Origin of the sequence: uncultured Limimaricola sp., from assembly GCF_964022235.1 — a bacterium.
Taxonomy (GTDB): domain Bacteria; phylum Pseudomonadota; class Alphaproteobacteria; order Rhodobacterales; family Rhodobacteraceae; genus Limimaricola.
In genome coordinates, this window is the sequence record NZ_CAXHZL010000001.1 from 1 (window position 1) to 54937 (window position 54937).

Genomic DNA, 54937 nt, shown 5'->3' on the forward strand with positions numbered 1-54937 from the left:
TGCTCCACCTTACTCAGGAGTTGAAGCCTCCGACAAAACCGGGGCGCTTCAAACCCTTGTTTCTGGAAGATCCGTAGTGGGCTGCTGCCCACCCAGCGAAGCAGCCGCACTGACCTGAGCCAAGAGGGAACCCGCTCCGAGGTTATGTCGCTTGCCGCTCCGCCCAGCCCGCGAAGGTCCGCTCCAGTGCGACGACGGCGTAGTAGAGCGCTATGCCGAGCACTGCGAGCGCAATCAGCACCGCGAACATCAGTGGGTAGTTGGAGTTGGTCTGCCCCGACAGGAACAGCGCCCCCAGCCCCCGACCGTGTGGCGAGACGATCTCGACGAGGTTGGTGCCGATGAAGGCCAGCGTCACCGAGACTTTCAGCGCCCCGAAGAACTCGGGCAGGGTCTTGGGCAAAGCGATCTTGCGGAAGATGGTGAAGCGGCTCGCACCGAGCGATCGCAGGATATCACGGTACTCCGGTTCGAGCGTCGACAGGCCGATCCCGACCGAGACCGCGATCGGAAAGAAGGAGATCAGGAAGGCCATCATCACGGTGTTGAAGTCGTGCTGACCGATGAACAGGAGCGCCAGAACCGGCACCAGCGTCGCCTTGGGGATGGCGTTGAAGCCCACTAGAAGCGGGTAGAGTGCGTCGCGCATGATCCGCGAAAAGCCCATGATCATGCCGAGCAGAAGCCCGAACACCACCGCGAGGGCCAGCCCGGCCACGGTGCGCCACAGGGTCTGCCATGCGCCGATCAGGAACAACTCCCAGAACCGAGTATAGGCCGCCGGCAGGTCCGAGGGCGAGGCCATGACGTAGTCGGGCCAGCCGTTGATCCGCACCAGCGCCTCCCAGACCGCGAGAAAGGCCGCGATGGCCAGCACCGGCACGGCGATTTTGCGCAGAGTTTCCATTATGCGGCCTCCGGGCTGCGGCCCTGGGCAATCTTGATCTGGTCGCGCAGCACATGGAGCATGTCGGCCGCCTTTTGGGTGTAGAGTACGTCGATGGTCCGGTCCTGCGGCAGGTCGACGGTCAGGGTATGCTGCGTGCGCGCCGGACGCCCCGACAGCACTACCACCTGGTCGCCTAGAAAGACGCTCTCGCGCAAATCGTGGGTGATCAGCACGGCAGTGAAGGGCTCCTTGGCGCGCAGGTCGCGCATGGTCTGCCAGAGGTCCTCGCGGGTGAAGTTGTCGAGCGCACCGAACGGCTCGTCCATGATTAACACGTCGGGTTTGTGGACGATGGCGCGGCACAGGGAGGCGCGCTGGCGCATGCCTCCCGACAGCTCCGAGGGACGCTTAGCCTCGAAGCCCGAAAGCCCCACCATTTCCAGAAGTTCTTCCGCCCGCCCGATGCGGTCGCGCCTTGGCATTGAGGGCGCCACGATCTCAAGCGGTAGGATCACGTTGTCGAGGATCGAGCGCCATTCGAGCAGCACCGGGTTCTGGAACGCCATGCCCACGGTCTTGCGCGGGCTCGTCACCTTCTGCCCGTCGAGCCAAACCTCGCCGGCATCGGGCTTCATCAGCCCGGCCACTAGCCGCGTCAGTGTGGACTTGCCGCAGCCCGAGGGGCCCACCACCGCGCAGAACTCGCCCTCGGGCACCGTGATGTCGAGCCCATCGAGCACGGGCAGCGGGCCCGACTTGGTCTTGTAGGCGTGCCGCACGCCCGTGATTTCGATGATGTTCTTCATTCTTCGTGCCGCATCGGCCGGTGCCGGGCACGGACCCGGCGCCAGTCCCCCCGTCACTTGAGCATCAGCACGTCGCCCTCGGGCAGGTAGCTGTCGCCGAAGAAAGTGGCAGCATCGGGCTCGTTCTGGAACTCGTAGACAGTCTTAGTCTGCTCGATCGCCCGCGCGAAGCGCTCGGGGTCGATGTTGCCCACACCGTTCTCGCGCACGTGATCGGTCAGCACGTTGTCATCGATCGCCAGTTGCAGGCGGCGCTTCTCGAGATCCGCGTCGGCGGCGGGGTTGCGCTTCAGCAGCGCCTTGATCGCGGTATCGGGATCGTCGATCGCGGCCTGCCAGCCCTGCGCGATGGCGGTCAGGAAGCCAGTCACCGCCTCGGGTTTGGCTTCGGCGAAGTCGGTGTTGACGATAATGGCGTTGCCGTAGAGGTCGACGCCGTGATCGGCCATCAGAATGACCGAGATGTCGTCCTCGGGCACGCCGAGCCGGATCAGGTTGAGCGTCGAGGAAAAGGAGAAGCCGGTCACGGCGTCCACCTCGCCCTGTGCCAGCATTGGCTCGCGCGTCGGGAAGCCCACTGGTTCGACGGTGATCGCGTCGATGTCGATGCCGTTCTCGGCGGCGAAGATCGGGAACTGCGCCCAAGCCCCGTCGGGCGGCGGCGCGCCGAGCACGCGACCCTCGAGATCGGCGGGCGCGGACACGCCTTGGCTGACGCGGCCGACAACCGCGAAGGGCGGCTTGTCGTAGACCATCATCACCGCCGTGACTGGGGCGCCGGGGTTCTGGTCGAGAAACCGCATTACCGAGTTGATGTCGGCGAAGCCCACCGGGAAGGCGCCTGTCGCGACCTTCGGAATGGCGTCGAGCGAGCCTGCTCCTTCGGTGATGGTTACGTCGAGGCCCTGTGCCTCGAACAGGCCCGCATCGATCGCGTGAGTGTAGGGTGCGGCGGGACCCTCGAACTTCCAGTCGAGCGCGAAGGGCATTTCGGTCTGCGCGGAGGCGGTGCCTGCCGCGACTGCGACGGCACCGGCGAAAAGGACGTGTTTCGGTATCATGCTCTTTCCCTGCTGGAGTGCTTTTTGTCCAACGGCGTGTCGGCGAGAGCCAGTCCACCGGGCCGATTAGTACAGGGATATCCGATCCGACTGCAAAAAGTGAGTGTTTTTTGTGCAGTAGCTCGCCGCAAATGCCGAAATCTGGATGGTTCGATGTCTCAGAGGGGCTGACGGAGGACGACGATGCGGATCTTCTCCTCTGCTGAATAGTGCTCCGCGGGCGCCGACGGATGCGACTCCGCCGTCGGTTTGGCTATTCTGGGTTTCTGTCTCATCTCCACTCCTCGGTGGTTACGATGAGCCAGAAACCCTCCGTTACAAAATCAACCCAGATGTCCCAGAGGCGCTGATGGGAGACACGGTATCGATTGAGAGAGCGCTGCGGCGGGCAGGTAGATCTGCGCAGATGACAGCAGTGTAGAAACACCTGGTTGGTGGGCGTCTCGGGAGCCTTCTTTTCAATAAGCTGGTTGGGCTTAGCCTCGCCATTCTCTTCGGTTTGACGAAGAGTCCGTGGGCTGGTGATAAAAGTGGGGAGGGTTAAGATGTATACAGGATTTGCCGTTTTTGTAATGCGGCTACCAGCTTCGGCGCAATATCTTTGGTCGAGATAACTGGTTTCAGGTTTATGCCTTGATAACTCCCGTACTCTTTTTGGGCGGACGCGGATACGGAAAGCGTCAAGGTTTCGGGCCTAAAGATAATAGCGCCGGCGTCGAATAGACGGTGGATATCTGAACGTAGCGGAATACCGTTCCAACCTTCGTCGCTACCGCCGGAAGACACTGGCAAGATGTGCGCGGCCTCTAACGCCACCAAGGTCTCGCAACCTGTCACAAGACAGCGTGCACCGAATATATCGAATACTGCACGACGAAACTTAGCCTGGTTTGGTCGGCTCCAAACCTCAGCTAAATGGCGCTGGCGATCAGTCGCGCTTGCCGCCTCATCGTCCGGGCTCGTGATCAGTTGGAAGCCAAGAGACTCAAAGTGCTTTCGGAATACATCTGTTTGGGGGTTATCCGCCATTGGCTGGCCTGAAATCTCGCTGGCCAAGCGCCCCAGCGGCTTGACAGGGTAGGCCTCTCCCATATGCAGTAGAAATCCGGTTGTAGACGGCCGTATCTGTCCATTCGGTTTTGGGTAGTATTTATACAGCCATTCGCGACCGTTCTTTCGGGCCGAGTCAATAGCTTCCAGGGCGTGAATGCGAGTAAAAGTAAGATCAGTCATCTGTAAGTGGGGCCTCCATTGCAGTCGCTTGCAAGATAATATTGAGCAGTTTTTCAAAAGTAAGGCCACTTCGCCTGAGGCTGGACAGCTTGCGATATCCTAATAGGGAAGTGTGTAGCGAGGAAGTATGCGCTCACTCTGTTCAGTGTTCAGTGTTCAGTGTTCAGTGTTCTGGGCTATGAGCGCAATATTTCTCTGAGGTGATCCCGAAACGCCACTTTCACAGTCGTGAAATCCGAAACACTCGGTAAGTGGTTTCATCATCGGCCAAAGTCACCCCCATTTCAGCCCCTACGTGATATCTGCTGAGGCGCGACCAATGAATGGCACCATGCCGCACGGCATCAGGCGCATACGATCCGAAATCAAGTGTCCCATTGTCATGGAGTACGAAGGGCCGGCACTCCGAGTCTTCTCGAGCCTCAAGCGCTCCGATCCATCCTGACATTGGGAGGAACAAGTTCGGTGTCCCTTCGCCGTCGAGGTAGAGGTTGAAGATGATGGCAGGATCACTCGTGTTGTCAGTTCGGATTTCGATCTGATAGGGGTGCGTCAAGGCTTGGCCCTTCTCGCTTTATGGTCAGGCAGAGCCCAGCCTCTTGGCTTCTCGGTACGAATATCTGGCAAACTTTCTTCGTTTCAGAGCCTTAGTCAAGTACGGAGCTTTGCCCAGGGACAGCTCGGGCAATCACGTCCTGAGCTTTGCACCTGAGTGAAGGGCGCCAAACTCTCACGATCTTGCCGGTGTACTTTGAGGGTATAGTGGGCGCCGCCGTGGCCGCTTGAATCATGAGGCAAGCCCGATCGCGGGGAACAGATGAGCGATGACCTGGCGGAGGCTGGATAATGCCCCAGCAGGGTTAGGTCCCAGAGCAGAAGTCCGGAAATTCCAGATCCCGGCGGTCCAAGGTCGGGTCCCACAGCAGCTCAGTCGGAAATCCAGCGCTTCAAGGGCGAACTTTCGGGCCTACATCGGGTCGGAAAAAACTTGAGGGAAGGTGGGTTCGAACTCTTGCTCACGGAAATTTCCGACTATAGTCTTTGAAAGAAACCAGAGTTCCGAGCCTGCTCGGTCGTTTTGCGCAATGCTATAGGCGCGGTGCGCAATGTTTTGCGCACAACGAACGCACTATGTTGCTCTAATAGTCTCGATATTTCTCAGCCATCTGGCCTATGGCCGCGCACGGTTACGCGGCGTCCTACAGCTGTTGCGGGAACGGGAACAGTCATGTCCAAGGCTGCCTTGTGTAACATCGCCCTCGGGAATGACGCAGGCCACGCGTCACCCTGAGGGTGCTCGGCAAATCTCTTATCCTCAAAGGCGTTTCGCACTGGAGGGATGGGCCTATCCACCAAACTGCCCTCGATGTGACCGCTCCTAATTTGACCATCTGATAACCTTGTAGCTGCAGCACCTGCCAAGCATCCTAAGCGAGGGGCGGTAAGGTCCCTATGTCAGTCAACAACGGCCGGTGAGGCGAGGGTCTGCTTCGAGCGCAAGCAAGCTACGTCGCTGGTGGAGATGCTTGAACCTGCCGCCTATGCAGGCCCGTCACAAACGGGCCATGGCGAGCCTTGGACCCGCTTAATAAGCTTCGGCTCAATACTACCAACCGGTCATTCTTGTTCTCGTCCGGCCTTCTACCCACCAAAAAAGCTGGGTTCATCGCGAGAAGCCGCAGGGCGAAGGTTGCCGCCGTTGTCTGCCATGAGGAGAGCGCTTTCGGCCGTTCAGGCTGTCAGGCCGTAGTGGGCCAGAAACATGTCGACGCAGTCTGCGATGACGGCATCCGGATCGACCTCGGCCTTCGCGCCCATCAGGAACTGCGGCCAGACCAGGAAGTGCTTCACCATCGACAGCAGCTGACCCGTCGCGAAGCCCGGTTCGGCCTTGCGCAGCGCGCCGGCCTGCCTCGCCTCACCGATCAGCCCCGAGATCGGGCCGTCCTGCATCGCGGCCTTGGCGAAGAAGGCCTGCGCCAGATCCTGATCGCGCAGGAGCTCCGACATCACCAGCCGGTTCAGGCCCATGTATTGCTCGCCGGTCAGATGGCCGACGTAATCCCGCACTGCCGCGATCAGCTGCTCGCGCAGCGGCGCGTCGGGCCGGTAGCGCAGCTTGGGAACGGCCGCGATCTCTTCGAGAAGGATCTCGGTGATCGCGGCGAACAGCAGCTCCTTGCTCTCGAAATGCTTGTAGAGCGTGCGCTTGGATACCTCGGCCAGTTCCGCGATCCGGTTCACCCGCGCGGCCGGAAAGCCCTGCTCGCGGAACTCCTGGATCGCCGCCTCCAGAATATCTTTTCGTTTCTTATCAGTCAGTTTCATCGACTCCGTCCCGCCGCACCGCGATTTTGTAAACACAGGGGTTTACACCACCCGCCCTTACTCCCTATGTAAACACCACGGTTTACAAACGCAAGCGCTGCGGCGCCGGAGGGCACCACGATGAAATACAAGCAACTCGGACATACCGGTCTCTACGTCTCGGAGCTGACGCTCGGCACCATGACCTTCGACAACGAGGGCGGCAGCTATGCCGATCTGGTCGGGGCCACCGGTCAGGAGCTGGCGACCCGCATGGTCGATCTGGCCATCGAGGCCGGGGTCAACATCTTCGACACCGCCAATGTCTACAGCTCCGGCGTGTCGGAAGAGATGCTGGGCGTGGCCTTGGGCGACCGGCGTCAGGACAACCTCATAGCCACCAAGCTCTACAACACCATGACCACCGGCCCGAACGACCTGGGCACCAGCCGTCTCGCCATCATGCGCGAGGTGGAGGGCAGCCTGAAGCGGCTGGGCACCGATTACATCGATCTCTATCAGGTTCATAACTTCGACGTCACCACTCCGCTCGAAGAGACGCTGCGTGCGCTCGACGATCTCGTGCGGCAGGGCAAGGTACGCTACATTGGCCTGTCGAACTTCGCCGGCTGGCAGATCGCCAAGGCGGATGGCATGGCGCGGCTTCTGGGCACCGAGCGGTTCGCTTCCGCGCAGTCCTACTACTCGCTCGTCGGCCGCGAGCTCGAGCGCGAGATCCTGCCGGCGGCGATGGATCTTGGCCTCGGCACCTTCATCTGGAGCCCGCTCGCCAGCGGTTTTCTGAGCGGCAAATACACCCGCGACAGTGAGGCCTCGGGCCGCCGCGCCGCCTTCGACTTTCCGCCGGTCGCCAAGGATCAAGGCTACGACATCGTCGATGTCCTGGCCGCGATCGCCGAGGAGAAGAATGCCTCGGTGGCGCAGATCGCTCTGGCCTGGCTGCTGCACAAGCCCGGCGTCACCAGCGTCATCGTCGGTGCCCGCAAGGAGGCCCAGCTGGTCGACAATCTCGGTGCCGCCGACATCGTGCTGAGCGACGAGGAGATGGCACGGCTCGACGAGATCAGCGCGCTCAAGCACGAATACCCCGGCTACCTGCCGATCTGGCGGCGCGGCGACACGCTGTTCGGTCAGCTCCACGACTGAGCGAAAGACCTGCCGCCCGGCCCAGGGCCGGGCGCCCCCTCCCCACACATACGCATATCAAGGATCAGACAGATGGCTGACACGAGTTTCGGACCCAAGGGCTGGACACCCGAGCGCCTCGGCAACCTTGCCGGCAAAACCTATGTCATCACCGGCGCCAATGCCGGCGCGGGCTTTCAGGCTGCCCGCATTCTCCTAGGCAAGGGCGCGGAGGTCGTGATGCTGAACCGCAGCGCCGAGAAATCCGCCGCCGCCGTAAACGAGCTGAAGCAGGAATTCGGAGCCGCCGCACCCGTGCGTTTCATCCGCATGGACCTCGCCGAGCAGGCCTCCGTCCGCATGGCCGCCGAAGAGGTCCTGAAGACCACCCCGCGCATCGACGCGCTGATCTGCAACGCCGCCATCGCGCAGGTGCCGACGCGCAAGCTGACGCCGGACGGTTTCGAGAGCCAGCTCGGCACCAACCATTACGGCCACTTCACCCTGTGCGGCATGCTGTTCGACCGGATCGAGGAGGCACGGGGCCGAATCGTCGTCGTCGCCAGCCTCGGCTACAACATGGGACTGAAGACGATCCGCTTCGACGACATGAACTGGAACGAGGGCTATGGCGCGAACACCGCCTATTCCCAGAGCAAGCTGGCGCAGATGATGTTCGCCTACGAGCTTCAGGACCGCGCGCGCGCCGCCGGCCGCAACGTCGAGGTCTATGTCTGCCACCCCGGCTCGTCCGCGACCTCGCTGATCTCGACCAGCGGCAGCCGGACGATGCGCCTCATCTGGTGGCTGATGACCAAGACGCAGATGGTCCAGACCGCCGAGCAGGGCGCCTATCCGGAAGTGATGTGTGCCACTGAAGAAGGACTGACCGAGCAGCGCGCGCTCTACGGACCCACCGGGACCAGGGAATTCGTCGGCCCGGTGGGCCGCGGCACGCTGAACGCCCATGCTCACGACAAGCCGGTCATGGTCAGGCTCTGGGAACGCTCCGAGAAGGACACCGGTTTCAGCTGGGGCCTGTGAGGGCCTCGTAATGCCCACTGAGACAAGGGGGCGGGCATGGGCCGACTAGTCCCCCGCACTCGCCCGTCCGATCCCTGATATTGCAACTGACGAGGGCTAAGACGTGAACATCGTGAATACGGCAACCGACTGGACGAGGGCCGAGATGCTCTCCTCTGCCTTCCTCATCTTGTTCGGCCTGTCCTTCCTTCTGGCGAGCCTGGGCGTCTGGGAACTGGGCAGGACCGACATGGCAAGGGCCTATGTCATCCCCATGCTGGTGGCAGGCGCGCTGATCCTCTACTTCGAGCCCCCCCTGTAGAGGACGGGCCTGATCACGACCATCTGCATGGACCCGTCAGGCGGCCTGCATTTCGGCAAGCTGTTTCAGGATCGACGCGTAGGTTGCCTCGCCTTGCGCCCCAGTGACGAGATGCTGACGTTCGAAGATCATCGCAGGTACGCCGCTGATGCCCTGACTGGTCCAGAACTGCTCCTTGCGGCGCACCTGCTCGGCGCGCTCGCCGTTCTCCAGCACCGCAAGGGCCGCGCTGCGGTCGAGGCCGATCGAGGCGGCGACATCCGCAAGCGCGTCGTTGTCCGACAGATCGGCATGATGGGTGAAGAACGCCTCGAACAGCGCCATCTCCAGATCATGCGCGCGGCCCTGCTCCTCGGCCCAATCGATCATCTGATGCGCGCGAAAGGTGTTCCACATGCGCATGTCGTCGCTGTAATCGAAGGTGAAGCCGAGACCTTTGCCCAGATCGGAAAGCCGCTCACGCGCCTCGCGGGACTGCTCGGCTGTGGTGCCGTATTTCGCGGTGATGTGCTCGCGCAGATCCTCGCCCTCTTCGGCCATCTGCGGGTTCAGCTCGAAGGGGTGCCAATGCAGCTCCAAAGCAATGCCGGTCTCCTGCGCGGCGTGGGCAAGCTGGCGGTAGCCGATCACGCACCAGGGGCAGACGACGTCCGAGACGATATCGACGCGGATGGGAGAGGTATCCGTCATGGTTTCATGTCCTTGGGCGAGAGCTGAAAATGGCGGCGCAACGACCGTCCGGTCAGCGCATCTATGGCCTGCGGCGGTTTTTTCAAGGGACCGATCCCCAGCGGTAGGGGCCGTGGAGCAGAGGTTCACCCCGCCGGCCATGAAAGGGCGCTTTCGTCGGGGGGAGATGCTTTCAGCTCTGAGTGAGATCGATCCAATGCGCCGCTGCGCGACGATGCTGCATGAAGCTCGGCGGTGAACGAGACGAAAAGCTGCCGCGACTGACCCGTGTCCGGCTTCCTGATGGATAGGAAAGTCGGGTCATGACAGGGGTGTAGAAGATATTATTTCATAAATCCAAGGATTATTGCCAATAAAATTGCGGGCATCGCTCTAAAAGTGTAGGGTTGTGATGCCGGCAGCATGTGGCGATGTGCGTCGCGAGTGGTCCAACCGCCGGTTCATATACAGTTTGGCAGCGATGCCCCGGCCGTCCGCCGGGTGCGATATGCTGCTGGTATCAGTGATAGGACATTCCATGAAATCCATTGCTTTGATAAGCGGCTTGATCTGCGCCGCGCTGGCCGTGCCGACACTGACGGCCGCACAAGAGACCCCGAGCTACTTTGACAGCGTGATCTCCAAGCTCTCGCAAAGCGGTTATCGCAATATGCAACTTGTGAACCCGCAGAGTCGCCAGCTCGTGGGATTCGACGCCTACGGCAGCGAGGTGTCGCTGATCATCCATCCCCGCAACGGCACCATCGCGTCATGGGACTACGTCAACATGCGCGACAACTGAGCCACCGCCTCACCCGGAAAAAGGAGAGAGCCATAACCAATTTCCGTTTCTATGCCGCTGGCGCGGCGTTGATGATGCTTGTCGGGAGTTGACCCGCAGGGGCGCAGTCGACGGAAAAGCTGCCGCGGCACCTCGACAACCTCGAGCCGATGGGCTGGAGCATCGTCGACCATCTCGGACCTTCCGAGGAAGGCGAGCGGATCCTGCTTCGCGACGAGCAGGGGCGCCTGCGGTCAGGGGTGCTGCACACCAATCTTGGCCTGCTGACCCATGATCCGCTCCGGCATCCAGCCGAGCGATAAGGAATGGGGCGCGTCGCGGATCGCGTCGCGCCCCAGTTGTCCTCAGCCCTTCTTGAGGGCCTTCTGGCCCAGAACTTCGGCGATCTGCACCGCGTTGAGGGCAGCACCCTTGCGCAGGTTGTCGGACACGCACCACAGGTTCAGGCCGTTCTCGACAGTGCCGTCCTGACGGATGCGCGAGATGAAGGTGGCATAATCGCCCACGCATTCGACGGGGGTGACGTAGCCACCGGGCTCGCGCTTGTCGATCACCAGGATGCCGGGAGCCTCGCGCAGGATGTCGCGGGCCTCGTCCTCGTCGAGGAACTCCTCGAATTCGATGTTGATCGATTCCGCATGGCCGACGAAGACCGGCACCCGCACGCAGGTCGCGGTGAGCTTGATCGCGGGGTCGAGGATCTTCTTGGTCTCGACCATCATCTTCCACTCTTCCTTGGTCCCGCCGTCTTCCATGAAGACGTCGATGTGCGGGATCACGTTGAAGGCGATCTGGCGCGGATAGACCGAAGGGGCCACTTCCTGACCGGGGACATACATGCCCTTGGTCTGGTTCCACAGCTCGTCGATCGCCTCCTTGCCGGTGCCGGAGACGGACTGGTAGGTCGAGACGACGACCCGCTTGATCTTCGCGCGGTCATGCAGCGGCTTGAGCGCCACCACCATCTGCGCGGTCGAGCAGTTGGGGTTCGCGATGATGTTCTTCTTGGTATAGCCCAGCACCGCGTCGGCGTTGACCTCGGGCACCACCAGCGGCACGTCGGGGTCCATGCGGTAGAGCGAGGAGTTGTCGATCACCACGCAGCCGGTGGCCGCGGCTTTCGGCGCGTATTCCTTGGTGGCCTCGGAGCCCACGGCAAAGAGCGCGATGTCCCAGCCGGTGAAGTCGAAGGTGGCGAGGTCCTGGGTTTTCAAAGTTCGGTCGCCAAAGCTCACCTCGGTGCCGAGCGAGCGGCGGCTGGCGAGAACGGCGATTTCCTCGATCGGAAACGCGCGCTCGTCCAGGATGTTGAGCATTTCGCGACCCACGTTGCCCGTGGCGCCGACGACGACGACCTTGTAGCCCATGTTCTGGAGCCTCCTGAAAGTTCGTGCGGTCCCTACACGTTTCGCCACGGAAGGGAAAGCGCCACAAGGCGTCTCATGAGGCGAGATGTAGGGATAAATGGTCGGAGTGAGAGGATTCGAACCTCCGACCCCCTGCTCCCGAAGCAGGTGCGCTACCAGGCTGCGCTACACTCCGACCGTGGCGCCGACCTAACGCCTCGCGCCGGGCTTTGCAAGAGCCTCCGCGCGGTCAATCCGCGCGGAAGCGCCCGGGGCGCAGAAAGCGCTTGAGCACGCTGGCGCGCGGGCTCGAGCCGTTTTCCCAGCGCATCCGGGTCTGCAGCACGGGCCGGTTGCGTGAACGTCCGCCGCGGCCTTCGCGCAGCACGATGTAGAGCCCCGAGGCGATAATGATGCCGGTGCCATATATGGTCGGCGCATCGGGAAACTCGTCGAAGAACAGCGCGCCATAGAGGGTGGCCCAGATGATCTGGCTGTATTGCATCGGCGCCACGACGACCGCCTCGCCGGTCGAGTAGGCCGCGACCATGATCCGACCGCCGATCCAGCCCAGCGCCGCGATCACCGCGACCAGCCCGAAATCCGAGATCGGCATCGGCTTGTAGACGAAAGCCAGCGCCGCGCCCATCAGCACGAAATTGGCGATCATCGGGTAGAGCAGCAGCACCACGGGCCGCTCTTCATGCCCGATCTTGCGCACGATGATCGAGGCAGTCGAGCCGCCGATCGCCACACCGAGCGCCGCAAGATGGCCCAGCGACAACTCGGTCTGGCCGGGCCTGAGCACGATGAGGACGCCCACCAGCCCCACCAGTACCGCGCCCCAGCGGTGGAGGCCGACGGTTTCGCCCAGCACCGGGATCGCCAGCACGGTGATCAGCAGCGGCGTGGCGAAGATCAGCGCGTAGACCTGCGCCAGCGGCAGGGCCGAGAAGGCGTAAAAGGCGCAGGTGGCAGTGAGAAACCCGGCAGCGGTGCGCAGCGCTACCCACCAGGGGTGGCGGGGCCTGAGCGTGCCGGGCTCTGGATCGCCGATGATCATCACCAGCGCCAACGGAAAGGCGAGCGTGACCGAAAAGAAGATCAACTGGACCGGCGAGTAGCCGCTGCCCAGAAGCTTGATGACCGTGTCGTGGGTAGCAAAGACCGCAAAGGAGGCAAGCGCGAACAAGGCGCCTTTCGCGTTGTTGCCCATGCGCATTCTCCCGGTCTGACTGGCTGTGTCGGCGCCAGCAATGGCCGAGCCCGCCGCTTGATGCAAGGCGAGGTGGGGTGGGGCGGCGATATCCGCCGCCCCGCTGATTTCTTACAGCGACGCGTCGAGCGCCGCGATCACCGCGTCGCCCATCTCGGCGGTGGAGATCGGCGTGCCGCCCTCGGGGCCGAGCAGGTCGGCGGTGCGCAGCCCATCGGCCAGCACCTTCTCGACGGCCTTCTCCAGCCGCTCGGCCTCGACGCCCTGATCGAAGCTGTAGCGCAGCGCCATGGCGAACGAGAGGATGCAGGCGATCGGGTTGGCCTTGCCCTGACCGGCGATGTCGGGAGCCGAGCCGTGCACCGGCTCGTAGAGCGCCTTGGGGCGGCCGTTGGCCATCGGCGCGCCCAAGCTCGCAGAGGGCAGCATGCCCAGGCTACCGGTGAGCATCGCGGCGGCGTCCGACAGAAGATCGCCGAACAGGTTGTCAGTGACGATCACATCGAACTGCTTGGGCCAGCGGCAGAGCTGCATGGCGCCTGCGTCGGCGTACATGTGGCTCAGCTCCACGTCCGAGTACTCGGCCTCGTGAATCTCGGTCACGACCTGACGCCAGAGCACGCCCGATTCCATGACGTTGGCCTTCTCCATCGAGCAGACCTTGTTATTCCGACGGCGGGCCAACTCGAAGGCGGAGCGCGCGACGCGGGCGATCTCGCTCTCGGTGTAGCGCTGGGTGTTGATGCCGACGCGCTCGTTGCCTTCCTTGTGGATGCCGCGCGGCTCGCCGAAGTACACGCCCGAGGTCAGTTCGCGCACGATCATGATGTCGAGGCCCGCCACGACGTCGCGCTTGAGCGAGGAGAAATCGGCCAGAGCGTCGAAGCACTGCGCCGGACGCAGGTTCGAGAAGAGGTCCATCTCCTTGCGCAGGCGCAACAGGCCGCGCTCAGGCTTTTGGGAGAAGTCGAGCGTGTCGTACTTGGGGCCACCCACGGCGCCGAGCAGCACGGCATCGGCGTTCTGGGCCTTTTCCATGGTGGCGTCGGTGAGCGGCGTGCCATGCGCGTCGAAGGAGGCGCCGCCGACGAGATCATCCTCGACGTCGAAAGCGAGGTCGCGCTTCTCGCCGTACCAGCCGATGATCTTCTTCACCTCGTTCATGACTTCGGGACCGATGCCGTCTCCGGCGAGGATCAGAAGGGAAGGATTGGACACGTTGCGCGCTCCGATTTGAAACGAATGGAATGGCGATGCGGTAGCCCGAGGCCGCCGCAGGGTCAAGTTTGCCCGCCGGATTTCGCCATATAACGAGGAGGAGGGAGGGACCGTCCTGCAGCCGGAGCCTCACTCCAACTCGAGGTCGACCCAGACCAGCCGGTGCGCCGAGGCGCGCGCGGCGGCTTCGGCGATCTCGCCCGCTTCTGGCCAGACCACGCCCGCACCCGTGACGGCAAGACCCGCGCGCGAGGGCAGGATGTAGTCGACGCGCAGGTTGCCGGGGCCATCTGGGGCCGCGTCCCAATCGGCGGTATCAAGGCCGGGATCGCCCGACTGATCCGCATCGGCGCTGGCGCGCCCGCCCTCGCTCGGAGGGCGCGGATCGACAAGCCTTGGGTCGCCCAGCAGATCGCGCATGGTCTCGTGCCGTCCGGCACCATCGATAGGGTCGAGGTTGGCAAGGCCGATGATCGCAAAGGGCGGCTCCGGCGGCGCGCCGAGATCGCCGTCCATGAGCCGCTGCCACAGCCGGATCTCGTCGCGATTGCGCAGCCCGTTGAGGTCTTCGGGGCCGTCGAACACCGGCGGCGTCGCGGCAAAGGCCATGAGGGTAAGCGGGCCTTGTGGCGTGTGCACCGTCACCACCCAGTGCCCGGTGCTCGACAATCGCCGCGCCGCCTGCGCCTCGGGCGAGGGGAAGGGCATGCCGCCCAGCGTGGGCTGGGTCGCGCCGGGCAGGTCGCGCCAGAGCAGGGGGGTGAGGTCGCGCAGCAGGTCGATCGGATGACGCGACAGCAGCGCCATCGCACCCTCGCCGGTAAAACGCCCGTAGCCCTGCGCGTCGCGGGCGCGGCCCGGCCGGCCGTCGCCGTCGAGGTCCAGCCCCGAGAGGCGGCCCGCGTTCGATGGCAGGGCGAGCAGATGCGGATAGTCCGGCCCGCCCAATCCGCGCAGCAGCTCCGCGAAGGCGGTGAGGGCCACGTTCTGCGCGTCGTGATCAAAGCCGGTCAGCAGCAGGATATCGGGGGCGGCGTGGGCGATGATCCGGGCGGCGTCGCCGACCTGCGCCTCCTCGCGCCGGATGTCGCGCAGCAGCAGGCCGGGGCCATCACGGCTCAGGCCGGGGTCGTAGGTGGCGAGGCGGAGCGGGTCAGCCGGGGCAGGGCCGGCCAGCAGAACGAGAAGGGTAGCAAACAGGGCGCTGGCGCGCGCCCCTTGCCTCATGCGGGCAGCAGCCCGGCCTCGCGCGCCGTGGCGCGTTCACGCTGGGCTCCGATCATGTCGGCTACGCGCTGCAACGCCACGCCGCGCATCAGCAGGCTCGCCGGCAGGAAGGCCCAGGCGGTGATGGTCCAGATCAGCGTGTGCGGGTTCGACAGGTTGAGCGGGCCGAACATCGGCCCACCGATGGTCAGCAGTGCCGGGATCACGAAGGGCAGCAGGAAACCCAGCACGAGGTTGAACTGCCCGTCGCGGCGCAGCCGCCAGATCACGTCGGATCCGGAAGTCGGATCGAAGGTGGGCAGGTTGATCCAGACGTTGAAGTTGCCGGTACGCATCGGCCAGCCGCGAAAGCGCAGCAGCAGGGCAAAAAGCACCAGCGACGAGAGCGAGATCACGTAGCTCAGCGCGGCGCCGCCGCGGACCTGATCGGCGAGTGCGGCGGGCGTGCCGTCGGGCAGGGTCAACATGAGCAGCCGCACTGGCGAATAGGGGATGTCGAGAGCATGGCCGAGCGGGGCGGCCAAGGCGACGACAAGCGCGGTGATGGTCGAGGCTTCGCCGGTGTCGCGTATCATCAGCGACAACAGGAACACCGCCGCCGCCGTCGTCACGAAGCGGATCCGGTTGAAGGGCTGGGCATCGCGGAATTCGACGAGGCTCGGCGAGAGCGAGGTGTATTCGACCGCCGTGAAAAGCCCGGCGGCCAGCGCCACGAGGGCGACGATTTCGGGGGTGCCCGATCCACCTGACGGCAGCAGCATCGAGGGTGTCGCGATCATCAACACCACCAGCGCCGCCCGCAGGAGTCCTCCTGTCAGTCGCGTGACCATAGTTTGCCCATTCCTGCGCCGGGCGGCCACGTTTACATGTCGCGGCTCTATACCGGCGTGACGCGGCCCAAACGAGCCGACTTGCCTCAATCCTGCCACTATTTGTGCCCTTTCCCGATGAAGGCAGCAACGAATAGTTATTAAGAAGCCCTTGAACTGCGGCGCTTTTGCGACGGGTGGGGCACAGCAATGGACCCAAAATACGGCATTTCATCTCGAATGACGGGCGTTTCAATCACTCATGTTGTGGGTGTTCGTGATAAAATATCCATATATGGTTGTTCCGGGGTGACCTTGCGGCAATATCCGTTCGTACAGGGTCCAAATGCAATGAGGCGGCCCCGGGGGGCCGCCTCATTTGTGTCCGAATCATCAACGGCTTGGGTCAGGGCTTTTCAGGAAGCTGACCGCAAGTTCAGACCCACGGGCGCGCCTGGCTCGCCTGGCCCTCGAAGCTGTCGATCGCGGCGGCCTTTTCGAGCGTCAGGCCGATGTCGTCGAGGCCTTCGAGCAGGCAATGCTTGCGGAAAGGGTCGACCTCGAAGGCAAAGCTCTCGCCCTCGGAGGTGGTCACGGTCTGGTTCTCAAGATCGATGTCGAGACGGGCGTTCGAGCCCTTCTCGGCATCCTTCATCAGCACGTCGATCTGCTCTTGGGGCAGGGTGATCGGCAGGATGCCGTTCTTGAAGCAGTTGTTGAAGAAGATGTCGGCGAAGCTCGTCGAGATCACGCATTTGATCCCGAAGTCCTTGATCGCCCAAGGCGCGTGTTCGCGCGAGGAGCCGCAGCCGAAGTTGTCGCCCGCGACGATGATCTCGGCATCGCGGTAGGCCGCGTTGTTGAGAACGAAGTCGGGGTTCTCCGAGCCGTCGTCTAGATAGCGCATCTCGGCGAAGAGGTTCACCCCGAGCCCCGACCGTTTGATGGTCTTGAGGAACTGCTTGGGGATGATCATGTCCGTGTCGATGTTGACCAGCGGCATGGGGGCGGCGACGCCCGAGAAGCTTTCGAACTTGTCCATCACATCATCTCCCGCACGTCAGTCAGGTGTCCGGTGATCGCGGCAGCCGCCGCCATCGCCGGGCTCATCAGGTGGGTGCGCCCGCCCTTGCCCTGGCGCCCCTCGAAGTTGCGGTTCGAGGTCGCCGCACAACGCTCGCCCGGGGCGAGCTGGTCGGGGTTCATCGCCAGACACATCGAGCAGCCGGCGAGGCGCCACTCGAAGCCCGCCTCCTTGAAGATGTCGGCAAGGCCCTCTTCCTCGGCCTGCGCGCGCACGAGGCCCGAGCCGGGCACGACCATGGCGCGCATGCCGTCCTTGATCTTCTTGCCCTTGAGGATCGCCGCGGCGGCGCGCAGGTCCTCGATCCGACCGTTGGTGCACGAGCCGATGAAGACCGTGTCGATCTTGATGTCCCTGAGCGGCGTGCCGGCGGTTAGGCCCATGTAGTCGAGCGCGCGCTTTGCAGCGTCGACCTTGCCGCCTTTGAAGCTGGAGGGATCCGGCACGACATCGGTGATCGCCAGCACGTCCTCGGGCGAGGTGCCCCAGGTGACGACCGGGGCGATGTCTTCGCCACGGATGGTGATGACCTTGTCCCAATGCGCGTCGTCATCGGAGTAGAGCGTCTTCCACCAGTCGAGCGCCGCCTCCCACTGCGCGCCCTTGGGCGCGTGCGGACGGCCTTTTACATAGTCGAAGGTGGTCTGGTCCGGCGCGATGAGACCGGCGCGGGCGCCGCCCTCGATCGCCATGTTGCAGACCGTCATCCGGCCTTCCATGGACAGCGCGCGGATCGCCTCGCCGCAATACTCGATCACGTAGCCGGTGCCGCCGGCGGTGCCGGTGCGGCCGATCACCGAAAGGGTGATGTCCTTGGCGGTAACGCCGGGACGCAGCTGGCCGGTGATCTCGACCTTCATGTTCTTGGACTTCGACTGGATCAGCGTCTGGGTGGCGAGCACGTGCTCGACCTCGGAGGTGCCGATGCCATGCGCAAGCGAGCCGAAAGCGCCATGCGTCGCGGTGTGGCTGTCGCCGCAGACCACGGTCATGCCGGGCAGGGTCCAGCCCTGCTCGGGGCCGACGATGTGCACGATGCCCTGACGCACGTCGGAGACGGGATAGTAGTTGATCCCGAAATCGCGCGCGTTCTTGTCGAGAGCCTCGACCTGGATGCGGCTGTCCTCGTTCTCGATGATCTTGTCGCGCCCGGCGGTGGTCGGCACGTTGTGGTCCGGCACCGCGATGGTCTTTTCAGGCGCACGCACTTGGCGGCCGGTCATGCGCAGACCTTCGAAGGCCTGCGGGCTGGTGACCTCGTGCACGAGGTGACGGTCGATATAAAGCAGGCTGGAGCCGTCCTCGGCCTCATGGACGAGGTGGGCGTCCCAGATCTTGTCGTAGAGTGTCTTGCCGGTCATGGGAGATATCCTCTTGCGGCTGGATGAAGGTGACGGGGCACGCCGAAGGGTGGATCGGGCGTGCCTGAAGGGGTCGATCGGGCGCGCATCCGCGCCCCGCCGCGTCAAAGCCGCGCGAGGATCGTGCAGGTCGCGCCAAAGAACCGCCAAGGCAGTCGTGCGCGATCATCCATGTCGAAGACCCGTGTCATGGCGTTCAGATACTCCGTCGGACCTTGCGGCACAAGAGCCTCGCGTGGCCTTGGGCGGCTGGACCGGGGGGCGGCCGCGCTACATGCTCGGGCCAAAGAGGCAGGACGGAGCGGGCGATGGAGCCGGAGACCGGGTTGGACGACGTGGCAGGGGCCGCAACGGCGGAGGCGGGCGAGACCGCCGCCGAAATGGCGCAGCAGGCGGCTGACGCGCCGGAGGTCATCGCCGCCGCCGCGGGCGATCTCAGCGACCGGCTGCTGCGCGATGCGGAACGTGTGGTGCAAGGGGTGATGCAGCCGTGGAACGCCTGGCAGGTCGCGATCCTGCTTGGGGCCTTTGCATTGGCGCATCTGGGCCGGGCCTGGCTGGGGCCCAAGTTGCACGACTGGATGCGCAGCCGCGCCGGTTGGCCGCGCTGGCGGATGCGCTACGCGGTGACGCTGCACCGGCGGTTGCGCGCGGTGCTGTTCGTGGCGCTGATCTGGATCTCCGTCGCTGTGGTCGAACAGGTGGCGCCGCCCGGCGGCACGGCGGTGCTGCGCATCGCGGCCAACCTCGCGACCGGCTGGCTCTTCGTGGCGCTGGTGTCGCGGCTGATCGTCAATCCGCTCTTGCGCGGCATCGTGCGCTACGGCGCCTGGACCTGGATCACCCTGCGCATCCTCGATCTGACGGAAGAAACCGCGCGGCTGCTCGACAGTCTCGCCATCGATATGGGCGATCTTCGGATCTCGGTGCTTCTGGTGCTCAAGGCGGCGATGGTGCTGGGCGTGGCCTTCTTCATCGCCCGGCTGCTGGCGCGCACCTCGGCGCACCGGATCGAGACCAACCGCGAGATCAGCCCCTCGATGCAGGTGCTGGCGGTCAAGCTGTCGCAGCTGCTGTTTTACGGCATCGCCGTCTTCGTGGGGCTGCGCGCAGTGGGCGTCGACCTGACCGGCCTTGCGGTGCTGTCGGGGGCGATCGGTGTCGGTCTCGGCTTCGGCCTTCAAAAGGTCGTGTCGAACCTCGTGTCGGGCCTGATCATTCTTCTCGACAAGTCGATCAAGCCCGGCGATGTGATCTCGCTGGGCGAGACCTTCGGCTGGATCTCGACGCTGGGGGCGCGCTACGCCTCCGTCGTCACCCGCGACGGCAAGGAATACCTGATCCCGAACGAGGATCTGATCACCACGCAGGTGGTCAACTGGACCCATTCCGACAACTCGGTGCGCATCGACATCAGCTTTGGCGCCTCCTACGGCGACGATCCGCACCTCGTGCGGAGGGTCTCGATCGCGGCTGCCGCGAGTTGCACGCGGGTTCTGGAAAAGCCCGCCCCGGTCTGCCATATCACCGCCTTCGGCGATTCGAGCGTGGACTACACCCTGCGCTTCTGGATCGACGATGCGACGGCGGGGCTCACCAATATCCGCGGCGACGTGTTTCTGGCGCTTTGGGACGCGTTCAAGGCCGAGGGCATCTCGATTCCCTTTCCGCAACGCGAGGTTCGGGTGCTCGATGGCTCCGCCTTGCGTGTCGCGCAACCCACCGCCGAGTGACGGCATGCGAGGGCCGGGATCGTTGAAAACGAGCCCTTGCCTTGCTACATTGATGTTATGCCCGGCGCCGGGGCAAAGTCGGCGGCGTGAAACCGGAGGATGATGACCTGTCCCTTTCCACCCACGCGGCCTCAGCCGCACCCCGGGGCGCGGGCCTGATGGCCGGGGCGCCCTCCGCGACGAGCGAAAAGCTGCTGGCAGCTATCCTCGCCTCCCTCGATGACGACAAGGCCGAAGACATCGTGCAGATCGATCTGCGCGGGCGTTCCGAAATGGGCGATTACATGGTGATCGCCTCGGGCCGTTCGACCCGTCAGGTCGCCGCCATCGCCGAACACCTGACCGACAAGGTCAAGCAGGAGTACGGCGTGCTCTCGAAGACCGAGGGCAAGGAAACCGGCGACTGGGTGCTGATCGACACCGGCGACGTGATCGTGCACGTGTTCCGACCCGAGGTGCGCGAGTTCTATCAGCTGGAGAAAATGTGGGCGCCTTCCGGGGCGGCCGCCGACAACTTCCGCTGATGCGCGTCAGGATCTGCGCGGTGGGCCGGATGAAATCCGGCCCCGAACGCGCTTTGGTCGATGATTACACCACCCGGTTCGACCGGACCGGGCGGGCGCTGGGCCTCGGACCTCTCACCATCACCGAAGTCGACGATCGCAAGGGCGGTGGCATGGCCGCCGAGGCCCTGCTGCTTGATCGTGCGATCCCCGAAGGCGCGGTGATCTGCGCCATGGACGAACGTGGCCGCGAGATGACCTCGCCCGAGTTCGCGCAGATGCTCGCGGGCTGGCGCGATCAGGGCCGCTCGGAGGTGGCCTTCGTGATCGGCGGCGCCGACGGGATCGACCCCGCCCTGCGCGCCCGTACCGACGCCATGCTGTCGTTCGGCCCGATGGTCTGGCCGCACATGCTGGTGCGCGCGATGCTCACCGAACAGCTCTACCGCGCCGCCTCGATCCTCGCCGGATCGCCTTATCACAGGGTCTGAAATCCGGGCCCGACACCGGGGTCTTGGCCCCGCCTCAGTGGACATCGTCGCCGCTTTGCCTCAGGACTGGCCACGAGATTTCACGAGGAGGCTTTTCCGATGGCGACACCCAAACCCGTGGTCCTGTGCATCCTCGACGGTTGGGGCCTGCGCAACGAGACCACCGGCAATGCGCCCGCCCTCGCCAAGACCCCGACCTTCGACCGGATCATGCAGGGCCCGCACGCGACGCTGACCACGCATGGCCCCGACGTGGGCCTGCCCTCGGGCCAGATGGGCAACTCCGAGGTCGGTCACACCAACATCGGCGCGGGCCGTGTCGTCGCGATGGATCTGGGCCAGATCGACCTCGCCATCGAGGACGGCTCCTTCTTCGATGCCGAGGCCATCGTCGATTTCGCCAAGACGCTGCAGGACTCGGGCGGCACCGCGCATCTGTTCGGCGTCGTCTCGGACGGCGGTGTGCACGGCCATCTCGATCACATCGTCGCCGCCGCCAAGGCGCTGCGCGACCGCGATGTGGCCGTCACGATCCACGCCATCACCGACGGGCGCGACGTCGCGCCAAGTTCGGCGGATGCCTATATCGAGGACCTGATCGAGAAGCTGCCCGAGGGCACGAAGATCGCCACCGTGATCGGGCGCTACTTTGCCATGGATCGCGACAACCGCTGGGACCGGGTGAAGACCGCTTACGACGCCATCGTAACGGGCGAGGGCAACCGCGCCGACGACCCGCTTTCGGCGGTCAAGGCTGCTTGGGACGCGGGCAAGACCGACGAGTTCGTCCCCGCCACCGTGATCGGCGATTACGCCGGCATTCAGCCGCAGGACGGGTTGTTCTGTCTCAACTTCCGCGCCGACCGCGCGCGCGAAATCCTGGCCGCCATCGCCGATCCCGACTTCGACGGGTTCGAACGTGGCGCGGCCCCGGCGCTGGCCGCGCGTCTCGGCATGGTCGAATATTCCGACCGGCATGTGGCGTGGTACAAGGCGGTGTTTCCCAAGCGCGACATCGTCAACACGCTGGGCGCATGGGTCGCGTCCAAGGGTCTCACGCAGTTTCGCCTCGCCGAGACCGAAAAGTACCCGCATGTCACTTTCTTCCTCAACGGCGGCAAGGAAGAGCCGGAGGTCGGCGAGGATCGGTTCATGCCGAAATCGCCCAATGTCGCGACCTATGACATGCAGCCCGAAATGTCCTCCGAAGAGGTGACGCAGGCCTTCGTCGGGGCGATCGAGAAGGGCTATGACCTGATCGTCACCAACTTTGCCAACCCCGACATGGTGGGCCACACCGGCGATCTCGATGCGGCGATCAAGGCCTGCGAAGCGGTGGACCGGGGCCTCGCGCAGGTCTGCGCGGCGCTGGAAAAAGCGGGCGGCGCGATGATCGTCACCGCCGATCACGGCAATTGCGAAACCATGATCGACCCCGAGACCGGCGGGCCGCACACCTCGCACACGCTGAACCCGGTGCCGGTGGCGCTGTTCGGCGGGCCTTCGGGCGCGACGTTGCGGACGGGGCGTCTGGCGGATCTCGCGCCGACGCTTCTTGACCTGATGGGCCTCGACCTGCCGCCCGAGATGACCGGGCGCAGCCTCATCGGATGAGGGCGGCGCTGCTCCTTGCTCTGACGCTGCTCTCCGGGCCCGCCATGGCGCAGGACACGGCGGCGGCGGCGCAGGCGGCGGCCGCGCGCCTTGCCGCCGCCGGGGAGTCGCTCGGGGCGGCGCAGGCGTCGCGCGACCGTGTCGCGGCGCTGACCGAGACGGTGCGCGCCTATGAAGAGGGGCTGGCGGCGCTGCGTGACGGGCTGCGCCGCGCCGCGATCCGCGAGCGCGCCATCGCGGTGGAGCTCGACGCCAAGCGCAACGAGATCGCGGGGCTTTTGGGCGCGCTCTTGTCGATGTCGCGCGCGCCCGCGCCGCTGTTGCTGCTGCACCCGGCAGGCTCGCTGGGCACCGCGCGCTCAGGCCTCATCGCGACCGAGGTAACGCCAGCGCTTCAAGCCGAGGCCGAGGCCCTGCGCGCCGACTTGCAGGAGGCCGCCGACCTCGCGGCCCTGCAGCAAAGCGCCATCGGCACGCTGGAGGAGGGGCTTGCGGGGGCGCAATCGGCGCGCAGCGCGCTGTCTGAGGCGATCTCCGAGCGCACCGATCTGCCGCTGCGCTTCAACGAAGACCCTGTGGCAACGGCCCTGCTGCTGGCCTCGACCGACACGCTCGACGCCTTTGCCTCGGGCCTTGCCCAGACCGTCGACACCGAGCTGTCGAGCACCGTACCCGATGCCTCGGCCCAAAAGGGCGGCATCGCGCTGCCGGTGCAGGGCCAGGTGCTTCGCGGCTTTGGCGAGGCGGACGCCTCGGGCGTGGCGCGGCCCGGCCTCGTCATCGCCACCGCGCCGCGCAGCCTCGTCTCCACGCCGGTCGCGGCGACCTTGCGGTTTCGCGGTGAACTGCTGGACTACGGCAACGTCGCGATCCTTGAGCCGGCCTCCGGGGTGCTGGTGATCCTCGCGGGGCTGGCCGAGGTCTATGGCCGCACCGGAGAGATCCTGCCTGCGGGGGCCGCGGTCGGCCTGATGGGCGGAGAGCCGCCCGCACCGCACGAAATCTTGACTGAAACGGCGCAGGGTGGTGGCGCACAGCAGTCGGAAACGCTTTATCTGGAAGTGCGGGAGGGCGACGCGCCCGTCGACCCCGCGACATGGTTTGCGCCGGGCTGACCGGCGCGCACCCAATTGGCGGCTTGGGCCGCAGGCAGAGGGAAAGTTGCGCATGAGGAAACTGGTACTGGCGGCGCTCGGCGGAACCGCGCTCGGGCTCGTCGTCACGACGCAGGTGGCAGGACCGCTCGTCGCACAAGAGGCCGAGCGCAACGCGAGCGTCTACGAGCAACTCGACCTCTTCGGCGACATCTTCGAACGCATTCGTGCCGAATATGTCGAGCAGGTCGACGAGGGCGACCTGATCGAGGCCGCGATCAACGGCATGCTGACCTCGCTCGATCCGCATTCGTCCTACCTGTCGCCGGATGACGCCGCCGACATGCGCACCCAGACACGCGGTGAGTTCGGCGGCCTCGGCATCGAGGTCACGCAAGAAGAGGGGATCGTGAAGGTCGTCTCGCCGATGGACGGCACCCCCGCCGACGCCGCCGGCATCCTCGCGGGCGATTTCATCACCGCCGTCGACGGCGAGAGCGTGCTGGGGCTGACGCTTGACGATGCGGTGGACCTGATGCGCGGGCCGGTGGGTTCGGAGATCATCATCACCGTGGTGCGCGAAGGCGAGGACGAACCCTTCGACGTGTCGATCATCCGCGACACCATCAAGCTCAACGCCGTGCGCGCGCGCACCGAAGGCGACACCATTGTGGTGCGCGTCACCACCTTCAACGATCAGACCTTCCCGGACCTCAAGAAGGGTCTGGCTGATGAGATCGAAAAAGCGGGTGGGCTCGAAAACATCAACGGCGTCGTGCTCGATCTTCGCAACAACCCCGGTGGCCTGCTCAATCAGGCGATCTATGTGTCGGACGCCTTCCTCGAGGCGGGCGAGATCGTCTCGACCCGGGGCCGCGACGTGGCGCAGTCGGATCGCAACAACGCGACGCCAGGCGACCTGATCGAAGGTCAGCCGATGGTGGTGCTGGTCAACGGCGGCTCGGCCTCTGCCTCCGAGATCGTCGCCGGGGCGCTTCAGGACCATCGCCGCGCCATCGTCGTCGGCACCCAGAGCTTCGGCAAGGGGTCGGTCCAGACCGTGATGCCGCTGCGCGGCGAGGGCGCGATGCGCCTGACCACGGCACGCTACTACACGCCCTCCGGCCGCTCGATCCAGGCGCTGGGCATCTCGCCCGACATCATCGTCGAGCAGCCGCGTCCGAAGCCGGTGGAGGAGACCGCCGAAGAGGGGACGTCGTCGCGCCCGCTGCGCTCGGAAGCCGACCTGCGCGGTAGCCTCGACAATGACAGCTTGACCGAGGATGAGATCAAGCAGCTCGAAGAGGACCGCGCGCGGGCCGAGGCCGCCGCCGAGCTGCGCGAGCAGGACTACCAGCTCGCCTATGCGATCGACATCCTCAAGGGTCTCTCCGCGCTCGGCCCCCGCGCGCTGCCCGATCCCGACAAGCGCGCCGAAGCTCCTGTTGAGGCCGGTGAGGAGGAGACCGCCCAGTGAGACCCGACTCGATCGCCGCCCTGCCGTTCCGCCCCTGCGTCGGGGTCATGCTGGCAAATGCCGAGGGCCGGATCTTCGTCGGCCAGCGGGTCGACCGCGACCGCGACGCCTGGCAGATGCCGCAGGGCGGCATCGATCCGGGCGAGGACGTGACCACGGCGGCGCTGCGCGAGCTGGGCGAGGAGACCGGCGTGACACCCGACAAGGTGATCATGGTGGCCCAGACCGAAGAGCCGCTTCGCTACGACCTTCCCTCCGACGTGGTGCCGCATATCTGGGGGGGGCGCTATCGCGGCCAGGCCCAGACCTGGGTGCTGATGCGCTTTACCGGGACGGACGGGGATATCGACATCGCCACCGAGCACCCGGAGTTCAGCGCATGGAAATGGATCGACCCCGCCGAGCTGGTCTCGGCCATCGTGCCCTTCAAGCGGCGCGTCTACGAGCAGGTGCTGGAACAGCTCGGGCCGCTGGTCTGATCGCGCTTCTCGCGGCGGCGGCGCAGCCCGCCGCCGCGCTCTCCTGCCTGGTGCCGGACCCGGTCCGCAGCTTCGCGGAGATCCACGCGGCGCCTGAGAGCTACCGTGCCTATGTCGGCCGCTTCGCCTTCGACGTCTCGAAGCTGCCCTACTCTGACGCGCCCGCCGATGTCAGCGCCACCCCGAACCCGATCCCGGCCGACTTCACCGGCCACCAGCTCGGGCCGACCGGCTTCGACACGCCGGTCGAAGCGGCGATGCTATTGCAGCCCAGTTGCCTCGGCCCGTGGTGCGGCGGGCTGGCGCCGGATGACGAGGTGCTGGTCTTCGCACGCGAGGAGGACGGCGTGCTGATCGTCGATCTGGAGCCCTGTCCCGGCAAGGTGCAGGCCGCGCCTGATGCCGAGACCCGTGACAAGCTGGCCGCCTGCATGCGCGGCGAAGACTGCAGGGTGGCCGAATGAAGGACGAGACCACGGCGGTGCGCATCGCGCCGATCACGCTCGACGACGTCGAGGGGTTCCGCGCCGCGCTCGACTCGGTGGCGCGCGAGCGGCGGTTCCTGATCTTCTTGGAGGCGCCGCCGCCGGAGGCCGCGCGCGCGTTCGTCGCGGCCAACCTGCGCGAAGGCAATCCGCAATTCGTCGCGCATGACGGCGGCCGCGTCGTCGGCTGGTGCGACATCCAGCGCTCGTCCCATGCCGTGCGGGCGCATTGCGGCACGCTCGGCATGGGCGTGGTGACGGGGCATCGCGGCCGGGGCATCGGCCGAGCGCTGCTCGACGCCACGCTGGAGGCGGCGCGCGGCGCGGGCGTAAGGCGGGTCGAGCTCAGCGCCTACGCCTCGAACCTGGCCGCCATCGCGCTCTACGAGCGCATGGGTTTCCGGCACGAGGGCCGCCAGCGCGACGCCTACCGGATCGACGGACGATTCGAGGACGCGGTGAGCATGGCGCTGGTCTGGCCCGAGGCGGCGGCGGGCTGAGCCCGCCGCGCGCTCAGCGCAGCCGGTTCAGCAGGCTCTCGGAGGCGAAACCATCGACGGCGAGGCCGTTGGCCTGCTGGTAGCCGCGGATCGCCGCGACCGAGTTCGGCCCGATGATGCCGTCGGTGCCGCCGGTATCATAGCCCAGCGCGGTCAGACGGCTCTGGATCTCGGCGCGCTCGGCGCGCTTGAGCGCCCGGCCCGTCGCCATCTTGGTGCGCAGCGGCCCGGCGCCCGCGATCCGGTCGCCCAGATGCCCGACGCCGATCGCATAGGCGTCGGCGGCGTTGTAGCGCTTGATGACATCGAAGTTCTTGAACGTCATGAAAGCCACCCCCTGCGCGCCCTCGGGCACGAGGATCTCGGCGGCACCGAAGTCGCGGATCTGGCCGCCGGTCGCGGCGCGCACGCCGAGCGATTGCCATTCGGCGGCGCTTTTCTTGGCCCCGCCCGCGAGACCAAAGTTGAAGCCCGCAGGCAGCACCACCTCAACGCCCCAAGGCTGGCCTTTGCGCCAGCCGAAGTTCGACAGGTATTTCGCCGTGGAGGCGAGACCGTCGGTCGGATCGTCCGACCAGATGTCGCGCCGTCCGTCGCCGCGGAAGTCCGCTGCATAGGCCTCGTAGCTGGTCGGGATGAACTGGGTGTGGCCCATCGCGCCCGCCCAGCTCCCGGTCATGCTTTCAGGCGCCACGTCGCCGTTCTGCAGGATTTTGAGCGCCGAGGTGAGCTGCTGCTCGAAGAAGCGCCCGCGACGGCCCTCGTAGGCCAGCGTGGCAAGGGCCGAGACGACGGGAATGTCGCCGCGCCGCTTGCCGAAGTTGCTTTCCATGCCCCAGACCGCGAGCACGGTCTGCCGGTCGACGCCGTAGCGGCCCTCGATCTCTGACAGCAGGCTCGAATACTGCGACAGCATCGCACGCCCGGTCTCGACCCGGGTGTCGGAGGCAGCGGTGGAGAGGTAATCGCCCAAGGATTTGGTGAATTCGGCCTGATTGCGGTCCTTTTCGATCACGCCGGGAATATAGCCAGCGGAGGCGAAGGCGCGGTCGAAGGTGCTGCCTGAGACGCCGGACGACAAGGCGCGGGACCGGTAGCCGCCGACCCAGTTCGAAAAACCTGCGTTGGGTCGGGGTCGCATCGAATCGTCCATCTGTTCCGCACGGGCCGGTGGCCGGGGCGAACGGTCGAGCGGGCCAGAGACCGCTCCGCAGGACGCCAGGGCCAAGAATGTGAGGCCCAGAAGGCCCGTCCGTCCAATGCTCGTCAAGATCCGCACCGCCTGCTCCTTTTGGTTTGTGGCAGCACTACCGCGATGCGGGTGAGTCGACACAGGGGCAGGGCATGGGGCGGCGGGAAACCGCTCAGGCGGGGCACGCTTTGGGATCAGGCCGGGAGCGGTCCGCCCGCATGGATCATCTCGGCATGGGCACGCGCGATCTCGGCGTCGCGGCCCGCACCCAAGAGCGCCATGACGCGGCCATCCTTGATATAGCGCGCAACGAAATCGCCCGTCGCCTCGCCCTCCATGCGAATCTCGTCCCAGCCTTCGGCGTGGCCGAGGTAGCGGTATTGCCGCGCCATCGCTGTCCAGAAGAACGGCACGTCGATGTCATCCGTGGCGCGCCCGAGCATTGCCCGTGCCGCCCGTGCGCCGTGCTGCCGCGCAACGCGCCAATGTTCGATCCGCACCGGCCCCCAGGGCCCCGGCACCCGCGCCACGTCGCCCGCCGCCCAGACGTCCGAAAGCCCTTCGACCGCGAGATCGGGACCGGTGCGCAGCCCACCGTCCTTGTCGGGGCTCAGCCCTTCGATCTCGGTCGCCGGACGCACGCCGATGGCGAGCAGCGCAAGATCGGCCTCGATCCTGTCGCCACCCTCGATCCGTACCGCCTCGAGCCGCCCGTCGCCGTCGAAGCCCGCGACCTTGGCCCCGGTGACGAAGCGCACGCCCCTGGCCTCGTGCTCGGCCCGGATCGCGCGGCCCACTTCCTCGCCGACGATCTTTGCCAGCGGCACCTCCTCGCGCAGCACCACCGTGACGTCGAGACCGCGCTTGGCGAGGCTCAAGGCCGCCTCCATGCCGGTAAAGCCCCCGCCCACGATGACCGCGCGCCGGGCCTTGCCCGCGGCGCTCGACAGGACTTCGGCCTGCTGGCGCGAGCGAAGATGATAGAGGCCGCCCAGATCGGCCCCGGGCAGGTCGAGCAGGTTGGCGGTGCCGCCGGTGGCGATGAGCAGTTTGTCATAGCCATACGCCGCGCCAGACAGGGTGCGGACCTCACGCGCGGTGGTGTCGATTGCGGCCACGCGGCCTTCGACGAGATCGATGTCGCGCTCGGCCAGCGCCTCTGGCCCTGTCAGGGTAAGACGGCGCGGCGCATCGCCGCTTGCCAGAACGGATTTGCTCAGCAGCGTGCGATCATAGGGCGGCTGCCCCTCGGGCGAGATCATCTTGATGCGGCCTTCGAAGCCCTCCTCGCGCAGGGTCAGCGCGCAGGCGTCTGCGGCAGCGCCTGTGCCCGCGATGACGATGCTGCGGGTTTTGTCACCGCCGCGAACATGTGGCGGCGCGGAGTGGGGGTCCGCAGCTTCGGGCACCTCGACAAAGACATGGCCGTCGCGCTGTTCCACCGCGTAGCGGCGTAGGTCGCCGTGGCCCGGCGGCTGCGTCTGGCGGCCCGACGAGACGTCGAAGCAGGCATGGTGGAAAGCGCAGATCAGCCGGTCGCCATCGAGGTGGCCCTTGGAAAGCGGCAGGCCGAAGTGTGGGCAGGCATGGGCGAGGGCCGTAACCTCTTGGCCTCGCCGGATCACGAGGATCGCGGTGTCGCCCGCCATCACCTTGAGCGGGCAGTTCTCCTCGAGATCGTCGCGTGCGCCGATATCGTGCTGTGCCATGCGTCCCTCCACCGGTGGCCTACTTGGGCGAACCGGTGAAGGGGGGCGGGGTTCCACAACGGATCAGCGCTTGCGCGTGACCTTGCGCTTTTCCTTCTTGGCCTTGACGGCGGCCTTCTTCTTGGCGGCCCCCGCCTTGTGGCGCGGCGGCTTGCCGGGGCGGCGCGAGGGGCCGCGCGGCATGGTGGCGCCGTCGATCTCGACCAGTTCGGCGATCAGCCCGCCCGAGATCGGCGCGGCCTCGACGAGGCGTGCGGTGACCCGCTGGCCCAGCCCGATGACGCGGCCGCTGTCCGAGCCCATCAGCGTCTGGCTCTCGGCGTCGAAATGGAAGAACTCGGCCCCGAGCGAACGGATCGGCACCAGCGCGTCGGCGCCGGTCTCGTCGAGCTTCACGAAGACGCCGAAGCGGGCGATGCCGCTGATCCTTCCCGGAAGCTCCGCACCGATCCGGTCGGACATGAAGGCCGCGAGGTAGCGGTCGGTGGTGTCGCGCTCGGCCAGCATTGAGCGGCGCTCGGTGTCGGAGATCTGCTTGGCGGTCTCTTCGAGCCTTTCGAGGTCGTGGTCGGACAAGCCGTCCTTGCCCCAGCCATGTGCCGATACGAGGCCGCGATGCACGATCAGGTCGGAATAGCGCCGGATCGGCGAAGTGAAATGCGCGTAGTCGCGCAAAGCCAGACCGAAGTGGCCGAAATTCTCGGCGTTGTAATAGGCCTGCGTCATCGAGCGCAGCGTTGCGAGGTTGATCAATTCGGCGGATTCGGTCCCCACCGCCTGCGCCAGCAGACGGTTGAGATGCGCGGTCTTGAGCACCTGCCCCTTGGCCAGCGTCAGCCCCGATCCCTTCACCACCTCGCGCAGCGCGTCGAGCTTGTCGGGGTTGGGCTCCTCATGGACGCGGAACAGCAGCGGCTGGCGTTTGGCGATCAGCGTCTCGGCGGCGCAGACGTTGGCCAGCACCATGAACTCCTCGATCAAACGGTGCGCGTCGAGCCGGTCCTTGAAGGAGATCGAGGTGACCTGACCCATCTCGTTCAGCTCGATCCGCCGCTCGGGCAGGTCCAACTCAAGGGGCTGCCGCCGCTCGCGCGCCTTCTTGAGCGCGGCATAGGCGGCCCAGAGGGGGCGCAGCACCTCGTCGAGCATGGTGGCGGCGCGGTCCGAAGGGGTGCCGTCGATCGCCTCCTGCGCCTCTTCGTAGGACATCGAGGCGGCCGAGCGCATCAGCGCGCGTTCGAACTTGTGGCCGATCTTGTGGCCCTCGGCGTCGATGCGGATGCGCACGGCGATCACCGCGCGCGGCACGCCTTCGTGCAAGGAGCACAGGTCGCCTGAGAGGCGGTCGGGCAGCATCGGCACGACCCGGTCGGGGAAATAGGTGGAGTTGCCGCGCTTGCGCGCCTCGCGGTCCAATTCCGAGCCGGGCGTGACGTAGTGGGCGACATCGGCGATCGCGACCCAAAGGATATGGCCGCCCTCGTTGTCGGGGGCGTCGTCGGGCTGGGCCAGCACCGCGTCGTCGTGGTCGCGTGCATCCGAGGGGTCGATGGTGATCAGCGGCAGCTCGCGCAGGTCGGTGCGCCCCTTGAGGCCCGCGGGCTTCATCTTGTCGGCCTCGGCCAGCACCTGATCGGGGAAGTGGTCGGGGATGCCGTGCTGATGGATCGCGATGAGCGAGACGGCGCGCGGGGCCGTCGGGTCGCCCAGACGCGACATGATGCGCGCTTTCGGCAGTCCGAGGCGGCCTTTCGGCCCCGACTGCTCGGCCTCCACGAGTTCGCCGTCCTTTGCGCCGTGCTCGGCCCCTTCGGGGATGATCCACTGCTTGTCGACGCCCTTGTCGATGGGCACGATCCGACCGCCTTCGGAGAATTTCTTGAAGATGCCGAGGATGCGCAGCGGGTTGGTGCCGATCTTGCGGATCAACCGCGCGGTATAGTCGTGCTCTTCGCCCGGCGTGGCGGTGAGCTTGGCGAGGATGCGGTCGCCCGCGCCCATCGCCGCGTCGCTCTCGCGCGGGAGCAGCAGCACCTTGGGGCCTTCGCCCTCGCCGTGCCATTCGAGCGCGCGGGCCCAGAGATCCCCATCCGCATCGGGCGCCAGCACCGAAAGCACCGAGACGGGCGGCAACCGCTCGGGGTCGCGGTAGGTCTTGCGCTTTTTCTCGAGATGCCCTTCGGCCTCGAGTTCGCGCAGGATGCGCTTGAGGTCGATCCGCGCCGCGCCCTTGATGCCGAAGGCACGGGCGATGTCGCGTTTCGCGGTCTGGGTCGGGTTGTCGGAGATCCATTGAAGGATCTCCTCGCGGGAGGGCAATCTGTTCATGGCGTGCAGGTAGCACGCGCATGGGGGGTCGTCACGCGATCACGTGGCGAAGCCTTACCGGTCGAGCCGCTTCTCCATGTCGCGGTGCGGGATACCTGCATCGTCGTATTCGGGGCCATAGGCGACATAGCCGAGCTTTTCGTAGAAGGGCAGGGCGTGGGTCTGGGCCGAGAGGTAGAGCCGAGTGACGCCGGGACGCGAGCGCAGCACCTCCTCGGCCATGCGCATGATCGCGGCACCCAGGCCCGTGCCGCGATGCTCGCGCAGCACGGCGACGCGGCCGATCTTGCCGGTCTCGCCGCGCAGCAAGAGCCGCGCGGTGCCCACGGGCACGCCGTCGCAGGAGGCCAGAAGGTGGATCGCCTCATGGTCCAGCCCGTCCATTTCGTCGGCCTCGGAGACGCTCTGCTCCTCGATGAAGACGGTGCGGCGCAGCGCGTGGCAATGGGTGAGGTCGGTGGTCTCGACGATCTCGTGTTTCACGTGAAGTAGCTCCCGAGAATGCGGGTGTAGACGGATTTGAGGCGGTGGATCTGGTCGATCTCCACCCGCTCGTCCACCTGATGCATGGTTTGGCCGACGAGGCCGAACTCGACCACCGGGCAATGGTTCTTGACGAAGCGCGCATCCGAGGTGCCGCCCGTTGTCGACAGCTCTGGGCGCAGGCCGGTCTCGGCCTCGACGGCTTCGGCCACCATTCGCGACAGATCCCCCGGCGGCGTCAGAAAGGCCTCGCCCGAGACCTTTACCTTGATGTCGATCTCGACGCCGAACTCCTCGGCGACCCAGTCGGCCTCGGCCCAGAGCCACTCTTGCAGGCTGCGACCCGTGTGCAGGTCGTTGAAGCGGATGTTGAGCGTCGCACGGGTCTGGCGCGGGATTACGTTGGTGGCCGGGTTGCCGGTGTCGAGCGTCACCACCGCCAGCGTCGAGGCATCGAAATGGTCGGTTCCGGTATCAAGCGCGTGGTTCGACAGCCGGTCCACCAGCCGCGCCATCGCCGGGATCGGGTTGTTGGCGCGGTGCGGATAGGCGGCGTGGCCCTGCACGCCGGTGACGGTGACAAAGGCGTTGAGCGAGCCGCGCCGCCCGATCTTGATCATCTCGCCAAAGGTCTCGGGGCAGGTCGGCTCACCGACGAGGCACATCTGCATCCGCTCACCGGTCTCGTCCATCCAGTCGAGCAGGGCCCGGGTGCCGTCGACGCCGTCGCCCTCCTCGTCGCCGGTGATGATCAGGATCACCGCGCCCTCGGGCGGCGTGGTGCGCACGAAGTCGACTGCGGCGGCGACGAAGGCGGCCACGCCCGACTTCATGTCGCAGGCCCCGCGCCCATAGAGCTGTCCGTCTTTCTCCTCGGCTCCAAAGGGATCGACCGACCAGTCGTCGCGGTTGCCCACCGGCACAACATCGGTGTGACCGTTGAAGCCGAAGGTTTTCTGCGAACCCTTGTCGCCCCATCGGGCAAAGAGGTTGGAGATGCCGCCGCGATCGACGCGCGTGCACGCAAAACCCGCCTCTTCGAGCAGGCCCTGCAACAGCACCAGCGCGCCGCCCTCGTCCGGTGTGACGGAGGCGCAGCGGATCAACCGTGCGGTCAGGTCGGCGGGGTCGGTGGTCTGGGGCATCCGGTCACTCCTTCGGCTGCGAGAAGGGGTAGCGCGGAGGCCTGGCGGTTTCAATCGACCGCGGTCGAAGGCCGGATCAATGCACCGTGTCGGAGCCGCCCTTGGCGTCCTCAAAGAACGGCGTCATCTGCGCCACGATCACCGAGTTTTCCTCGAGCGCGCGGCCCATCAACTCGCGCTCGTCCTCGTCGATGTCGTGACCTTCGGCGAGACGCTCGTCGAGCGTGCCGTAGCCGGTGACATCCAATGGGGCCAGATCGGCCTGCTTGAGGATGGCCACGGTCTCGCGCACCGCCTCGGCTTCGTCGACGCCGGAGGCATAGCACATGAGCGCGGCGCCGGTGGCCTCTTTGGGAAGACCATCGCCCTGCTTGCGGCCGACCTCGACCAGCAGCGTGTAGACCTGCTGCACCCGCTTGGGCTTGTCCTGTTTCTCGGCCATGCGCGTCTCCCTCATCCGATCTGCCCGCAGGTGGCATCACGGGTCCGGATGCGCAAGACCCCGCACCCTTTCGGGCACGGGGTCCTCGTTACGATCCAACTCGGGTTCAGGCGGTCTTGCCACGCACCAGCCGGGCGAGGAAGATCAGGATGCAGGCACCGATGAAGCCCGCGATCAGCGACCCGATCCAACCCACGAGCGCCTCGCCCATGATCAGGCTCAGCAGCCAGTTGAACAGCAACGCGCCCAAGATGCCGATGATGATGTTCATCAACAGGCCCATGTTCGCCTTCATCACCTTTTCAGCCAACCATCCGGCGATCGCGCCGATGATGATCGTCATGATCCAACCCACACCCGTCATGTCACTACTCCATAAACCTTGGGGCCCGGACCTCCCGGGCTGTTGAGGCGAAAACGAACCGCTCACGGAATCGTTCCCTGTCCAAAATCTTAACATGCCAAGGGTAGCGGGCAGGCAACGGCTTCGTGCGACGGGCGGCCTCGTGCGACGGGCACGACGCCTTGTCAGCCCAGGACCTCGACCGTGGCCGCGACAGCATAGACCGCGAGCATGGCGATGCTTTCGAAGCCGATCCGGGCGGGACCCTCACGTTGGCGGGCGATCAGACCGGCCAGCAGGATGCCGGTCATCAAGAGGCCGGTGCCGAGCCAGTAAAGATCGGTCGTGCCGACCGCGTGGTAAAGCGAGCCTTCGCGCAGGCTCACGTCCGAGGCCACGAGGAACAGCGTGTCGAAGGTGTTGCCGCCGATGATGCCACCGACCGCGAGCTGCAACGCGCCGCGCCGCACCGCGACGATGGTCGTGACGAACTCGGGTAGCGAGGTGACGACGGCGGTGATCAGCGATCCCACGAGACCCGATCGAAGCCCGAATCGTTCGATGAAGGCGCTGCCCACTTGCGCGATCACGAAGCCGCCCAGCCCCATCAGCACCACCAGCCCTGCAAAGCGCAGCGCCGGACCGGTGACGGACCGTCCAGCCTCCGCCTCGTCTTCGGGCTCGTCGGTGCGGGTCTCGGATGTCATCACAGGACGCCACATCGGCTCTTCGGAGACGCGGGCGGAAACGCGCACGCCGTAGAGGTAGGTGAGAAACAGCACCACCGACACGGGATGCACACCGAAATAGGCGATGTCGGGCCCGGCGATGGCGCACAGCGGCAGGCTGAGCAGGATCATCAGCATCACTGCCTGAAACAGGTTCGCGGGCTCGGCCGCGGCATGTTCGAGATTGGCGCGGCGATAGATCAGGTCGGCGATGGCCAGAAACAGGGTCTGCGCCGCGATGCCACCCACTGCGTTGGAAAAGGCAAACGAGGCGTCACCGTCGAGCGACGCCTTGACCGAGACGACCACACCCGCGAGCGAGGTTGCCCCCCCGAGGATGATGCCGCCCGCCATCGCCTCGCCCATGGAGGTGCGGTCGGCGATGATGTCGGCAAGCCTTGTGGCGCGGATCGAGGAGAAGATCACGGCCGCCCCCGCAAGCGCGAAGGCGACCAGAAGCAGCGGCAGGGACAGGTTTTGGATCATGGGGTCCCAAGCGCGCGGGTAGAAGCCGGGTTCCAAAGGCAGTGCCGGTTCCGGGGCCTTTGCGCCCATGATGCGAAAAGGGGACGCCGAAGCGCCCCCTTCCCCCGATGGTCCTTGAGGCGCGCGTCAGTCGCGCAGCAGCTCGTTGATGCCGGTCTTGGAGCGGGTCTGCGCGTCGACCTTTTTGACGATCACGGCGCAGTAGAGGTTCACGCCGCCCTTCGAGGGCAGCGAGCCCGAGACAACGACCGAGTAGGCCGGGATCTCGCCATAGGAGACCTCGCCGGTTTCGCGGTCGAAGATTTTGGTCGATTTGCCGATGTAGACACCCATGCCGAGCACCGCGCCCTCGCGCACGATGCAGCCCTCGACCACCTCGGAGCGCGCGCCAATGAAGCAGTTGTCTTCGATGATCGTCGGGCCGGCCTGCATCGGCTCGAGCACGCCGCCGATGCCGACGCCGCCCGAGAGGTGCACGTTCTTGCCGATCTGTGCGCAGGAGCCGACGGTGGCCCAGGTGTCGACCATGGTGCCGCTGTCGACATAGGCCCCGAGGTTCACGAAGGACGGCATCAGTACCACGCCCGGCGCGATATAGGCCGAGCGGCGCACGATGGCGTTGGGCACGGCGCGAAAGCCCGCCTCGCGCCAGCGGTTCTCGCCCCAGCCCTCGAACTTGCTGTCGACCTTGTCCCACCAGGTGCCGCCCTGCGGGCCGCCCGACTGCATTTCCATGTCCTTGATGCGAAAGCCAAGGAGCACGGCCTTCTTGGCCCACTGGTTCACGTGCCAATCCGCGCCACGCTTTTCAGCGACGCGCAGCGAGCCGGAATCCAAGGCGTTCAGCGTGTCCTCGATCGCCTCGCGGGTTTCGCCGGTGGTTTGCGGCGTGATCGTGTCGCGCGCCTCCCAGGCGGCCTCGATCGCGATTTCAAGCTGGGCGGTGTCGGTATCGGCCATGGGATGGGCTCCGGTTTGTGATGCGGCTCGGCTGCGGCTATAGACCGGATGCGGCAATCGGCGCAACGCGCCCTAGGGTAAGGAACCTGCATGACCAAGGACAGACGACACCTCATGCGCGACAGCCACGAGGACCAGCGCACCGCCGATCAGGTGCCGCAGACGCCGCAGACGATGTCGCCCTCCTACCGTCTCGCCTTTGCGGACGAAGATTTCCTGCTGCGCGACGACCTGCGCCCGGTGCGTTGGCAGCTCGAGCTTCTGAAGCCCGAACTGCTGATGAACGAGGCGGGGGTGAACTCCACCGTGGTGCTGTTCGGCGGCGCGCGCATCCCAGAGCCTGCCAAGAAGGGCACGGCCCGCACCCAGACGCTGGCCGAGCTCTCTGCCTTCTACGAAGAGGCGCGCCTCTTCGCGCGCCGGGTCACCGAATGGTCGATGGAGACCGGCGGCACCGAGAACGTCATCGTGACGGGCGGTGGCCCCGGCGTGATGGAGGCGGGCAACCGCGGCGCGCAGGAAGCGGGCGGCCGCTCGGTCGGGCTCAACATCGTGCTGCCGCACGAGCAGGCCCCGAACCCCTATGTGACGCCGGAGCTGGCGTTCAACTTTCACTACTTCGCGATCCGCAAGATGCACTTCCTGATGCGGGCCAAGGCGGTCTGCGTATTCCCCGGCGGCTTCGGCACGCTCGACGAGATGTTCGAGGCGCTGACGCTAATCCAGACGGGCCGGATGAAGCGCGTACCGTTCCTGCTGTTCGGGCGCGCCTTCTGGGAGAAGATCGTCAACTGGGACGCGCTGGCCGATGCGGGCACCATCGCCGAGGAGGATCTGGCGCTGTTCAAATTCGTCGAGACCGCCGACGAGGCGATCGAGGCGATGCAGAACTGGACCCACGCAGGCGAGCGGCGCGAGCACATCCCGGGCCGCGAGGAGTGATCCGTCGCACCGGGGCAGGGGCCTCGGGGGGAGGCGCGTCTAACGGCTAATACAAATGCAAAGCGCGCCCCCGAACATCGAGGGCGCGCTTTGCGATTCTCGTGACAGGGTGCGCAATGCCCAAAGGCCCGCCGTTCAGGCCTTGGAGATTTCCGATGCGCCCTTGAGCACCTCGTCGCAGTCGTCCTGCTCGATCAGATAGGCGGGGTCGTCCTCGCTGGCATTGCGGGTGATCTCCGCGCCCTTGATCTTGCGGGTGATCTTGCGCGTGTAGACCTTGGTGATCGTGCCGGTGCCGGTGCCATTGCCCCAGCTCCATTTCACCTTGTCGCCTTCGGAATGGCTCATGGCCGTGCCTCCGTTTCGGGTTGCACGGCCAACGAGTGGTGGCGGCGGCGGGTTCCGCGCCTCAGGCGGTGGCGGCGGGCCGGGACTGGCCCGGTTGCTGGCCCGTCTGCTGGCCGCCCTGCTTGGCAGCCTGCGCCAGCATCCGCAGCTCGGCCTGATTGCGACCGATCCGCATGCGCAGCGCCTCGGACAGCTCTTCGGGCTTCTTGCCCTGCACCGCAGCTGCCAGATCGCGGGTCTGCGCCATCAGCGCGGTCGCCCGCATTTCGCGGTTCGCCTTGGAGCGGGCAGGCACGAGGAACAGCGGCGTCAGCGACTTCAACTCGGGCTTTTCCGCGATCAGCGCGTCATAGCCGGGTTGATCGGTGATCGCCGTGATCTCGTGGTGAAAACCGATCTGGCCCGGCACCAGCAGATAGGCCTGCAGGTTGCGGCTGGCGTTGCGCAGCTGCAGCACCGAATGCTCGACATGCATCTTGAGCGTGAAGGAGGCCACGGGCCTAAGGGCGTCGAACTCCTTGGGCAGGGTTTTTTGCGGCATGCCCAAGAGCCGCGCCATCGCCTTGAGCACGTCGAGGGTCGAGGTCACGCCCAGCGCTTTCAGAAACCGCTCGCCGGAGGTCTTGGAGGCGCTCTCGTTCTTGGCCTCGCCCTTGGGCACGTAGAACGAAATGCCGTTGGCGAGCGGGATCGCGCCGGTCTGGGTCACCGGGCCGGTGTGTTTGCCCTCCTGCGCGGTGGCGTCCCAGACATAGACATCGCGCCAGACGGCGCGCGCGATCACCGGGTCGCCGAGGATCGCCTCGCGCGTCCTTGCGTCCACCGCCGCCACGTCGAATTCGATCCCGTTGAGCTTGATCTTCACGGCTCTCTCCCTCGTGGCGCACGGTTGATCCCGCGCGCCTTATCCCTGAACGTCCGCCGCGATCTCGGCGCGGCTCTTGCGCGCGCGCTCGGTCGCGGACTTCAGCTGGCCGCAGGCGGCCATGATGTCCTCGCCGCGCGGCGTGCGAATGGGGCTGGCGTAGCCCGCCTTGTAGATGATGTCGGCAAAGGCCCGGATCCGGTTGTTCGACGACCGCTCGTAGGGCGAGCCGGGCCATTCGTTGAAGGGGATCAGGTTGATCTTGGCCGGAATGCCATCGATCAGCTTTACCAGACGGCGCGCGTCCTCGTCGCTGTCGTTCACGTCCTTGAGCATCACGTACTCGAAGGTAATCCGCTCGGAGTTCGACAACTTGGGATAGGCGCGCAGCGCATCGAGCAGCTTTTCGATGTTCCACTTCTTGTTGATCGGTACCAGCTTGTCGCGCACCTCGTCGGTGGTCGCGTGAAAGCTCACCGCCAGCATGCAGCCGATTTCCTCGGCGGTGCGGGCGATCTCGGGCACGACTCCGCTCGTCGACAGGGTGATGCGGCGGCGCGAGAGCGAGAGGCCTTCGCCGTCCATCGCGATCTTCATCGCGTCGCGCACGCCCTCGAAATTGTAGAGCGGTTCGCCCATGCCCATCAGCACGATGTTCGACAAAAGCCGCGTCTCGTCCTTGGGCGCGCCGGGGGTGGGCCACTCCTCCAGATCGTCGCGCGCCAGCATGACCTGACCGATGATCTCGCCTGCCGTGAGGTTGCGCACCAGCTTTTGCGTGCCGGTGTGGCAGAACGAACAGGTCAGCGTGCAGCCGACCTGGGACGAAATGCACAGCGTCCCGCGATCCGTCTCGGGGATGTAGACCACCTCGACCTCGTGGCCGCCGGCGATCCGCACGAGGTACTTGCGCGTGCCATCGGAGGAGACCTGCTTGGAGACGATCTCGGGCAGCGAGATCACGAAGTTCGCGGCCAGCAGTTCGCGGTAGGGCTTGGCGAGGTTGGTCATTCCCTCGAACTCGCGCACGCCCCAGTGGTAGATCCACTGCCAAACCTGGTTCACCCGCATCTTGGCCTGCTTTTCGGGCGTGCCCGCCGCGATCAGTGCCTCGCGCATCGCGTCACGGCTCATCCCCACGAGGTTGGGCAGGCCCGGCGCAGCCTTGCGCGGGATGGTCATCACGTCCTGCGTGATCGGAGAAGTGGGGGCGACGTTCGGTGCAGCGGGGGCGGTCATGGGTGTACCTCGGGGCCGGGGGTGCCCGGCTCATATGGGAAAGCGGGCCCGGTCATCAAGGAAAACCGGCCCCGCTTCAGTGTAACATGGCGCCCCGAAGGGCGTGGATCAGCTTGTGCAGCGCTTGGCGGCCTCGTCCACCGCGGCGGTGAAGCCCAGAAGCGAGAAGGTGTCTTGGGTCTGGGTACCGCGGCCCGACCGGCCCGTCAGCACCGCGTCGGCCCCGCGCTTCATCGCCGCGACGATGGTGGCGTCGTCCTGAGGTGTCGCGGGCCAAGCCCAGTCGCCTTCGGTGAAGAGCTGGAAGTCCTGACCGCCAACCTCGAGCGTCACGGTGGAGCCCGACGCGAAAGGATAGCCGCCGGTAAAGGTCACCTGACCGTTCACGCCCTGAGCGGGGCGATAGAACACGAAAAGCAGGGTTTCGCCGCGGCTCACGGTGACGGGTTGGCCGTCCTTGGTGTTGAGCTGGCTCTTGGGGGCCGAGACGCCAAAGCACTCGACCGGATCGGTTTCCTGAAACACGCTCCAGTCGGTCTCTGCGGCGACCCGGTTCGACGCCTCCTGCGCAACGGCGCTCGTGGCGGCGGCGGCGATCATCGCGCCTGCCGACAGGGACCCGATCGCGCGGAAAAGTCGTGACATCATGTAGCAGCCTCCAGCTGTCTGGCCTCGTGGATGCCCCCGGCGCCTTTTCGACTGTAAGGGGCGGGATCAACTCGATAGCCAGAGGCTTATCAAGATTCCCGCCCCATGGGAAAGCCCCGCGCGGTCACATGTCTGCGCGGATATCCGCCAAGGCAGGGGGTGTGCTGTCGGAATCCGGAACCGTGACCCCTTTGTCACGCGGTGCTGCATCGAGGGGCCGCTTCGGCGCGGGCAGCAAGGGCGAGGGAATATCGTGCGAGCTGATGTCAGGCACAGTGGTCGTGCTTGCGCGCGGTCTCGCGTCTCCCGCTTCGGGATTCGCGCATAGACGTTTCGGTCTCGATCATCGGTAGGCCTGTCAGGTCGCACGAGAACCGGCCGGGCCCCGTCGGTGAGGGGCCCGGCGGGTCGTCACATGTCGATGGCTTCGCAGACCTCGACGCTGCCACCATCCGCGACCATCGGGCAGCCCTTGGCCATTTCGATCGCGGCGTCGATGTCGGGCGCGGTGACGATGGTGTAGCCGAACGCCGGGTTCGCACCGCCGTCATGCGTAACACCGCTCTGGCTCACGGTGTGCGATTTGCCCGCCGCCGAGCCTTCGTCGGAAATGTTGGACTTGATGCCGTCCATCCAAGCGGTCCAGCGGGCCATCGCCTCGCGGCCCGCTTCCTCGCTTTCGGGCATGCTCATGCCGTTGCCGTGGTAGATGTACATGAATCGTTTGTCGGCCATGTCGTCTTCCCCCTGTGGCGGGGCAGCAGGTGCCTGCCCCTGCGTCAGTGTCGAACGGCGCATCGATTCGTGCAAGATCAAATAGTGAACATTTCCTTGCGGTAGCCCTGCACGTACAGCAGCGCTGTCAGGTCGCCGTGATTCACCCGCACCTCGCACTGCTCGGCCACCACCGGTTTGGCGTGCAGCGCCACGCCGGTTCCGGCAAGCCCCAGCATGCCCAGATCATTGGCCCCGTCGCCTACGGCGATCACCTCAGCGGGGGTGATGCCGAGCCGGGCGGTGATCTCGTTCAGCGCCTGCACCTTGGCCTCGCGCCCGAGAATCGGGCGGGCGACCTTGCCAGTAAGCTTGCCGCCTTCCGCCAGCAGCGTGTTGGCGCGGTGCTCGTGAAAGCCCAGGTCACCGGCCACCTTTTCGGTGAAGGCAGTGAAGCCGCCCGAGACCAGCGCCGCATGGCTACCGTTCGCCTTCATGGTCGCGATCAGCGCGCGCCCGCCCGGCATATGGGTGATCCGCTCGGCCAGAACCTTGGCGATCACGCCCTCGTCGAGATCCTTGAGCAGCCCGACGCGCTCGATCAGCGCGCCTTCGAAATCCAGCTCGCCGTTCATCGCCCGCTTGGTGATCTCGGCCACGCGCGGTCCGACGCCGGCCTCAGCGGCCAGCTCATCGATGCACTCCTGCTCGATCATCGTGCTGTCCATGTCGGCCAGCAGCATCCGCTTGCGACGGTTGGCAGTAGGCTGGATCACCATGTCGACACGGCTGGCCTGAAGATCGGCCCAGACCGCCCAGCGATTGTCCGGCAACGCCGGGATCTCGAACTCCACCGCCTCATTGGGGGCAAGCCAGTCGAGCGCCGTGCCGCCCCAGGCGCTGCGCAGGTTTTCGGCAAGCACGGGATCGAGCGGGGTGCCGGGGGCGGTGAGGAGCAGGGCGGTGAACATGGGGCGATGTTTCCGATAGTGACGCGGGACGGCCCGCTTGCGACGTTTGGCGGTGCCTTAACGGCAATTTCCCCGTTGTGAAAGCGCATGAGGGAGCGTAGATGCGGCGACGGGACACCTCTCCCCAACGAGAGGCGCTTATCTGCAAGGATACCAGCAATGGTTAAGACGACTCCGGACCAACGTCCGTCGAATCCGCGTTTTTCCTCCGGCCCCTGTGCCAAACCCCCCCATTGGAGCCTCGACAAGCTCGCCGACGCACCGCTCGGCCGCTCGCACCGTGCTGCCATCGGCAAGTCCAAGCTCGCCGCCGCGATCGAAGAGACCCGTGAGCTCTTGGGCGTGCCCGCTGACTACCGCATCGGCATCGTGCCCGCCTCGGACACCGGTGCCGTGGAGATGGCGATGTGGTCGATGCTGGGTGCGCGCCCGGCCACCATGGTCGCGTGGGAAAGCTTCGGTGCGGGTTGGGTCACGGATGTCGTGAAGCAGCTCAAGATCGAAGCCGAAGTGAAGACCGCCGACTATGGCCAGATCGTCGACATGGCCGCTCTCGATTACGATACCGACGTCGTCTTCACCTGGAACGGCACCACCTCGGGTGTGCGCGTGGCTTCGGGCGACGCGATCCCCGCCGACCGTCAGGGCCTGACCATCTGCGACGCCACCTCGGCCGCCTTTGCGCAGGACCTGCCGTGGGACAAGCTCGATGTCACCACCTTCTCCTGGCAGAAGGTGATGGGCGGCGAGGCCGCGCATGGCATGCTGATCCTGAGCCCCCGCGCCGTCGAGCGGCTGGAGAGCTACACCCCCGCATGGCCGCTGCCGAAGATTTTCCGCATGACCAAGGGCGGCAAGCTGATCGAGGGCATCTTCAAGGGCGAGACGATCAACACGCCGTCGATGCTCTGCGTCGAGGATTACCTCGTGGCGCTGGCATGGGGCCGTGAGGTCGGTGGGCTGAAGGGGCTGATGGCCCGCGCCGATGCCAACGCCAAGACCCTGTGGGACTTCTGCGATGCGCGGCCGTGGATCGCCAACCTCGCCGAGGACGAGGCGATCCGCTCGAACACCTCCGTCTGCCTGAAGTTCACCGACGACCGCATCACCGATGGCGCGGCCTTTGCCAAGGCCGTGGCCAAGCGGCTTGAAAAGGAGGGCGTGGCCCTCGACATCGGCGCCTATCGCGACGCGCCCGCGGGCCTGCGCATCTGGTGCGGCGCCACGGTCGAGACCGCCGACGTCGAGGCGCTGCTGCCTTGGCTCGACTGGGCCTTCGAGGCCGAGATCGCCGCTATGGCCGACGCCGCCTGATCCCTTTACGGGGCGCGCGCATCGACGCGCCCCGCTATTCCCATTCCCCGGACGCATTCCGTCCGACCGCCACAGGAGCATCCAAATGCCCAAGGTTCTCATCTCCGACGCCCTTTCCGACGCCGCCGTTCAGATCTTCCGCGATCGCGGCATCGAGGTCGACTTCCAGCCCAAGCTCGGCAAGGACAAGGAAAAGCTCGCCGAGATCATCGGCAACTACGACGGCCTCGCGATCCGTTCGGCGACCAAGGCGACCGAAAAGCTGATCGAAGCCGCGACCAACCTCAAGGTCATCGGCCGCGCCGGCATCGGTGTCGACAACGTCGACATCCCGGCCGCGTCGAAGAAGGGCATCATCGTGATGAACACGCCCTTCGGCAACTCGATCACCACCGCCGAGCACGCGATTTCGATGCTGATGGCCGTGGCGCGCCAGATCCCCGAGGCCAACGCCTCGACCCATGCGGGCAAGTGGGAGAAGTCGCGCTTCATGGGCGTCGAGGTCACCGGCAAGACACTGGGCGTGATCGGCGCGGGCAACATCGGCTCGATCGTGATCGACCGCGCGCATGGTCTCAAGATGAAGGTCGTGGCCTATGATCCCTTCCTGTCGGAAGAGCGCGCGGCCCAGATCGGCGTCGAGAAGCTCGAGCTCGACGAGATGCTCAAGCGCGCCGATTTCATCACGCTGCACGTGCCGCTGACCGACCAGACGAAGAACATCCTGTCCAAGGACAACATCGCCAAGCTCAAGCCCGGCGTGCGCATCGTCAACTGTGCCCGTGGCGGTCTGGTCGACGAGGCGGCTCTGGCCGAGGCGATCACCGAAGGCCGCGTCGCCGGTGCGGCGTTCGACGTCTTTGCCGAAGAGCCCGCGACCAATTCGCCGCTGTTCAACCTGCCCAACGTCGTCGTGACGCCCCACCTCGGTGCTGCGACCACCGAGGCACAGGAGAACGTGGCGCTTCAGGTTGCCGAGCAGATGTCGGACTACCTGCTGACCGGGGCCGTCACCAACGCCATCAACATGCCCTCGATCACCGCCGAAGAGGCGAAGATCATGGGCCCGTGGATCGGCCTGTCGGGCCACCTTGGCAACTTCATCGGCCAGATGACCGACGAGCCGATCACCGCGATCAACATCCTCTATGACGGCGTCGTCTCGGAGATGAACCTCGCGGCTCTGAACTCGGCGCTGGTCGCGGGCATCATGCGCAAGGTGAACCCGGACGTGAACATGGTCTCGGCCCCGGTGATCGCCAAGGAGCGCGGCATCCAGATCTCGACCACCAAGCAGGACCAGTCCGGCACCTTCGAAGGCTACGTGAAGGTCACCGTCGTCACCGAGAAGCGCGAGCGCTCGGTCGCGGGCACGGTGTTCTCGGACGGCAAGCCGCGCTTCATCCAGATCAAGGGCATCAACATCGACGCCGAGATCGGCCGCCACATGGTCTACACCACCAACCAGGACGTGCCGGGCATCATCGGCGTGCTGGGCACTATGATGGGCGAGAACGGCGTCAACATCGCCAACTTCACCCTCGGTCGGAACCAGCGTGCGGGCGAGGCCATCGCCATCCTCTACGCCGACGAGGCGGTCTCCGAGGAAGTGCTGCAAAAGCTGCGCGACACCGGCAAGTTCCAGCAGGTCAAGGCGCTGACCTTCGACGTCGAAGAGTAATCCTCGCCGCAAGGCAGGGCAGGGGGCCGCGGTGGCGCACCGCGGCCCCCTTGTCGTTCTGGGGGCGGCGTCGGGATTTGAGTATTTGAAGAGCAAAGTTGCCACGCGCCGCGCTTTCCGAGCGCGCGCCGCCCCTGTATGAGAGCCGCATGAGCACCCGTTTCGAGACCCTTTCCACCTTTCTCGACCATGGCTTCGATGACGTGATCGACGTGCGCAGCCCCGCCGAATACGCCGAGGACCATGTCCCCGGCGCGATCAGCCTGCCGGTGCTGTCGAACGCCGAGCGCGCCGAGGTCGGCACGATCTACAAGCAGGTCTCGCCGTTCGACGCGCGCAAGATCGGCGCGGCCATCGTGGCAAGGAACGCCGCCAAACACATCGCCGGGCCGCTCGCCGACCACGAATACCGCTGGCGACCGCTGGTCTATTGCTGGCGCGGCGGGCAAAGGTCGAACTCCTTCGCCTCGATCCTGACCCAGATCGGCTGGCGCGCCGAGGTGGTGGAGGGCGGCTATCAGACATGGCGCAGGCTCGTGCACGAGGCGCTCTACGACGCAGTGCTGCCGCACCGTCTGGTGCTGCTCGACGGCTTTACCGGCACCGCCAAGACCGCGCTCCTGCCGCTGATCGAGGCGCGTGGCGGGCAGGTGCTCGATCTCGAGGGGCTGGCCAATCATCGCGGCTCGCTTCTGGGTGGCGATCCGGCCGAGCAGCCCGCGCAAAAGGGGTTCGAGAGCCAGCTGGCCGAACGCCTTGCACGGCTCGATCCGTCCCGTCCGATCCTCGTCGAGGCCGAAAGCTCCAAGATTGGCCGCATCACCCTGCCGCCGTCGCTTTGGGCGCTGATGACCCATGCGCCGCGTATCGAGATCACCGCGCCGATCGAGGCCCGCGCCCGTTTCCTCGCGCATCGCTACGAGGACGTCAGCGCCGACCCCGCCCGCCTGTCTGGCCTGCTCGATCAGCTGCGCGCGCATCGTGGGCACGAGGTAGTCGATGGCTGGCAGAAGCTTCTGGCCGAGCACCGCATGGTCGAGCTGTCGGCGGCGCTGATGACCGAGCATTACGACCCGGCCTATGCCCGCTCTCGCGCGGCCCATGACCCGCAGTTCGCGGCCCGCGTCGAGGCCGATACGCTGGATGGCGACGGGCTCGAGCAGGCCGCCGACCGGATCATGCAGGCGATGCGCGCCATTTGACGCAGGCGCGCCAGCGGCTTACCTCGGTCAGGCCAGACCGGAGGAAAAGCCCATGCGCCCCGCGACCGAAGCCCTCGTCGTCATCGACGTGCAGATCGACTTCTGCCCCGGCGGTGCGCTCGCCGTGGCGGGCGGCGATGCGATCGTGCCGGGCATCAATTCACTGATGGACGAGTTTGCCGCCGTCGTACTGACGCAGGACTGGCACCCGGCGGATCACCTGTCCTTCGCCTCCCAGCATGCGGGCCGCGCGCCCTATGACATGACCGAGATGGCTTACGGCCCACAGGTGCTCTGGCCCGACCATTGCGTGCAGGGGTCGCAGGGCGCGGGTTTCCACCCCGACCTGCGCACCGACGCCGATCTCATCATCCGCAAGGGATTTCGCCGCGAGATCGACAGCTACTCGGCCTTTTTCGAGAACGACCGTACCACGCCCACGGGGCTGCACGGCTACCTGACCGAACGCGGCATCACCAAGATCACGCTGGTGGGCCTCGCCACGGATTTCTGCGTGAACTACTCGGCCCTCGACGGGGCGCGGCTGGGCTATGATGTCACCGTGATCGAAGAGCTGACGCGCGGCATCGATCTCGACGGCTCGTTGGACGCGGCCCGCTCGATGATGCGCGCCGCCAATGTGAGGCTCGGCTGATGGACATCGCCACCCGCGTCTGGAACCACAAGTGGAAGATCGACCCGATCGTCCGCTCGCTCATCGACACCGATTTCTACAAGCTGCTGATGTGCCAGTCGGTGTTTCGCAACCACCCGGACACGCAGGTCACCTTCAGCCTGATCAACCGCACGAAGACCATCCGCCTCGCCGAGATCATCGACGAGGGCGAGCTGCGCGAGCAGCTCGACCACATCCGCACCCTGCGCCTGTCGCGCGGCGAAAGCACGTGGATGCGCGGCAACACCTTCTATGGCAAGCGGCAGATGTTCACGCCCGAATTCATGGACTGGTTCGAGAACCTGCGCCTGCCACCCTACCAACTCGAAAAGCGCGACGGCCAATACGAGCTGACCTTCGAGGGCAACTGGCCCGAGGTCATGCTGTGGGAGATCCCGGCGCTCGCGGTGCTGATGGAGCTGCGCTCGCGCGCCGTGCTCGGGCGAATGGGCCGGTTCGAGCTTCAGGTGCTCTATGCCCGCGCCATGACCCGCACTTGGGAAAAGGTCGAGCGTCTGCGCGGCACGCCGGGCCTTCGCATCGCCGATTTCGGCACGCGGCGGCGGCACTCCTTCCTGTGGCAGGACTGGTGCGTGCAGGCGATGCTCGAGGGCATGGGCCCGGCCTTCACCGGCACCTCGAACTGTCTCATCGCCAAGAACCGCGACCTCGAAGCCATCGGCACCAATGCCCACGAGCTGCCCATGGTCTATGCGGCCCTCGCCGAGACCGACGCCGCGCTGGCCCAAGCGCCCTACAAGGTGCTCGCCGACTGGCACGACGAGCACGAGGGCAACCTGCGCATCATCCTGCCCGACACCTATGGCACCCAAGGTTTCCTCGACCGCGCGCCCGACTGGCTCGCCGGTTGGACCGGCATCCGCATCGACAGCGGCGATCCGGCGACGGGGGCCGAGACGGCGATCGCTTGGTGGAAGGCGCGGGGCGAAGATCCGCGCGAAAAGCTCGTCATTTTCTCCGACGGTCTCGATGCCGAGAAGATCCTCGAACTGCACGCGCGGTTTTCCGGCCGGGTGAAGGTGAGCTTTGGCTGGGGCACGATGCTGACCAACGACTTCAAGGGGCTGGCGGGCGACGCGCTCGCGCCCTTCTCCCTCGTCTGCAAGGCCATCGCCGCCGAAGGCCGCCCCACCGTGAAGCTCTCGGACAATCCCGAAAAGGCGATGGGCCCGGCCTCCGAGATCGCCCGCTACAAGCGCGTCTTCGGCGTCGGCCCGCAGGACGCCATCCCCGTCACCGTCTGACCCCCTTTGAGAAGGTCTTACCCATGTCGCTCCCGCTCTTCGTTCAGATCCGCTGCAAACCCGGCACCACCTACAAGGTCGCCGACGCCATCGCGCTCAAGGAAATCCACTCCGAGCTCTACTCGACCTCGGGGGCCTTCGACCTTCTGGTGAAGATTTACGTGCCCGAAGGCGAGGATATCGGGATGTATCTCAACGAGCACCTGATGGGGGTGGAAGGGATCGAACGGACGCTGACGACGCAGACGTTCAGGGTGTTTTAGCGCCGCCGTCCCCTAAAGGTTGTGCGAATCCTATGATCCGAGAGACCCTTACAACTCGACATGGTTCAAGTTTGTAAAAGGTGCATGATGTTCAAACGTGTATTTGCCGGTGCCTGCGCTGCGATGCTTTTTGCAACGGGTGCGTCGGCTATGCCAGATGGCAGCTATTCGGGAGAGGGCGACGGCTTCAGGCTGAGCGCCGAAGTAAGAGGCAACAGGATCGAGGTCGAGGTCTCCACAGTGGGCTGTCTAGGCGGTGGCGAGGGACAGCTTCGACAGGTCGGGAACAGGGTCTGGCAGGCATACCTCAGCGAATACGGCGATATCTGTGTCATTCAAATCAATGACATGGGGAATTCGTATTACATGCAGGAGGTGCAGGGCTGCTTTGCCTATCATGGAGCACAGTGCGGTTTCACCGGCAGTCTTTCAAAGTAGGTTTCATGGGTAGGTCGAGGATCAGGGTCCCTTCCTGAGCGCCTTCACCTCCCCACGCTGCTTCTTCGCCTCCAGCCGCCGCCGCACCGAGCCCTTCGTGGGCTTTGTCGGTACGCGACGCTTGGGCACGAACACCGCCGCGCGGATCAGCTCGGCCAGCCGCTCGCGGGCGATCTCGCGGTTGCGGGCTTGGTGGCGGGTGTCCTGCACGAAGATGATCACCGCCCCGTCCGTGGTCCAGCGCCGCCCGGCGAGCCGCTTCAGCCGCCGCTTCACCGGATCGGGCAGGTTGGGCGAGCGCTCGGCCTCGAAGCGCAGCTCGACGGCGGTGCTCACCTTGTTGACGTTCTGCCCGCCGGGGCCGGAGGCGCGGGTGAACTGCTCGGTCAGCTCCCAGTCCTCGATGGCGATGCGGTCGTCGATCTGCAGCATGGTCTCTCCCCGAAAGCGCGCCCGCCTCAGATAGCGCGCCCGCAGCCGACATACAAAAGCGCGACAGACGAAAAGGGCCGCCTCCGGCGATGGAGACGACCCTTCGAAGATCAGGAGGTGGGTCGGTTAGACCGGAGTCCACCTGGTGGGTTGTTCGGCCAAGGGCTGCCTCAGCCGCGCACCCCCCAAGCTGTCCCGACACATTTCTCCAATACCCTTCTTGACACTGGATCACCTCCTTTCAGTGGGTTTCGCCTGACCCAAAGCTGGCACGGAAGGTCGCGTCGTCAAACAGAAATATTTGTGACGTTCCGTGGCGGAAAGCGAAGTGTTGCCAATCGCCGACAGGCGGCGCGATTGTCATTCGCCCAACGCGTATTCCACGAACTCCGTGCGCTGGAAAAAGCGGAAATTGTCATCAGACACCATGGTGAGCCGGATCCGGCCCAGATCGTCGCGCCAGACCGAGATGCCTTCGAGGTTGTCGTGCACGCCGATCCCGGTCTCGAGCAGCACCTCCTCGCCCGTGCCGTCGGGCGCAAAGCGCCGCACCCGGCTGCGAAAACCGATGCCCGCGAAGTCGCGCTCGAGCACGTAAAGCTTGCCATCGGGTCCGAAGTCCGCCCCGGTGACGAGAAAGCTGTCGCGGCGCGGGATCGAAAAGGGGACGGTCCATTTCCCCTCCTTCCAGCGGTACACCGGAAAAGGCCGGTCAATGCGACCAGAGCGCTCGGGGATGGTATAGAGCGCGTCCTGCGCATCCACCGCCAGCGCCTCGAGCGAGCTATTGAACCCCATTGCCGAAAAGTCGCGTGGGCGTGGCAACACCTCGGGGCCCTGAGCGCCGGTTTCCGCGCGCACCCGCGCCTTGCCCTCGAACGAGATCCAGCGCCGCCCCGTGGAATCGATCGCCAGATCCTCGCTGTCGGCGAGGATGCCTGTCATCAGCCCCTCGCGCCCCCGGCGCAACGGCTCGGAGCGCTGGATCTCGATCCCGGTGATAAGGCCCTGCGCGTCGCGCGCAAAGCGCCCGTCGACGATCCGCGCGCGGTCGCTCACCGTGACGAAATCGGTGCCATCGGTCTCCAGAGCCGAAAACCCGCCCGAATGATGCGCCGTCTCGGGCCAGACATAGCTGCCGAGGTAATCGGCGCGCTGTGCGTCGGGGGCCCCGCCAAGAAGCAGGGCCGCCAGAACCATCGCTTTCATCGGCTCAATCGCTCGTCAGCACGGCGGCGCACTGGCCGGGCAGGTCGGCCATGGTCAGTTCGCGCTTGGGCTTGGGCTCGGGCGCGTCCGGATCGGCGGGCGGTGCCGGGCGCGGGTTGAGGATGTTGGCCTGCCATTCGCGCGCCTCGGCGCAGCCGTCGCCCGGCGGCGGCGGGTCTTGGGATTCGCAGGCGGTGTCGCCGGCCAAGCAGTTCAGCCGCACATGGAAATGGGTGTTGTGCCCATACCAAGGCCGCACCTTGTTGAGCCACGAGCGATCCCCGGTTTCGGCGTCGCACATCGCGACCTTGGCACCTGGGAAGATGAAGATCCGTGCCGTGCGCGGGTCCGAGGCCGCGGCCTTGACCAGCGCCATATGCGCGGGCGTCCAGTTGGCGTTGGTATAGGCGCCGCCGCGAGCCTGCATGTCGGTCGAGGAGATCGCCTCGCGCTCGGCCACCGAGAGGTTCAGCCGGTCGGTGCGGCGCAGCCAGATGTCGGCGTCGATGCCGGTCTGGTGGCTGGCGTGGCCGGTGAGCATCGGGCCGCCGCGCGGCTGGCTCATGTCGCCCACGTAGATGCCGTTCCAGCCGGGCAGGGCGGCCGCCTTGCGCGACAGATCCTGGATGAAATCGATGGTCTCGGGCTGCGCCCAGTTGCGGTTGCGCGACAGGCGCATCGCCTGCCATGTCGGCCCGGTTTCGGGCAGCTGCGCGGCCCCGGCCTGGCAGCCCTTGGAGTAGAAGCCCAGCGATTCGGCGCGTTGCGACGAGGCTGTCGACACATGGCCGAAGAGCTGCTTGGCGACGCGGGTGTCGTTGGTATTGTGGGTCGAAACCACGGCGCGCGGTGCGGGGGCCTCGCGTTCGCAGGCGGCGAGAAGGCCGAGGCCCAGAAGGGCGGCGGCGAGGGGGCGGATCATGCTGCTCGATCTCCGTTCTTGTTGACCCACCCTAGCAGAAACAGACCCAGCGCGAACAGGGCGATCACCGGCACCAGACCGGCGCGCGTCGATCCGCTCATCCATGTGGCGACGGTGATCGAGAGCGGCGCGAGAAAGGCCGTGGCCCGGCCCGACAGCGCGAAGAGACCGAAGGCTTCGGTGGCCCGCGCGGGGTCGGCATGGCGCACCATCAGGCTGCGCGAGGCCGAATAGAGCGCGCCGCCAGCCCCGCCGATCAGCGCGCCGCAGATGTAGAACAGCACGTCGGGGAGGGGCGAGCCGGGAGGCAGCGCCATGCCGAACAGGCTGTTGCGCGTCATCGACACGATCAGTACCGACACCGCGATCAGCACCCAGACCGACAGGCGGATCACCGGCTTGGGGCCGAGCCGTGCATCCGCGAGCCCGCCCACCCATGTCAGCACCGCCGCCGCGATGGCGCCGATGATGCCGAACACGCCGATCTGGATCACCGACCAGCCCAGCACCAGCGTCGCATAGACCCCGCCAAAGGCGTACACGGCCGCCAGCGCGTCGCGGTAGAGCATCGAGGAGGCGAGAAAGGCCGCGAGGCTCGGGCGGCGACCCACGTCGCGGAAGGTCTCCCACAGCCGTGCGGCGATGGCACGCGGTGTGACCGCGCTGCGCGCCGCCGGGCCGGTGTCGCGCACCCAGATGAAGAAGGGGATGATGAACACCGCGTACCAGATCGCGATGATCGGCCCCGTGGCGCGGGTGCCCTCGCGCATCTCGGGGTCGAGCCCGAAGCCGGGCGGGCGGCCCAGCAGCGTCACGCCCTCCGCGTTTTCGGCAAAGAACAGCAGCACGAGGATCAGCGACACCACCCCGCCCCAATAGCCCAGCGCCGCACCCGAGCCGGAGATCCGTCCGATCATCGGCCCCGTCGCCAGCGAGGGCAGCAGCGCATTGTTGACGTTGGTGGCCGATTCGGCGGCGACGAAGCCCGCAAAGAACAGCACCAGCGCCGGGATCAGCATTTCGCCGTCGGGTTCGAGCACCCAAAGCGCGGCGGCGCAGAGCACGGTGATCACCGAAAACGCCGCGATCCACGGCATCCGTCGTCCCGAAGCATCGGCCAGAGCGCCCAAGATCGGTGCGGTGAAGGCGATGACCAGTCCCGCCACCGTCTGACCCGAAGCCCAGAGCGTCTGTGCGGCGGCGTCGGCCTCCGAGGGGGCGAACCCTTGGGCGGCGAAATGCGCCGTGGCCACGGCGGCGAAATAGGGGCCGAAGATGAAGGTGAGGCCCAGCGTGGCATAGGGCTGCTGCGCCAGATCGAAGATCATCCAGCCCCAGATCCGCTTCTTCGTCGCCATCCCGCTCTCTCCGCCACCGCTCGCGGCGGATCTGACAGGCAAGCGGGTGCAGGGGCAACAGGCGTGCGGTGTATTCGCAGCAGTGTGGGGTTGTGGACCCCGCTGAGAAGGCTTGCGGGACGAACGGCGCGGGCGTAGATTCATCTGACACGCAGCCGCCCGCGAAGGCGTGCGCCCGCGTGACCTGCCACGATCACCGCCCTGATCTCTTACAGGCAACCTTGATTTGCATCGGGTACGCCCGTCCGGCCTGTCGCCGGACGGTAACCTCGCCATGGGAGATCGACATGGGAAAAGGCGACAACAAACGCGGCAACCGCGAGACCAAGAAACCCAAGCAGGAAAAGCCCAAGGTTCTGGCCACCGCGAACTCGGGCGCGACCAAGCCACTGACGCTCGGCGAGAAAAAGGGCCGCTGATCGGCCTTTGGGGCGGGCGTTGCCCGTCCCGTTACTCGGCCGCCAGCGCCTGCGTCATGGCATCCACCATCGGCGGCCAGGGACGCTCGGCCTCGGCGCGGACCCAGTCGGCGATCCAGTCTGGCATCGGCGGTGAGGTCACGTCCTGACCCAGCGCCTCCATCAGCCGCGCCGGGTTCACCACGCCGCCCTTCTTGCGATCGGTGATGGCAAGCCGCACCAGCGCGTGGCTCGTGCATTCGCCATCGGCGCGGAACATCCCCTGCTCGGTATAGACATAACGATCGTCCCAGCAGACGGCGCGGCTGCGCATGGTAAGCCGGGCAAACCCCTGCACCCGCCGGCGGTAGCGCACCGACACCCCGGCCACGGCCATCCCCCAGCCCTTCTTGCGCAGCGCCCCGATCACGCCGATCCGCTTGGACAGCGGCATCCGGCCAAGATCGAACAGCGTCAGCGTGCGGCCGTTGTTCAGCTCGTTCCACATGTCGAGATCCCAGGGCATCACGATATGCCGGCTCTCATGCGTGCCAGTGACGGGCAGGGGCGCGTCCTTGCGGTGGCGCCGGAACTGCCAGAAGAGACGGACGAAGGGATACATGCGCAAGCTCCGGGGTCGGGGGTTGCCGCGCAAGTTGCGTGGAGCTGACGCGAAGGTCAACGGGTGACGCGAGGGCCCTTGGTCGCAGCCTAGGCCTTCGGGATTGCCCTTGGGGCCTCGGCTCCTTACCTGTCGATGCGACCCAGAAGCCCCGGACGGACCGCCAATGACCTCGCTCTTTCAGATCCTGATGCTCATCCTCGACATCGCGACCTTCTTCATCTTTGCACATTTCATCATGAGCTGGCTGATCAGCTTTCAGGTGCTGAACCTGCGCCAGCCCTTCGTGGCTCAGGTCTGGGACGGTCTGACCCGCCTGCTGGAACCGCTCTATGCCCCCGTGCGCCGCATCCTGCCGCAGATGGGCGGGCTCGACCTCGCGCCGCTCGTCGTGCTGGTCGGCATTTACGCGCTCGAAATCGTGCTGCGGAACAACGCGGCTTTGTTCTACTGAAGCAGGCTCCCGGTCCCGGCGTCGGGATCGTGAGTATTTTAAGAGTAAAGTAACCACCTGCCGTGCCTCATCGGGGCGGCCCCCGCCAGACCCAGACGAGGACCGACATGAGCCCGGTAAGCTACCTGCGCGACGTCTTCGGCTTTGACGCCTTCCGCCCCGGACAGGAGGAGATCGTCGACGCGGTTGCAGCCGGGCAGGATGTGCTGGCGATCATGCCGACGGGTGGCGGCAAATCCCTGTGCTTCCAGCTTCCGGCCCTTGT

58 protein-coding genes and 1 tRNA gene (1 of these 59 cut by a window edge) are annotated in these 54937 nt (G+C 65.9%); 25 read left to right on the plus strand and 34 right to left on the minus strand.

Going from position 1 to position 54937, the window contains the following annotated elements:
- Positions 1–142 precede the first annotated feature (142 nt).
- The 5 genes from AADJ02_RS00005 to AADJ02_RS00025 form a co-directional block, all read right to left on the minus strand.
- Positions 143–907 (minus strand): ABC transporter permease, encoded by a 765-nt coding sequence (locus tag AADJ02_RS00005; protein ID WP_341210946.1) that lies wholly within the window; start codon positions 905–907, stop codon positions 143–145.
- Complete coding sequence (locus AADJ02_RS00010; protein ID WP_341210947.1) at positions 907–1695, minus strand: ABC transporter ATP-binding protein; 789 nt, start codon at positions 1693–1695, stop codon at positions 907–909. The genes AADJ02_RS00005 and AADJ02_RS00010 overlap by 1 nt, the downstream gene beginning before the upstream one ends.
- Positions 1696–1748: 53 nt before the next feature.
- Complete coding sequence (locus AADJ02_RS00015) at positions 1749–2756, minus strand: ABC transporter substrate-binding protein (RefSeq protein ID WP_341210948.1); 1008 nt, start codon at positions 2754–2756, stop codon at positions 1749–1751.
- Between the two features lie 540 nt (positions 2757–3296).
- On the minus strand, positions 3297–3989 hold the full coding sequence (locus tag AADJ02_RS00020) for an HNH endonuclease signature motif containing protein (RefSeq protein ID WP_341210949.1): 693 nt from the start codon (positions 3987–3989) through the stop codon (positions 3297–3299).
- Positions 3990–5720: 1731 nt separating this feature from the next.
- Positions 5721–6317 carry a TetR/AcrR family transcriptional regulator gene (locus AADJ02_RS00025; protein ID WP_341210950.1) on the minus strand — a complete coding sequence of 199 codons (597 nt, stop codon included), beginning with the start codon at positions 6315–6317 and terminating at the stop codon, positions 5721–5723.
- Between the two features lie 120 nt (positions 6318–6437).
- Between AADJ02_RS00025 and AADJ02_RS00030 the strand changes: the two genes are divergently transcribed.
- The 3 genes from AADJ02_RS00030 (at position 6438) to AADJ02_RS00040 (ending at position 8787) form a co-directional block, all read left to right on the plus strand.
- Positions 6438–7463 (plus strand): aldo/keto reductase, encoded by a 1026-nt coding sequence (locus AADJ02_RS00030; RefSeq protein WP_341210951.1) that lies wholly within the window; start codon positions 6438–6440, stop codon positions 7461–7463.
- 72 nt (positions 7464–7535) lie between these two features.
- Positions 7536–8486 carry an SDR family oxidoreductase gene (locus AADJ02_RS00035; RefSeq protein WP_341210952.1) on the plus strand — a complete coding sequence of 317 codons (951 nt, stop codon included), beginning with the start codon at positions 7536–7538 and terminating at the stop codon, positions 8484–8486.
- Positions 8487–8589: 103 nt separating this feature from the next.
- Positions 8590–8787 (plus strand): hypothetical protein, encoded by a 198-nt coding sequence (locus tag AADJ02_RS00040; protein ID WP_341210953.1) that lies wholly within the window; start codon positions 8590–8592, stop codon positions 8785–8787.
- A 36-nt stretch (positions 8788–8823) separates the two neighbouring features.
- On the opposite strand, the gene AADJ02_RS00045 is transcribed toward AADJ02_RS00040, so the two are convergent.
- A complete protein-coding gene (locus tag AADJ02_RS00045) occupies positions 8824–9477 on the minus strand; it encodes a DsbA family oxidoreductase (protein ID WP_341210954.1) in 654 nt (217 codons plus the stop codon).
- A gap of 517 nt (positions 9478–9994) precedes the next feature.
- Between AADJ02_RS00045 and AADJ02_RS00050 the strand changes: the two genes are divergently transcribed.
- Both AADJ02_RS00050 and AADJ02_RS00055 read left to right on the plus strand, forming a co-directional pair.
- Positions 9995–10258, plus strand: coding sequence for a hypothetical protein (locus AADJ02_RS00050; RefSeq protein WP_341210955.1), 264 nt, complete (start codon positions 9995–9997; stop codon positions 10256–10258).
- A gap of 149 nt (positions 10259–10407) precedes the next feature.
- Positions 10408–10560, plus strand: a complete 153-nt coding sequence (locus AADJ02_RS00055) for a hypothetical protein (protein ID WP_341210956.1) — start codon at positions 10408–10410, stop codon at positions 10558–10560.
- 42 nt (positions 10561–10602) lie between these two features.
- On the opposite strand, the gene AADJ02_RS00060 is transcribed toward AADJ02_RS00055, so the two are convergent.
- The 8 genes from AADJ02_RS00060 to leuC form a co-directional block, all read right to left on the minus strand.
- Positions 10603–11625: an aspartate-semialdehyde dehydrogenase gene (locus AADJ02_RS00060; RefSeq protein WP_341210957.1), complete on the minus strand. Its 1023-nt coding sequence runs from the start codon at positions 11623–11625 to the stop codon at positions 10603–10605.
- A gap of 98 nt (positions 11626–11723) precedes the next feature.
- Positions 11724–11800 (minus strand) — tRNA-Pro (locus AADJ02_RS00065).
- A gap of 54 nt (positions 11801–11854) precedes the next feature.
- Positions 11855–12820 (minus strand): DMT family transporter, encoded by a 966-nt coding sequence (locus AADJ02_RS00070; protein WP_341210958.1) that lies wholly within the window; start codon positions 12818–12820, stop codon positions 11855–11857.
- Between the two features lie 111 nt (positions 12821–12931).
- Positions 12932–14038 (minus strand): 3-isopropylmalate dehydrogenase, encoded by a 1107-nt coding sequence (gene leuB, locus AADJ02_RS00075; RefSeq protein ID WP_341210959.1) that lies wholly within the window; start codon positions 14036–14038, stop codon positions 12932–12934.
- A 129-nt stretch (positions 14039–14167) separates the two neighbouring features.
- Positions 14168–15265 carry an endonuclease/exonuclease/phosphatase family protein gene (locus AADJ02_RS00080; RefSeq protein WP_341210960.1) on the minus strand — a complete coding sequence of 366 codons (1098 nt, stop codon included), beginning with the start codon at positions 15263–15265 and terminating at the stop codon, positions 14168–14170.
- Complete coding sequence (locus tag AADJ02_RS00085; protein ID WP_341210961.1) at positions 15262–16095, minus strand: hypothetical protein; 834 nt, start codon at positions 16093–16095, stop codon at positions 15262–15264. Before AADJ02_RS00085 ends, AADJ02_RS00080 begins: the two co-directional genes overlap by 4 nt.
- Positions 16096–16510: 415 nt before the next feature.
- The gene (gene leuD, locus AADJ02_RS00090) at positions 16511–17116 is read right to left on the minus strand and encodes a 3-isopropylmalate dehydratase small subunit (protein WP_341210962.1); all 606 of its coding nucleotides are present in this window, start codon (positions 17114–17116) and stop codon (positions 16511–16513) included.
- Positions 17116–18519 (minus strand): 3-isopropylmalate dehydratase large subunit, encoded by a 1404-nt coding sequence (gene leuC / locus AADJ02_RS00095; protein WP_341210963.1) that lies wholly within the window; start codon positions 18517–18519, stop codon positions 17116–17118. The genes leuD and leuC overlap by 1 nt, the downstream gene beginning before the upstream one ends.
- A 308-nt stretch (positions 18520–18827) precedes the next feature.
- Between leuC and AADJ02_RS00100 the strand changes: the two genes are divergently transcribed.
- From AADJ02_RS00100 to AADJ02_RS00140, 9 genes are all read left to right on the plus strand, one after another.
- The gene (locus AADJ02_RS00100) at positions 18828–20252 is read left to right on the plus strand and encodes a mechanosensitive ion channel domain-containing protein (RefSeq protein ID WP_341210964.1); all 1425 of its coding nucleotides are present in this window, start codon (positions 18828–18830) and stop codon (positions 20250–20252) included.
- A 158-nt stretch (positions 20253–20410) separates the two neighbouring features.
- Positions 20411–20776 carry a ribosome silencing factor gene (gene rsfS, locus AADJ02_RS00105; RefSeq protein ID WP_341210965.1) on the plus strand — a complete coding sequence of 122 codons (366 nt, stop codon included), beginning with the start codon at positions 20411–20413 and terminating at the stop codon, positions 20774–20776.
- Positions 20776–21246 (plus strand): 23S rRNA (pseudouridine(1915)-N(3))-methyltransferase RlmH, encoded by a 471-nt coding sequence (rlmH, locus tag AADJ02_RS00110; protein ID WP_341210966.1) that lies wholly within the window; start codon positions 20776–20778, stop codon positions 21244–21246. The genes rsfS and rlmH overlap by 1 nt, the downstream gene beginning before the upstream one ends.
- A 99-nt stretch (positions 21247–21345) precedes the next feature.
- Positions 21346–22860, plus strand: coding sequence for a 2,3-bisphosphoglycerate-independent phosphoglycerate mutase (gpmI, locus tag AADJ02_RS00115; protein WP_341210967.1), 1515 nt, complete (start codon positions 21346–21348; stop codon positions 22858–22860).
- Positions 22857–23975 carry a peptidase M23 gene (locus tag AADJ02_RS00120; RefSeq protein ID WP_341210968.1) on the plus strand — a complete coding sequence of 373 codons (1119 nt, stop codon included), beginning with the start codon at positions 22857–22859 and terminating at the stop codon, positions 23973–23975. The genes gpmI and AADJ02_RS00120 overlap by 4 nt, the downstream gene beginning before the upstream one ends.
- Before the next feature lie 52 nt (positions 23976–24027).
- On the plus strand, positions 24028–25431 hold the full coding sequence (locus tag AADJ02_RS00125) for a S41 family peptidase (protein ID WP_341210969.1): 1404 nt from the start codon (positions 24028–24030) through the stop codon (positions 25429–25431).
- On the plus strand, positions 25428–25910 hold the full coding sequence (locus AADJ02_RS00130; protein WP_341210970.1) for an RNA pyrophosphohydrolase: 483 nt from the start codon (positions 25428–25430) through the stop codon (positions 25908–25910). The genes AADJ02_RS00125 and AADJ02_RS00130 overlap by 4 nt, the downstream gene beginning before the upstream one ends.
- Before the next feature lie 50 nt (positions 25911–25960).
- The gene (locus AADJ02_RS00135; protein WP_341210971.1) at positions 25961–26374 is read left to right on the plus strand and encodes a hypothetical protein; all 414 of its coding nucleotides are present in this window, start codon (positions 25961–25963) and stop codon (positions 26372–26374) included.
- The gene (locus AADJ02_RS00140; protein ID WP_341210972.1) at positions 26371–26895 is read left to right on the plus strand and encodes a GNAT family N-acetyltransferase; all 525 of its coding nucleotides are present in this window, start codon (positions 26371–26373) and stop codon (positions 26893–26895) included. Before AADJ02_RS00135 ends, AADJ02_RS00140 begins: the two co-directional genes overlap by 4 nt.
- Positions 26896–26908: 13 nt before the next feature.
- Here the strand turns inward: AADJ02_RS00140 and AADJ02_RS00145 are convergent, their stop codons facing one another.
- The 9 genes from AADJ02_RS00145 to dapD form a co-directional block, all read right to left on the minus strand.
- Entirely contained in the window at positions 26909–28048 is a 1140-nt protein-coding gene (locus AADJ02_RS00145) for a lytic murein transglycosylase (protein ID WP_341210973.1), read from the minus strand.
- 233 nt (positions 28049–28281) lie between these two features.
- Complete coding sequence (locus AADJ02_RS00150; protein ID WP_341210974.1) at positions 28282–29796, minus strand: FAD-dependent oxidoreductase; 1515 nt, start codon at positions 29794–29796, stop codon at positions 28282–28284.
- A 63-nt stretch (positions 29797–29859) separates the two neighbouring features.
- Positions 29860–32124, minus strand: coding sequence for a ribonuclease R (gene rnr, locus AADJ02_RS00155; RefSeq protein WP_341210975.1), 2265 nt, complete (start codon positions 32122–32124; stop codon positions 29860–29862).
- Positions 32125–32178: 54 nt separating this feature from the next.
- Positions 32179–32607, minus strand: coding sequence for a GNAT family N-acetyltransferase (locus AADJ02_RS00160; protein ID WP_341210976.1), 429 nt, complete (start codon positions 32605–32607; stop codon positions 32179–32181).
- Positions 32604–33752: a succinyl-diaminopimelate desuccinylase gene (gene dapE, locus AADJ02_RS00165; protein WP_341210977.1), complete on the minus strand. Its 1149-nt coding sequence runs from the start codon at positions 33750–33752 to the stop codon at positions 32604–32606. The genes AADJ02_RS00160 and dapE overlap by 4 nt, the downstream gene beginning before the upstream one ends.
- 76 nt (positions 33753–33828) lie before the next feature.
- The gene (locus AADJ02_RS00170; protein ID WP_341210978.1) at positions 33829–34194 is read right to left on the minus strand and encodes a hypothetical protein; all 366 of its coding nucleotides are present in this window, start codon (positions 34192–34194) and stop codon (positions 33829–33831) included.
- 106 nt (positions 34195–34300) lie between these two features.
- The gene (locus tag AADJ02_RS00175; RefSeq protein WP_341210979.1) at positions 34301–34558 is read right to left on the minus strand and encodes a GlsB/YeaQ/YmgE family stress response membrane protein; all 258 of its coding nucleotides are present in this window, start codon (positions 34556–34558) and stop codon (positions 34301–34303) included.
- 164 nt (positions 34559–34722) lie between these two features.
- Positions 34723–35751, minus strand: coding sequence for a sodium:calcium antiporter (locus tag AADJ02_RS00180; RefSeq protein ID WP_341210980.1), 1029 nt, complete (start codon positions 35749–35751; stop codon positions 34723–34725).
- Between the two features lie 126 nt (positions 35752–35877).
- A complete protein-coding gene (gene dapD / locus AADJ02_RS00185) occupies positions 35878–36711 on the minus strand; it encodes a 2,3,4,5-tetrahydropyridine-2,6-dicarboxylate N-succinyltransferase (RefSeq protein ID WP_341210981.1) in 834 nt (277 codons plus the stop codon).
- A 90-nt stretch (positions 36712–36801) separates the two neighbouring features.
- Between dapD and AADJ02_RS00190 the strand changes: the two genes are divergently transcribed.
- Entirely contained in the window at positions 36802–37653 is an 852-nt protein-coding gene (locus AADJ02_RS00190) for a TIGR00730 family Rossman fold protein (RefSeq protein WP_341210982.1), read from the plus strand.
- Positions 37654–37788: 135 nt separating this feature from the next.
- On the opposite strand, the gene AADJ02_RS00195 is transcribed toward AADJ02_RS00190, so the two are convergent.
- From AADJ02_RS00195 to serB, 6 genes are all read right to left on the minus strand, one after another.
- Positions 37789–38001, minus strand: a complete 213-nt coding sequence (locus AADJ02_RS00195; protein WP_341210983.1) for a DUF2945 domain-containing protein — start codon at positions 37999–38001, stop codon at positions 37789–37791.
- Between the two features lie 61 nt (positions 38002–38062).
- Positions 38063–38866 (minus strand): hypothetical protein, encoded by an 804-nt coding sequence (locus AADJ02_RS00200; protein ID WP_341210984.1) that lies wholly within the window; start codon positions 38864–38866, stop codon positions 38063–38065.
- 39 nt (positions 38867–38905) lie between these two features.
- Positions 38906–40105 carry a 23S rRNA (adenine(2503)-C(2))-methyltransferase RlmN gene (gene rlmN / locus AADJ02_RS00205; protein WP_341210985.1) on the minus strand — a complete coding sequence of 400 codons (1200 nt, stop codon included), beginning with the start codon at positions 40103–40105 and terminating at the stop codon, positions 38906–38908.
- A gap of 108 nt (positions 40106–40213) precedes the next feature.
- Entirely contained in the window at positions 40214–40753 is a 540-nt protein-coding gene (locus AADJ02_RS00210) for an invasion associated locus B family protein (RefSeq protein WP_341210986.1), read from the minus strand.
- 411 nt (positions 40754–41164) lie between these two features.
- A complete protein-coding gene (locus AADJ02_RS00215) occupies positions 41165–41488 on the minus strand; it encodes a hypothetical protein (protein WP_341210987.1) in 324 nt (107 codons plus the stop codon).
- A gap of 77 nt (positions 41489–41565) precedes the next feature.
- Positions 41566–42438 (minus strand): phosphoserine phosphatase SerB, encoded by an 873-nt coding sequence (serB, locus tag AADJ02_RS00220; RefSeq protein ID WP_341210988.1) that lies wholly within the window; start codon positions 42436–42438, stop codon positions 41566–41568.
- A 159-nt stretch (positions 42439–42597) separates the two neighbouring features.
- On the opposite strand from serB, the gene AADJ02_RS00225 reads away from it, so the two are divergent.
- From AADJ02_RS00225 to AADJ02_RS00255, 7 genes are all read left to right on the plus strand, one after another.
- A complete protein-coding gene (locus AADJ02_RS00225; protein WP_341210989.1) occupies positions 42598–43752 on the plus strand; it encodes a phosphoserine transaminase in 1155 nt (384 codons plus the stop codon).
- A gap of 85 nt (positions 43753–43837) precedes the next feature.
- Positions 43838–45433, plus strand: coding sequence for a phosphoglycerate dehydrogenase (gene serA / locus AADJ02_RS00230; protein WP_341210990.1), 1596 nt, complete (start codon positions 43838–43840; stop codon positions 45431–45433).
- A 149-nt stretch (positions 45434–45582) separates the two neighbouring features.
- Positions 45583–46635, plus strand: coding sequence for a tRNA 2-selenouridine(34) synthase MnmH (gene mnmH, locus AADJ02_RS00235; RefSeq protein ID WP_341210991.1), 1053 nt, complete (start codon positions 45583–45585; stop codon positions 46633–46635).
- Between the two features lie 52 nt (positions 46636–46687).
- Positions 46688–47290, plus strand: coding sequence for a bifunctional nicotinamidase/pyrazinamidase (pncA, locus tag AADJ02_RS00240; protein ID WP_341210992.1), 603 nt, complete (start codon positions 46688–46690; stop codon positions 47288–47290).
- Complete coding sequence (gene pncB, locus AADJ02_RS00245) at positions 47287–48576, plus strand: nicotinate phosphoribosyltransferase (RefSeq protein WP_341211394.1); 1290 nt, start codon at positions 47287–47289, stop codon at positions 48574–48576. Before pncA ends, pncB begins: the two co-directional genes overlap by 4 nt.
- Before the next feature lie 23 nt (positions 48577–48599).
- Positions 48600–48839: an Lrp/AsnC ligand binding domain-containing protein gene (locus tag AADJ02_RS00250; RefSeq protein ID WP_341210993.1), complete on the plus strand. Its 240-nt coding sequence runs from the start codon at positions 48600–48602 to the stop codon at positions 48837–48839.
- 84 nt (positions 48840–48923) lie between these two features.
- Positions 48924–49277 carry a hypothetical protein gene (locus AADJ02_RS00255; RefSeq protein WP_341210994.1) on the plus strand — a complete coding sequence of 118 codons (354 nt, stop codon included), beginning with the start codon at positions 48924–48926 and terminating at the stop codon, positions 49275–49277.
- 21 nt (positions 49278–49298) lie between these two features.
- Here the strand turns inward: AADJ02_RS00255 and arfB are convergent, their stop codons facing one another.
- The 4 genes from arfB to AADJ02_RS00275 form a co-directional block, all read right to left on the minus strand.
- Entirely contained in the window at positions 49299–49709 is a 411-nt protein-coding gene (gene arfB, locus AADJ02_RS00260; RefSeq protein ID WP_341210995.1) for an alternative ribosome rescue aminoacyl-tRNA hydrolase ArfB, read from the minus strand.
- 360 nt (positions 49710–50069) lie between these two features.
- Complete coding sequence (locus AADJ02_RS00265) at positions 50070–50918, minus strand: esterase-like activity of phytase family protein (RefSeq protein WP_341210996.1); 849 nt, start codon at positions 50916–50918, stop codon at positions 50070–50072.
- A gap of 4 nt (positions 50919–50922) precedes the next feature.
- Positions 50923–51840 (minus strand): penicillin-insensitive murein endopeptidase, encoded by a 918-nt coding sequence (gene mepA, locus AADJ02_RS00270; RefSeq protein WP_341210997.1) that lies wholly within the window; start codon positions 51838–51840, stop codon positions 50923–50925.
- Positions 51837–53198 carry an MFS transporter gene (locus AADJ02_RS00275; RefSeq protein ID WP_341210998.1) on the minus strand — a complete coding sequence of 454 codons (1362 nt, stop codon included), beginning with the start codon at positions 53196–53198 and terminating at the stop codon, positions 51837–51839. The genes mepA and AADJ02_RS00275 overlap by 4 nt, the downstream gene beginning before the upstream one ends.
- A gap of 287 nt (positions 53199–53485) precedes the next feature.
- Here AADJ02_RS00275 and AADJ02_RS00280 point away from each other — a divergent pair, with 287 nt between their 5' ends.
- Positions 53486–53617, plus strand: coding sequence for a hypothetical protein (locus tag AADJ02_RS00280; RefSeq protein WP_341210999.1), 132 nt, complete (start codon positions 53486–53488; stop codon positions 53615–53617).
- A gap of 31 nt (positions 53618–53648) precedes the next feature.
- On the opposite strand, the gene AADJ02_RS00285 is transcribed toward AADJ02_RS00280, so the two are convergent.
- Positions 53649–54218 (minus strand): acyl-CoA thioesterase, encoded by a 570-nt coding sequence (locus AADJ02_RS00285; protein ID WP_341211000.1) that lies wholly within the window; start codon positions 54216–54218, stop codon positions 53649–53651.
- A 166-nt stretch (positions 54219–54384) separates the two neighbouring features.
- On the opposite strand from AADJ02_RS00285, the gene AADJ02_RS00290 reads away from it, so the two are divergent.
- Positions 54385–54672 (plus strand): YggT family protein, encoded by a 288-nt coding sequence (locus AADJ02_RS00290; RefSeq protein WP_341211001.1) that lies wholly within the window; start codon positions 54385–54387, stop codon positions 54670–54672.
- Between the two features lie 107 nt (positions 54673–54779).
- Positions 54780–54937: the start of a DNA helicase RecQ gene (gene recQ / locus AADJ02_RS00295; protein WP_341211002.1), read on the plus strand. It continues 1891 nt past the right edge of the window; 158 of the gene's 2049 nt are visible here — the first part of the coding sequence; the start codon lies at positions 54780–54782; its stop codon lies beyond the right edge, outside the window.

Excerpts from the sequence above, each read along its gene's own strand:
- AADJ02_RS00195 (WP_341210983.1), bottom strand. The coding sequence starts at position 38,001 with ATGAGCCATTCCGAAGGCGACAAGGTGAAATGGAGCTGGGGCAATGGC.
- dapD (WP_341210981.1), bottom strand. The coding sequence starts at position 36,711 with ATGGCCGATACCGACACCGCCCAGCTTGAAATCGCGATCGAGGCCGCC.
- AADJ02_RS00035 (WP_341210952.1), top strand. The coding sequence starts at position 7,536 with ATGGCTGACACGAGTTTCGGACCCAAGGGCTGGACACCCGAGCGCCTC.
- AADJ02_RS00145 (WP_341210973.1), bottom strand. The coding sequence starts at position 28,048 with ATGGACGATTCGATGCGACCCCGACCCAACGCAGGTTTTTCGAACTGG.
- gpmI (WP_341210967.1), top strand. The coding sequence starts at position 21,346 with ATGGCGACACCCAAACCCGTGGTCCTGTGCATCCTCGACGGTTGGGGC.
- AADJ02_RS00005 (WP_341210946.1), bottom strand. The coding sequence starts at position 907 with ATGGAAACTCTGCGCAAAATCGCCGTGCCGGTGCTGGCCATCGCGGCC.
- AADJ02_RS00280 (WP_341210999.1), top strand. The coding sequence starts at position 53,486 with ATGGGAAAAGGCGACAACAAACGCGGCAACCGCGAGACCAAGAAACCC.
- AADJ02_RS00275 (WP_341210998.1), bottom strand. The coding sequence starts at position 53,198 with ATGGCGACGAAGAAGCGGATCTGGGGCTGGATGATCTTCGATCTGGCG.
- AADJ02_RS00290 (WP_341211001.1), top strand. The coding sequence starts at position 54,385 with ATGACCTCGCTCTTTCAGATCCTGATGCTCATCCTCGACATCGCGACC.
- AADJ02_RS00255 (WP_341210994.1), top strand. The coding sequence starts at position 48,924 with ATGATGTTCAAACGTGTATTTGCCGGTGCCTGCGCTGCGATGCTTTTT.
- rnr (WP_341210975.1), bottom strand. The coding sequence starts at position 32,124 with ATGAACAGATTGCCCTCCCGCGAGGAGATCCTTCAATGGATCTCCGAC.
- AADJ02_RS00030 (WP_341210951.1), top strand. The coding sequence starts at position 6,438 with ATGAAATACAAGCAACTCGGACATACCGGTCTCTACGTCTCGGAGCTG.
- AADJ02_RS00100 (WP_341210964.1), top strand. The coding sequence starts at position 18,828 with ATGGAGCCGGAGACCGGGTTGGACGACGTGGCAGGGGCCGCAACGGCG.
- AADJ02_RS00170 (WP_341210978.1), bottom strand. The coding sequence starts at position 34,194 with ATGGCCGAGAAACAGGACAAGCCCAAGCGGGTGCAGCAGGTCTACACG.
- AADJ02_RS00250 (WP_341210993.1), top strand. The coding sequence starts at position 48,600 with ATGTCGCTCCCGCTCTTCGTTCAGATCCGCTGCAAACCCGGCACCACC.
- AADJ02_RS00050 (WP_341210955.1), top strand. The coding sequence starts at position 9,995 with ATGAAATCCATTGCTTTGATAAGCGGCTTGATCTGCGCCGCGCTGGCC.
- AADJ02_RS00175 (WP_341210979.1), bottom strand. The coding sequence starts at position 34,558 with ATGACGGGTGTGGGTTGGATCATGACGATCATCATCGGCGCGATCGCC.
- AADJ02_RS00225 (WP_341210989.1), top strand. The coding sequence starts at position 42,598 with ATGGTTAAGACGACTCCGGACCAACGTCCGTCGAATCCGCGTTTTTCC.
- mepA (WP_341210997.1), bottom strand. The coding sequence starts at position 51,840 with ATGATCCGCCCCCTCGCCGCCGCCCTTCTGGGCCTCGGCCTTCTCGCC.
- AADJ02_RS00180 (WP_341210980.1), bottom strand. The coding sequence starts at position 35,751 with ATGATCCAAAACCTGTCCCTGCCGCTGCTTCTGGTCGCCTTCGCGCTT.
- rlmH (WP_341210966.1), top strand. The coding sequence starts at position 20,776 with ATGCGCGTCAGGATCTGCGCGGTGGGCCGGATGAAATCCGGCCCCGAA.
- AADJ02_RS00215 (WP_341210987.1), bottom strand. The coding sequence starts at position 41,488 with ATGGCCGACAAACGATTCATGTACATCTACCACGGCAACGGCATGAGC.
- AADJ02_RS00060 (WP_341210957.1), bottom strand. The coding sequence starts at position 11,625 with ATGGGCTACAAGGTCGTCGTCGTCGGCGCCACGGGCAACGTGGGTCGC.
- AADJ02_RS00085 (WP_341210961.1), bottom strand. The coding sequence starts at position 16,095 with ATGGTCACGCGACTGACAGGAGGACTCCTGCGGGCGGCGCTGGTGGTG.
- AADJ02_RS00265 (WP_341210996.1), bottom strand. The coding sequence starts at position 50,918 with ATGAAAGCGATGGTTCTGGCGGCCCTGCTTCTTGGCGGGGCCCCCGAC.
- AADJ02_RS00020 (WP_341210949.1), bottom strand. The coding sequence starts at position 3,989 with ATGACTGATCTTACTTTTACTCGCATTCACGCCCTGGAAGCTATTGAC.
- AADJ02_RS00070 (WP_341210958.1), bottom strand. The coding sequence starts at position 12,820 with ATGGGCAACAACGCGAAAGGCGCCTTGTTCGCGCTTGCCTCCTTTGCG.
- dapE (WP_341210977.1), bottom strand. The coding sequence starts at position 33,752 with ATGCCCCAGACCACCGACCCCGCCGACCTGACCGCACGGTTGATCCGC.
- AADJ02_RS00055 (WP_341210956.1), top strand. The coding sequence starts at position 10,408 with ATGGGCTGGAGCATCGTCGACCATCTCGGACCTTCCGAGGAAGGCGAG.
- arfB (WP_341210995.1), bottom strand. The coding sequence starts at position 49,709 with ATGCTGCAGATCGACGACCGCATCGCCATCGAGGACTGGGAGCTGACC.
- AADJ02_RS00080 (WP_341210960.1), bottom strand. The coding sequence starts at position 15,265 with ATGAGGCAAGGGGCGCGCGCCAGCGCCCTGTTTGCTACCCTTCTCGTT.
- serB (WP_341210988.1), bottom strand. The coding sequence starts at position 42,438 with ATGTTCACCGCCCTGCTCCTCACCGCCCCCGGCACCCCGCTCGATCCC.
- pncA (WP_341210992.1), top strand. The coding sequence starts at position 46,688 with ATGCGCCCCGCGACCGAAGCCCTCGTCGTCATCGACGTGCAGATCGAC.
- serA (WP_341210990.1), top strand. The coding sequence starts at position 43,838 with ATGCCCAAGGTTCTCATCTCCGACGCCCTTTCCGACGCCGCCGTTCAG.
- AADJ02_RS00045 (WP_341210954.1), bottom strand. The coding sequence starts at position 9,477 with ATGACGGATACCTCTCCCATCCGCGTCGATATCGTCTCGGACGTCGTC.
- AADJ02_RS00140 (WP_341210972.1), top strand. The coding sequence starts at position 26,371 with ATGAAGGACGAGACCACGGCGGTGCGCATCGCGCCGATCACGCTCGAC.
- rsfS (WP_341210965.1), top strand. The coding sequence starts at position 20,411 with ATGGCCGGGGCGCCCTCCGCGACGAGCGAAAAGCTGCTGGCAGCTATC.
- rlmN (WP_341210985.1), bottom strand. The coding sequence starts at position 40,105 with ATGACCGCCCCCGCTGCACCGAACGTCGCCCCCACTTCTCCGATCACG.
- AADJ02_RS00025 (WP_341210950.1), bottom strand. The coding sequence starts at position 6,317 with ATGAAACTGACTGATAAGAAACGAAAAGATATTCTGGAGGCGGCGATC.
- AADJ02_RS00190 (WP_341210982.1), top strand. The coding sequence starts at position 36,802 with ATGACCAAGGACAGACGACACCTCATGCGCGACAGCCACGAGGACCAG.
- AADJ02_RS00125 (WP_341210969.1), top strand. The coding sequence starts at position 24,028 with ATGAGGAAACTGGTACTGGCGGCGCTCGGCGGAACCGCGCTCGGGCTC.
- leuC (WP_341210963.1), bottom strand. The coding sequence starts at position 18,519 with ATGACCGGCAAGACACTCTACGACAAGATCTGGGACGCCCACCTCGTC.
- mnmH (WP_341210991.1), top strand. The coding sequence starts at position 45,583 with ATGAGCACCCGTTTCGAGACCCTTTCCACCTTTCTCGACCATGGCTTC.
- AADJ02_RS00015 (WP_341210948.1), bottom strand. The coding sequence starts at position 2,756 with ATGATACCGAAACACGTCCTTTTCGCCGGTGCCGTCGCAGTCGCGGCA.
- AADJ02_RS00120 (WP_341210968.1), top strand. The coding sequence starts at position 22,857 with ATGAGGGCGGCGCTGCTCCTTGCTCTGACGCTGCTCTCCGGGCCCGCC.
- leuD (WP_341210962.1), bottom strand. The coding sequence starts at position 17,116 with ATGGACAAGTTCGAAAGCTTCTCGGGCGTCGCCGCCCCCATGCCGCTG.
- AADJ02_RS00285 (WP_341211000.1), bottom strand. The coding sequence starts at position 54,218 with ATGTATCCCTTCGTCCGTCTCTTCTGGCAGTTCCGGCGCCACCGCAAG.
- AADJ02_RS00010 (WP_341210947.1), bottom strand. The coding sequence starts at position 1,695 with ATGAAGAACATCATCGAAATCACGGGCGTGCGGCACGCCTACAAGACC.
- AADJ02_RS00150 (WP_341210974.1), bottom strand. The coding sequence starts at position 29,796 with ATGGCACAGCACGATATCGGCGCACGCGACGATCTCGAGGAGAACTGC.
- AADJ02_RS00210 (WP_341210986.1), bottom strand. The coding sequence starts at position 40,753 with ATGATGTCACGACTTTTCCGCGCGATCGGGTCCCTGTCGGCAGGCGCG.